The sequence below is a fragment of the Buttiauxella sp. A111 genome, assembly GCF_014189855.1.
In the GTDB taxonomy this organism is placed as follows: Bacteria; Pseudomonadota; Gammaproteobacteria; order Enterobacterales; family Enterobacteriaceae; genus Buttiauxella; species Buttiauxella selenatireducens.
This window is the reverse complement of record NZ_BJFN01000009.1, coordinates 57,672-115,342: the sequence shown is the minus strand read 5'-3', so window position 1 is coordinate 115,342 and position 57,671 is coordinate 57,672. Positions and strand designations below refer to the sequence as shown.

Sequence of the window (57,671 nt, the reverse complement as noted above, 5' to 3'; positions counted from 1 at the left end):
AGTGATGCCGGTAAAACTGGCACAGGCGTTGGCCAATCCGTTATTTCCGGCACTCGATAGCCAATTACGCGCAGGTAGGCACGTTGGGCTTGATGAGCTCGATAATCATGCCTATTTGATGGATTTCCAGGATGAACTGGAAGAGTTTTACACCCGCTATAACGTGGAGTTGATTCGCGCCCCGGAAGGTTTCTTCTATTTGCGCCCGCGCTCCACCACGCTGATTCCACGTTCTGTGCTGTCCGAACTGGATATGATGGTCGGTAAAATTCTTTGCTACCTCTATCTCAGCCCGGAGCGCCTGGCAAACGAAGGTATCTTCACGCAGGCAGAACTGTACGATGAGCTGTTAACACTTGCGGATGAAAACAAGTTACTCAAACTTGTGAATAACCGTTCTACTGGCTCAGATCTGGATCGCCAAAAACTGCAAGAAAAAGTCCGTGCTTCGTTAACCCGTTTACGCCGCCTCGGCATGATCTGGTTTATGGGACACGACAGCAGCAAATTCCGTATCTCTGAATCTGTATTCCGCTTTGGCGCCGATGTGCGCGCCGGTGATGACGCGCGTGAAGCGCAATTACGCATGATCCGCGATGGTGAAGCGATGCCGGTAGAAACTCGTTTGCAACTCAATGATGAAACTGAAGAGTCGCAAGCTGTTCAGGATAACGCGGAGGATGAACAGGAATGATTGAACGCGGAAAATTTCGCTCACTAACGCTGATTAACTGGAATGGTTTCTTCGCGCGTACTTTTGATTTAGATGAACTGGTAACAACACTTTCTGGCGGTAACGGTGCCGGTAAATCCACCACCATGGCGGCATTTGTTACGGCGCTTATTCCCGATTTAACGCTGCTGCACTTCCGTAATACCACGGAAGCGGGGGCGACATCCGGTTCGCGCGACAAGGGTCTGCATGGTAAGTTAAAAGCTGGCGTCTGTTACTCACTGCTTGATGTCGTTAACTCGCGCCACCAGCGGGTTGTCGTCGGTGTGCGTCTGCAACAAGTGGCGGGCCGCGATCGTAAAGTCGATATCAAACCGTTCGCGATTCAGGGATTACCTACTTCCATTCAGCCTACGCAACTGCTGACGGAAACGCTTAATGAACGCCAGGCTCGCGTACTGAGCCTGCAAGAACTGAAAGATAAAGTGGAAGCCATCGAAGGCGTTCAGTTTAAGCAGTTCAACTCGATTACCGATTACCACTCACTGATGTTCGATTTGGGGATTGTTGCGCGTCGTCTGCGTAGCGCCTCGGATCGTAGCAAGTACTACCGACTGATCGAAGCCTCGCTGTACGGCGGGATTTCCAGCGCCATCACCCGCTCGCTACGCGACTACCTGTTGCCCGAAAACGGTGGTGTGCGTAAGGCCTTCCAGGACATGGAAGCCGCATTGCGCGAAAACCGCATGACCCTGGAAGCGATTCGCGTCACTCAGTCAGACCGTGATCTGTTTAAGCATTTGATTTCGGAAGCCACCAACTATGTGGCGGCAGATTACATGCGTCATGCCAATGAACGCCGCATCCACCTGGATAAAGCGCTCGAGTTCCGTCGTGAATTATTCACCAGCCGTAAGCAACTGGCTGCTGAGCAATATAAACATGTCGAAATGGCGCGTGAACTGGCTGAACATAGCGGTGCAGAAGGGGATCTGGAAACGGATTATCAGGCGGCCAGCGACCACCTGAACCTGGTGCAAACGGCGATTCGCCAGCAGGAAAAAATCGAGCGTTATGAAGCTGACCTCGACGAACTGCAAATGCGCCTCGAAGAACAAAATGAAATTGTTGCTGAAGCCTCCGAGCAGCAAGAAGAGAATGAAGCCCGTGCAGAAGCTGCTGAGCTGGAAGTGGATGAGCTGAAAAGCCAGCTTGCCGATTACCAGCAAGCGCTTGATGTTCAGCAAACGCGAGCCATTCAGTATCAACAAGCGTTGCAGGCTCTGGAACGTGCGCGTTCACTGTGCCATTTGCCTGACCTGACCGCCGAAAGCGCGGAAGAATGGTTAGAGACTTTCCAGGCAAAAGAGCAGGAAACGACAGAAAAACTGCTGACGCTTGAGCAGAAAATGAGTGTGGCACAAACGGCACATAGCCAGTTTGAACATGCTTATCAGCTTGTTACCGCTATTAATGGCCCTGTGAGTCGCAGTGAAGCGTGGAGCGTTGCACGTGAATTACTGCGTGACAGCAATAACCAACGCCATTTGATGGAGCAAGTTCAGCCGCTCAGAGCGCGTCTCAATGAACTTGAGCAACGTCTACGCGAGCAGCAAGAAGCTGAACGCATGTTCGCTGAATTCTGCAAGCGCCAGGGTAAACACTTTGATCCTGAAGATCTGGAGGTGTTGCATGAAGAGCTCACCGATCGTATCGAAACCTTGCAGCAACGTGTATCTGATGCAAGCGATCAACGTGCAAATCTGCGTCAGGAACAAGAGCAGATCCAGGCTCGCATCAAACGTCTGACACTGCGTGCGCCAATTTGGTTGGCAGCACAAACCAGTCTCAATCAACTGTGCGAGCAGACTCACGAGCAGTTTGAAAGCAGTCAGCATGTGACCGAATACATGCAGCAATTGCTTGAGCGTGAGCGTGACGTCACGGTTGAACGTGATGAAGTCGGTGCGCGTAAACGTGCCATTGACGAAGAGATCGAACGCCTTAGCCAACCAGGCGGTGCCGAAGATCCACGTTTAAATGCGCTGGCTGAACGTTTTGGCGGTGTACTGTTGTCAGAAATTTATGACGACATTAGCCTCGACGACGCTCCTTATTTCTCGGCTTTGTATGGCCCGTCGCGTCACGCCATTGTGGTGCCAGATTTGTCGCTGGTCCGCGAGCAATTAGACAACCTGGAAGATTGCCCGGAAGACCTCTATCTCATCGAAGGTGACCCGTCTTCCTTCGATGACAACGTCTTTACGGTTGAAGAGTTAAACGCAGCCGTTCTGGTGAAAACCGCTGAACGCCAGTGGCGTTATTCTCGTCTGCCTGAGTTGCCAATATTTGGCCGAGCCGCACGTGAAAACCGCCTTGAAAACCTGCATGCAGAACGCGAAACCCTGGCAGAGCGTTTCGCGACACTGTCATTTGATGTGCAGAAATCACAGCGTTTACACCAGGCATTCAGTCGTTTCATTGGCCAGCATTTGGGTGTGGCTTTTGATGACGACCCGGAAGCGGAGATTCGCCAGCTCAACACTCGCCGTGGTGAAGTTGAGCGTGCTATCAGCAACCATGAAAACGACAACCAGCAACAGCGCCAGCAATACGATCAGGCGAAAGAAGGGGTTGACCAACTTAACCGCCTGTTGCCACGTATCAGTTTACTCAATGATGAAACGCTGGCTGATCGCTGTGATGAAATTCGTGAACGTCTCGACGAAGCGGAAGAAGCCGCACGCTTCCTGCATCAGTTTGGTAACCCACTTGCGAAACTTGAAGCTGTAGCATCGGTTCTGCAAAGTGACCCTGAGCAGTTTGAACAGCTAAAAGAAGATTATCAGTACGCGCAGCAAGTGCAGCGTGATGCTCGTCAGCAGGCGTTTGCCTTAACTGAAGTGGTCCAACGTCGAGCGCACTTCAGTTATTCTGACTCCGCTGCGATGCTCGATGGCAACAGTGATTTAAACGAAAAATTGCGCAGTCGTCTGGAGCAAGCGGAAGCTGAACGTACTCGCTCCCGCGAGGCATTGCGTCAACATGCACAGCAATTAAGTCAGTTCAGCCAGTTAATGGCGTCGCTGAAAAGCTCCTTTGATACCAAAAAAGAGCTATTAACCGATCTGCACAAAGAACTCCAGGACATCGGTGTACGTGCGGATATTGGTGCTGAAGAGCGTGCCCGCTCACGTCGTGATGAATTACACACGGCATTGAGCACCAACCGTAGCCGCCGCAATCAGCTTGAAAAAGCGCTGACGATGTGTGAAGCGGAGATGAGTAACCTGACGCGTAAACTGAAGCAACTGGAACGCAGCTATTTTGAAATGCGTGAACAAGTTGTCACCGCAAAAGCGGGCTGGTGTGCCGTGATGCGTATGGTGAAAGAAAATGGTGTTGAGCGCCGTCTGCATCGCCGTGAACTGGCTTATGTCACTGGTGACGAGCTACGTTCTATCTCGGATAAAGCATTGGGTGCGCTGCGTTTGGCTGTTGCGGATAACGAACATCTGCGCGATGTACTGCGCATGTCTGAAGATCCAAAGCGACCTGAACGTAAGATTCAATTCTTTGTTGCGGTATATCAGCATCTTCGCGAACGTATTCGTCAGGACATTATCCGTACCGATGATCCTGTTGAAGCTATCGAGCAGATGGAGATTGAACTGAGCCGTCTGACGGAAGAGTTGACTTCACGCGAGCAAAAACTGGCGATCAGTTCACGCAGTGTGGCGAATATCATTCGTAAGACGATTCAGCGTGAGCAAAACCGTATCCGCATGCTGAACCAGGGTCTGCAAAGTGTCTCCTTCGGCCAGGTGAACAGTGTGCGTTTGAATGTCAACGTGCGTGAAACTCATGCGATGTTGTTGGATGTGCTTTCAGAACAACATGAGCAGCATCAGGACCTGTTTAACAGCAATCGCCTGAGCTTCTCTGAAGCATTAGCGAAACTGTATCAACGCCTGAATCCGCAAATTGATATGGGCCAGCGTACGCCGCAGACGATCGGTGAGGAACTGCTGGATTACCGTAATTACCTCGAAATGGAAGTTGAGGTTAACCGTGGTTCGGATGGTTGGCTGCGTGCGGAAAGTGGCGCGTTGTCCACCGGTGAAGCTATCGGTACCGGGATGTCGATTCTGGTGATGGTGGTTCAGAGCTGGGAAGAAGAATCCCGTCGACTGCGTGGTAAAGACATCTCCCCATGTCGTTTGCTGTTCCTCGATGAGGCGGCACGACTGGATGCGAAGTCGATTGCTACGCTCTTTGAGTTGTGCGAACGCCTTGAAATGCAACTGATCATTGCAGCACCTGAGAACATCAGTCCAGAAAAAGGTACCACCTATAAGCTGGTACGTAAGGTTGTTCAGAACCATGAACATGTTCACGTTGTAGGGCTGCGAGGCTTTGCGCCACCGCTTCCCGAGCCAGTTGCTGACACCTTAGATGCATCATAAAGAAACGCGGGCTACGGCCCGCGTTTTCTTTTTCGAAAGTTCTTAATCTTTAATTTTATTTACATTTATACGGGCAATTAGTATTCGCTGTTTATATACTGATATTAAAACCCAGCGCGAAAATCTGGGCGAAAAATGAAGTTTTAAACAGGGGGCAAGGGATGTTGCTTACAAAATTGCACGGTTTTCGACTGTCAGCGCTTACGTTTGGGCTGGCACTCAGTTTCGCTCCACTGTTTATGGCGCATGCAGATGAGCCAGCAGTCGTACAATCTGACAGTTCTGCGGTGAGCATTGAACCCGCAAATTCACCAGACCAGCCGCTACCACAATCTACCGCTACCGCTACGATGGTGGGCGTTTTACCACTCAATTCGACAGGCATGTCTGCTGCGCAAAGTCGTTCTCAACTGATCGCCCATTTGCCGACGGGTTACACACCCGTTTACCTGAATGCCCTCTCAGCGTTCTATGCTGCGCGCGAAATGAAGCCTATGTGGGAGAACCGCGATGCCGTTAAGGCTTTCCAGCAACAGCTCGCGGAGCTGGCGATTGCGGGTATTCAACCACAATTCACGACCTGGGTTGAGCTGCTGACCGATCCTTCCGTAACCGGTTTAACCCGCGATATTGTGTTGTCCGATGCGATGATGGGTTATCTGCAATTTGTTTATGGCATCCCAACGGAAGGTAATCGCTGGTTGTATGGCACCAAGCCTTACAAGATGCAAACACCGCCAATTTCTGTGATTAACCAATGGCAAGTCGCGGTTGATCAAGGAACGCTGGTGAATTTTGTCGAAACACTTGCGCCATCGCATCCGCAATACGCCAAACTGCGTCAATCATTGGTGCATTTGTTAAGTGATTCGCGACCATGGCCGCAGCTGACTGGCAGCGAAACGCTCCGCCCTGGCCAGTGGAGCAATGATATTCCAGCGCTAAGAGAGATTCTGGCTCGCACCGGCATGCTGCAAGCTGAGTCTGCGAAACCACTTCCGTCACGCTCGAGTACGGCTATTGCCGATGTTGCAGTCAGTCCTTCAGCCATTCAGCAAGACAGTGAGCAAATCGCTCAACAGGTACCTGCTGCGGTTGCCGGGAAGAAGAAGAAATCAATGCCAGCGGTCCGAAGTGTATACAGCAAAGAGCTGGTGGAAGGGGTGAAACGCTTCCAGAAATGGCAGGGGCTGGGCGTAGATGGCTCAATTGGGCAATTAACACGTGACTGGCTGAATATGACGCCACAACAGCGAGCTTCACTGGTGGCGTTAAATATTCAACGTTTGCGATTACTGCCGAATAAACTCGATACCGGCATTATGGTAAATATCCCTAACTATTCGCTGAGCTATTACCTTAACGGCAGTGAAGTATTGGCTTCGCGCGTTATTGTTGGACGTCCTGACCGTAAAACGCCAATGATGAGCAGTGCGCTCAATAATGTGGTCGTTAACCCACCGTGGAATGTGCCACCGACACTTGCTCGCAACGATATTCTGCCAAAAGTACATCAGGATCCTGGCTATCTCGACAGACATGGTTATAGCGTTCTGCGTGGCTGGAGCAACAATGCCGAGGCCATCGACCCGTGGCGCGTCGACTGGGGCACCATCACCGCCAGCAATTTGCCATTCCGTTTCCAGCAAAAACCTGGGGCTCATAACTCGTTAGGGCGTTATAAGTTTAATATGCCAAGTTCTGACGCTATCTATTTGCATGACACGCCGAATCACAACCTGTTCCAGAAAGATGCGCGTGCGCTGAGCTCTGGCTGCGTAAGGGTCAATAAAGCATCTGAACTGGCAAACATGTTGTTGCAAGATGCGGGTTGGAACGATGCACGGATTTCCAGCCAGCTCAAAGATGGCAACACCAAGTATGTGAACATTCGGCAGACCATCCCGGTCAATCTCTACTATCTGACCGCGTTTGTCGGTGATGATGGCCGCACGCAATATCGGACAGACATTTACAATTATGATCTCGCCGCGCGATCTGGCGCACAAATCCTGTCGAAAGCTGAATTATTGATACGGTAAATGCAGTAATTCTAATGAATTAGCGGTCGTAATAATTGTGAAACTCATCCGGGCCCTGTACAGGGCCCGGTTTATATGGGTTTTAGCGCGCCTTGACTCATATTGTTTTGGCAGTTAAGGTGCGGGCAGTGCGCCTGAAGTGCATATTATTCGATCGTTTTTTACATGTAGACCTGGACATCATGGACAAATTTGACGCAAACCGCCGCAAGCTGCTGGCGTTGGGCGGCGTGGCTTTAGGTGCCTCGCTGTTGCCAACACAAGCATTTGCTATGCTATCAACACCGCGCCCGCGCATTCTGACTCTCAATAATTTGCATACTGGTGAGTCATTAAAAGCCGAATTTTTCGATGGTAAAGGCTATATTCAGGATGAATTAGCAAAACTTAATCATTTCTTCCGTGATTTTCGCGCGAATAAAATTAAATCTATCGACCCTAAACTATTCGACCAGCTTTATCGCCTGCAAGGTTTGTTGGGGACCAACAAACCTGTGCAACTGGTATCAGGTTATCGCTCTTTAGACACCAATAATGAACTTCGAGCCCGCAGTCGTGGGGTGGCGAAAAAAAGCTATCACACAAAAGGGCAGGCAATGGATTTCCATATTGAAGGGATTTCGTTGAGCAATGTTCGCAAAGCAGCATTATCTATGCGCGCAGGTGGTGTAGGATACTACCCCAGCAGCAACTTTGTGCATATTGATACCGGGCCACTAAGGCACTGGTAAAACAACGGAATCCGGCGATTGTTGCCGGTATTGGAGTGTCATGAACTATCACATTATTCCGGTCACTGCGTTTGCCCAAAACTGTTCATTAGTTTGGTGTGAAGAAACGCTGCAAGCAGCAGTGATTGATCCAGGCGGCGAAGCTGAAAAAATCATCCAGCAAGTCACAACGAAAGGCGTGACGGTTAGGCAGGTCCTGTTAACGCATGGCCATCTTGATCATGTTGGAGCCGCCGCTGAACTGGCAAAGCATTACGGTGTTCCTGTTATTGGGCCGGAAAAAGAAGACGAATTCTGGCTGCAAGGCCTACCGGCGCAAAGCCAAATGTTTGGGCTTGAAGAGTGTTTGCCACTGACGCCAGATCGTTGGCTGAATGAGGGTGATAGCGTATCGGTGGGAAATGTGGCCTTACAAGTGCTACATTGCCCGGGTCATACTCCAGGTCATGTCGTTTTCTTTGATGCGCAATCTCAGTTACTGATTTCCGGCGATGTGATTTTCAAAGGCGGAGTAGGGCGAAGTGATTTCCCGCGTGGCGACCACGCCGCACTGATTGACTCAATTAAACGTAAACTGTTGCCACTTGGCGATGATGTGACGTTTATTCCAGGCCATGGTCCGTTGTCGACTCTGGGCTACGAGCGCTTGCATAATCCCTTCCTGCAAGACGAATTACCGGTCTGGTAAAACAAAAAGAGCCGCGAAATGCGGCTCTTTTTTTCTACGATCTATACCCAAAATAATTCGAGTTGCTTAAAGGCGGCAAAGCCGTAAATCCCCAGGAGCTTACACAAGTAAGTGACTGGGGTGAGCGGGTGCAGCCAACGCATAAGCAGCTTGAAGAATGACTGGTATTACAGCACAGCGACAATGGCTTCGCACAGCGGAGCCATATTGTCTGGCGTCATCCCCGCAACGTTCACACGTCCGGAAGCAACGGCATACACACCAAACTCTTCACGTAAACGCAGCACCTGCTCTTTGGTCAAGCCGCTGAACGAGAACATGCCGTTCTGGTTGATGATAAAGCTAAAGTCGCGGTTAGCGCCTTTCTCTTGTAGCGTATTCACGAACAGCTGGCGCATACGGTGAATACGCTGACGCATGTCAGACAGCTCTTGTTCCCAAATTGTACGCAGCGCGTCGTTGCTCAGAATGGTTGCAACAACAGATGCACCGTGTGCTGGTGGGTTAGAGTAGTTGGCACGAATAACCGATTTCATCTGGCTGAATGCGCGATCTACGGTATCTGCATCAGCAGCAACCAGCGTACAAGCACCTACGCGCTCATTGTAGAGGCCAAAGTTCTTAGAGTAAGAGCTGGCAACAATCAGTTCTTTGTGGCTTGCAGCAAAGATACGCAGGCCTTCAGCATCTTCTTCCAGACCACGAGCAAAGCCCTGATAGGCGAAGTCAAACAGTGGCAACCAGCCTTTAGCCAATGACATTTCTGCCAACGTTTTCCACTGTTCAGCCGTAGGGTCGATACCGGTTGGGTTATGACAGCAACCGTGGAACAACACCACATCACCCGCTTGTGCGGCTTGCAGGCTGTTAATCAGGCCGTCGAAATTAAGAGAGTGGTTCTGTGCGTCATAGTAGTCATACTCGCACACTTCCAGCCCTGCGGAGTTAAACACGCTCTTGTGGTTCGGCCAGCTTGGATTACTCACCCAAACGCGTTTAGTGGTGGTGTTTTTCGCGAGGAAATCAGCGGCAACACGCAGCGCACCTGTACCACCTGGGGTTTGTGCAGTGCGAGCACGTTTATTTGCACTCAGAGCATTATTTTTCCCAAACAGTAATTCCTGGGTGCAACTGCCAAATTCTGGAATACCGTCAATACCGAGGTAATTCTTGGTGTTCTCATTTTCCAGCAGATAAAGCTCTGCTTTTTTAACGCAGGTCAAAACCGGAGTTTTACCCGTTTCATCCTTATAAACACCAATGCCGAGGTTAATTTTAGTCGGACGGTCATCGGCGCGAAACAGATCGGCCAAACCAAGAATTGGATCAGCTGGAGCAGCGGTAATGTTCTCAAACATGACGAGTTTCCATTGTGATATCGAGGGAGTAACGCTCTCAGGTTAACTGCTGTTTTAGTAAATGCCAACCGTTTGCAACAAAAAGAAACCACCCTGGTCACAAGTTATTTTTTTTAACTTTTCAGGCATAAAAAAACAGGGCCGAAGCCCTGTCTTTTGAACCATCCTTGCAACAACGTTGCTGGATAATTAGAACTGGTAAACGATACCCACTGCAGCCTGGTCGTCTGTTGCCAGTTTAGCAGATTCGCTGTAGTTGTTGTCGTCCAGCAGGTTGAACTTATACGCAGCGTATACGTTCATGTTTTTGTTGAAGTAGTACCAGGTACCTACTTCTACGTATTTAACCAGGTCAGCATCGCCACCGTTGAAGGTGCCACGTGCGATCAGGTCTTTACCTTTAGACTGCACGTAAGCGATGGATGGACGCAGACCGAAGTCGAACTGGTACTGAGCTACAGCTTCGAAGTTCTGAGTTTTGTTAGCGAAGTTGCTGTCAGCTTCACGAGTCATGTTCAGAGTTTCTGCATACATCACTGCTGCGTAGATGTTGTTCGCATCGTATTTAGCCGCAGTAGACCATGCTTCAGCGCGGTCGCCGCCAGCACTTGCCCATGTTGGGTTAGTTGCAGCTTCACGTTGTTCGAAAGTACGGTTTGCAGACTCATAACCCGCAGCAAGGCTGAAGCCTTCGCCGATGTCATAAGTTACAGCAGTGCTTACGCCGTCGCCGTTAGCTTTAGCGCCGTTACCAGCACGACCTAATTGTGGAACACCGTTGTCATCTACAAAGTTACCAACAGCGTTGCTACGCTCGTTTTTGCCCTGGTATTGCAGAGCAAATGCCAGGCCATCAACCAGACCGAAGAAGTTGCTGTTACGGTAAGTCAGAAGGCCATTAGAACGACCGTTCATGAAGTTGTCGGTTGCAGCCCAAGTATCGCCGCCCCACTCAACCAGCATATCGGTATAAGCAGCTACGTCGTAGATTGCACCGTAGTTACGGCCGTAATCCAGGGAGCCTGCATCACCAAATTTCAGACCAGCAAATGCCAGACGAGTAGCTGTACCCTGACCACCTTCCGCGTTGGAGGCGTTCATGTTGTATTCCCACTGGCCGTAACCGGTCAGTTGGTCATTGATTTGAGTTTCGCCTTTGAAACCGATACGAGCGTAAGTGGTGTCGTTGCTATCAGTGTCACCATTAGTTGTCCATACGTGCTCGCCTACAGCTTTACCGTAGAAATCAAGTTTGTTGCCGTTTTTGTTATAGATTTCTGCAGCGTTAGCTGCACCGGCTACCAGCAGAGCAGGGATTACCACTGCCAGAATATTGCGCTTCATCATTATTTATTACCCTCATTGGTTTTTTTTGTGAACACCTGCCACTGCCGTCAATAATTCTGTACGGAACTATTGATGAGAGTTTGGTGTCTTTCTGTATCTGTCAGGCATCTTTCCATCCATGAAACCGTTTCGCTAGCCAGAAAGTGCTACAAACATCGAGAGTGAGTTACAAAAGGAAACTATGTGTAACTAAATATGTATTCTGTGGAACTTTGTGAACTAACTCAAACTTCCTTGCCGCTTCGCCTAAAAAAACACCTTTCCTATCCTATATATATGAATTACTTATGTTTAATTCGCATAATGAAATTGCGAGTGAATTTTTCGCTTACATTTGTACATTCTTTGAGTGATTTTTGGATGTCCAGACATCTGGGTAAATTTTATCCAAATGTGCTAAGTCAATGCTAAGAGCGAGAGTGCGAGCGGAAAGTGGGGTTATTTTATGTTTATCTGTTTCACAGACACACTTCGTAACGGGGGAGTTGCGGAATGGGGTTGAAATTGACGTTTGTTTAACTTTCGTTGAAGAAAAAAGACGTTCAACCCGCAGATGTAAAAAAGGCCAGCAGTGCTGGCCTTAGAAAATAAATGCGGTTTTAGAAGTTCGCGTTACGTGGTGTACGTGGGAATGGGATCACGTCACGAACGTTCTGTACACCTGTTACATAGGCAATCAGACGTTCAAAACCAAGACCGAAACCGGAGTGCGGAACAGTGCCGTAACGACGCAGATCGCGATACCACCAGTAGTCTTCTTTATTCAGACCCATCTCGGCCATGCGCGCATCCAGCACATCCAGACGCTCTTCACGCTGAGAACCACCGATGATTTCACCAATACCCGGCGCTAATACATCCATTGCGGCAACGGTTTTACCGTCTTCGTTAAGGCGCATATAGAAGGCCTTAATGTCTTTTGGATAGTTTTTCACAACCACCGGTGCCTTGAAGTGTTGCTCGGCAAGGTAACGTTCATGCTCAGAAGAAAGGTCTACGCCCCAGTAAACAGGGTTCTCAAATTTCTGGCCGCAATTCTCGAGAATTGTAACAGCGTCGGTGTAATCAACCTGCGCAAAGTCAGCGTCGATGAAGCGCTGTAAACGTTCCACTGCATCTTTGTCAACGCGCTCAGCGAAGAACTCCATGTCATCCATACGCTCGTCAAGCACAGCTTTGAAGACATACTTCAGCATGGCTTCAGCCAAACCTGCGACATCGTCAAGATTTGCGAAAGCGACTTCAGGCTCCAGCATCCAGAACTCAGCCAGGTGACGGCTGGTGTTCGAGTTTTCAGCACGGAAGGTTGGGCCAAAGGTATAAACCTTGGACAACGCACACGCATAAGTTTCGCCGTTCAACTGGCCGGATACGGTCAGGAACGCTTCTTTACCAAAGAAGTCTTTATCGAAATCAATTTTACCTGCATCAGTACGCGGAAGGTTTTCGAGATCAAGCGTAGAAACGCGGAACATCTCACCTGCACCTTCAGTATCTGACGCAGTAATCAGCGGTGTGGATACCCAGAAGTAACCTTGCTCATGGAAGAAACGGTGCAGTGCTTGCGCAAGGGTATGACGCACGCGAGCCACAGCGCCGATCATGTTGGTGCGTGGGCGCAGGTGCGCGACTTCACGCAGGTACTCAATGCTATGGCGTTTTGCCGCCATTGGGTAAGTGTCAGGATCATCAACCCAGCCGGTAACTTCCACTTCAGTTGCCTGGATTTCAAAGCTCTGGCCCTGACCAAGAGACTCTACAACTTTACCCGTCACGACAACGGAACAGCCCGTTGTCAGGCGCAGAACGTCATCATTGTAATTAGGCAGAGAATTATTAATGACGGCCTGTACAGGAGAGAAGCAGGAACCGTCATAGACGGCGAGGAAGGAGATACCAGCTTTTGAATCTCTACGAGTACGCACCCATCCGCGCACGGTGACTTCTTGGTCAACGGCTACGCGGCCCTGGAGTACGTCGGCTACAGGCACAACGCTCATATTTTTCTCTCTATTAAATGGTCAGTGACATATACCCAATGGATTTCGAGTTGTAGAAAGGCGGCAAGAGAACGAATCCCGATGAGCTTAGTCAACTAAGTGATTCGGGTGAGCGAACGTAGCCAACGCATCTGCAACTTGAAAGACGACGGGTATAAAAATAATTACCCGCTACCGCGGGGTTATCTATGTTACCTGTCGCGAGCCGACTGACAAGCAGAAATCGTGTGCGAATGAAGAAATATCAGAAGAAGGGCAGCCCAGAAACCGCACATGCGTCATTAATGGGCTGTATTTGAATTAACTTGCTTTCTTAACCTGCGGTAAATCGAAGGCCTTACGCAGCGCGCGAACAAAGGCTTTATCGTGGCAAATGGTTTTGCCTGGGCTGTCAGAAAGTTTGGCTACCGGTTTGCCATTGCACTCCACCAGCTTAATCACAATATTGAGCGGCTTAACGTGTGGAATATCGCAGGTCAGGCGAGTTCCAATACCAAAACTCAGATTTACCCGGTCGCAGAAATGGCGATACAGCTCAATGGCTTTAGGCAAATCCAGGTTATCAGAGAACACCAATACTTTGGTTTTAGGGTCGATACCCAGTTTCTGATAATGAGCGATAGCTTTCTCGCCCCATTCAACAGGATCCCCTGAGTCGTGGCGCAGCCCTTGATAACGGCTGGCAAATGCGAGGTCAAAGTCTCGTAAGAAGGCATCCATGGTGATGCAGTCTGTCAGCGCGATGCCTAGCTTATCGGGGTATTCATCGAGCCACGCCTGAAGTGCAGCACGTTGGCTGTTTGCAAGCGTCGGGCTGATTTGCTGATGCGCCTGGAACCACTCGTGAGCTTGCGTGCCCATCGGCGTTAAATTCAGACGGCGCGCCAGGTCGTAATTACTGGTGCCAACAAACCACGATTCTTGTTGCAGACGGCTAACGATAGCCTCCTGAACCTCACGCGAGAAACGGCGGCGAGTGCCAAAATCCATCAAACGGAATGCAGATAGATCAATATCTTCCGTCAGTTCTTTGAACTGAAGCAGTTTACTTTCCAGATTCTCCAGCGCCATCTGTGGGGTTACCGCTGGTGAGCGGTGTTGGTGCACCACTTCACTGATCACGGCCAGCAAAGGGACTTCCCACATAATCACTTCCAGCCAAGAGCCGGTTAGACGAATATCTAAATGGCCGTTGTTATTGCTGATGTGTACCTGAGAGGGGGCGTAGCGGAAAGTACGCAGCCACGAGAGATAATCTGCCTTAAAGAACGGCAGAGTTTCCAAAAAGGCGAACTCCTCGTCGGTCAGTGCGAGGTGCTGCATTAAATCAACCTGCTCACGGATGGCATCTGCATAGACGCCCAGCAGATCATCACCGCGGCAACGGAACTCGGCAGCGACGCTCACGTCGTGATAACGGTGGAATACCGCCTGCTGCATATGAAGCTTATAGGCGTCAGTATCCAGTAGCGTTTGCAAAATAGGGGAAGCGTGTCGTGTCATGGCGCGTTGCAGCATCCTCTCACAGGAGCGTTTCCATCAAGGGCTAAGCAGATAAAAGACGCAGGAGTATACCCTGATTATCTGTTTATTAAACCTCGATCACAACATACGAGTAGTTAATGGTCGATGGCAATTCGTGCCGCTTGTTATATATATGTAGCAATTCGCGTGAGAAGCCCAGAAAAGTTGATGATTCTGCGTGGCAACATTCGGGCAACAGGAATAGACTGAACTCCGCAAACTTACGGATGATGTATAAGGTTTTTTATGACACAACAGCCACAAGCCAAATATCGCCACGACTACCGTGCGCCGGATTACACGATTACCGATATCGATTTGACCTTTGACCTTGATGCCGCAAAAACCCTGGTCACAGCCATTAGCCAGATAACCCGCCAGGGTACAGCAGGTGCGCCATTGCGTCTTGATGGCGAAGACCTGACGCTGGTGTCTGTTGCTGTAAACGGTGCTGCCTGGGAAGATTACCGCCAGGAAGAGGGTGTATTGATTATCGAATCACTGCCAGACGCCTTCACCCTGACCATCGTTAATGAAATCAGCCCTGCGACCAATACCGCGCTGGAAGGGCTTTACCTTTCAGGCGACGCGCTTTGCACCCAGTGTGAAGCTGAAGGTTTCCGCCACATTACCTGGTATCTCGACCGACCAGACGTTCTGGCGCGCTTCACCACTAAAATCATTGCCGATAAAAAACAGTACCCATTCCTGCTATCTAACGGCAACCGTATTGCCGAAGGTGAACTGGAAAATGGTCGTCATTGGGTGCAATGGCAAGATCCGTTCCCAAAACCGTGTTACCTGTTTGCGCTGGTGGCGGGTGATTTCGACGTGCTGCGCGATACCTATAAAACACGTTCTGGCCGTGATGTTGCACTGGAGCTGTTTGTCGACCGTGGCAACCTGGATCGTGCAAGCTGGGCGATGACGTCGCTGAAAGCATCAATGAAATGGGATGAAACCCGCTTCGGCCTCGAGTATGACCTCGACATTTATATGATCGTCGCCGTCGACTTCTTCAACATGGGCGCCATGGAAAACAAAGGCCTGAACGTCTTTAACTCCAAATATGTGCTGGCGCGTGCAGAAACGGCGACCGATAAAGATTACCTCGATATTGAGCGCGTTATCGGCCACGAATACTTCCACAACTGGACCGGTAACCGTGTTACGTGCCGCGACTGGTTCCAGTTAAGCCTGAAAGAAGGACTGACTGTTTTCCGCGATCAAGAATTTAGCTCTGACCTGGGCTCACGTGCGGTAAACCGCATTCAAAACGTGCGCACCATGCGCGCAATGCAGTTTGCCGAAGACGCAAGCCCGATGGCGCACCCGATTCGCCCGGATAAAGTGATTGAAATGAACAACTTCTACACGCTGACCGTGTATGAGAAGGGTTCAGAAGTTATCCGTATGCTGCATACTTTGCTGGGCGAAACAAACTTCCAGAAAGGTATGCAACTTTACTTTGAACGTCATGACGGTAGTGCTGCAACCTGTGATGATTTCGTACAAGCGATGGAAGATGCGTCAAACGTTGACCTGTCCCATTTCCGCCGTTGGTATAGCCAGGCAGGCACGCCAGTCGTCACTGTGCGTGATGACTACGATCCGGAAAAAGAGCTCTATACGCTAACTATCAGTCAGACAACGCCGCCAACTGCTGAACAACAAGAAAAGCAGCCGTTACATATTCCGTTCGACATCGAACTGTATGACAACGAAGGCAAAGTCATTCCGCTGCAGAAAAATGGCCATCCGATTCACCACGTGCTGAATGTGACGCAGGCAGAGCAGACATTTGTCTTTGATAACGTTTATTTCCAGCCGGTTCCTTCCTTGCTGCGTGAGTTCTCGGCGCCAGTAAAACTGGAATACAAATGGAGCGACCAGCAACTGACGTTCCTGATGCGCCATGCTCGTAACGATTTCTCCCGTTGGGATGCCGCGCAAAGTCTGCTGGCGACCTACATTAAATTGAACGTAAATCGTTGCCAGCAAGGGCAGCCGCTTTCACTGCCGCTGCATGTGGCCGATGCCTTCCGCGCCATTTTGTTGGACGAGAAAATTGACCCGGCACTGGCGGCAGAAATTCTGACGCTGCCTTCACAAAACGAAATTGCCGAACTGTTCCAGATAATTGATCCACATGCGATCGCCGCTGTGCATGAAGCATTGATGCGCACTCTGGCAAACGAGCTGGCGGATGAATTCCTCGCGGTTTACAACGCCAATAAACTCGATACTTATCGTGTGGAACATGCTGATATTGGCAAACGAGCATTGCGTAATACTTGTCTGCGTTATCTGGCGTTTGGTGAGCAACAGTTAGCTGAACAATTGGTGCGCCATCAGTATCAAAGTGCCGATAACATGACCGATTCCATCGCGGCCTTGTCTGCAAGCGTCGCGGCACAATTGCCTTGCCGTGTAGAGCTGCTGGCGGCATTTGATGAGAAGTGGCATCAGGATGGCCTGGTGATGGACAAGTGGTTTGTATTGCAGGCCACAAGCCCTGCGGAAGGCACATTGAACACTGTGCGTGAATTACTGAACCACCGTTCGTTTAGCATGGGTAACCCGAACCGCGTGCGTTCGTTGATTGGCGCATTCGCGTCTGCTAACCCTTCTGCCTTCCATGCACCTGATGGCAGTGGTTATCAATTTATGGTGGAAATGCTCAGCGAGCTAAACCATCGTAACCCGCAGGTGGCGTCGCGCTTGATTGAGCCGTTAATTCGACTGAAACGTTATGATGCGAAACGTCAGGAAATGATGCGTGCGGCACTGGTTCAGCTGAAAGGATTGGAAAACCTGTCCGGGGATTTGTTCGAGAAAATCACTAAAGCGTTGGCTTAGGTTTTCATCGTTTTCCCCTCACCCTAACCCTCTCCCAAAGTGAGAGGGAACTGGATCGGTGTTCTCTTTCTCCCAAAGGGAGAGGGAGCTTGATTGGTTTTCTCCCTCTCCTGGGGGAGAGGGCCGGGTTGAGGGCTTCTAATGCTAACCGGTGCGCACCACGCGTGCCGGTTCCTCAACCACCTGCCGTTTCATCACACGTTCTAATACCTGCGCTTCCAGTTCAGCCAGCCGGACAGAGCCGAGCTTACGTGGGCGAGGCAGATCAATCGTCAGGTCGAGGCCAATCTTCCCTTCTTCAATCAATAAAACCCTGTCGGCCATGGCGACAGCTTCGCTGACATCGTGCGTCACCAGCAACACGGTAAAGCCGTGTTCTTGCCACAGAGAAACGATTAACTCCTGCATTTCGATACGCGTCAGGGCATCCAGCGCACCCAGCGGCTCATCAAGTAACAACAGACGTGGGCGGTGAATTAGAGCACGAGCCAGTGCCACACGCTGCTTTTGTCCACCCGAAAGTGCAGCAGGCCACTCGGTTGCACGGTTGGCAAGCCCAACGGACTCCAGTGCTTTGGTTGCCGCCTCTTTCCAGTTTCCTTTGAGCCCCAGCCCAACGTTATTAATGACGGATTTCCATGGCAACAAACGCGCATCCTGAAACATTAAGCGTGTTTCATCCTGACTTTCACGTAGCGGCGCATTTCCGGCAATCAGCGATCCGCCATTGGGATTCTCCAGCCCTGCAAGCAGACGCAACAACGTACTTTTCCCGCCGCCGCTGCGACCGACCACTGCGACAAACTGCCCTGCGGGAATGCGTAATTCCAGTTCATCCAGAATCGTTTTGTTGCCGTAGCGTTTGGTCACGTTGTTAAGGAGTAGGGGAGTCCCCTGATTTAAACGAGCGGTATTCATGCGTTCTCCTCCTGCAACTGATAAGCCGGGTGCCAGCGAAGCCAGACACGTTCGAGTAATTGCGCGCTGATATCAGCGAGTTTGCCGAGTAAGGCATAAAGAATGATGGCGACAACGACCACATCGGTTTGCAGGAATTCCCGCGCATTCATCGCCAGATAGCCAATCCCTGAGTTAGCTGAAATGGTTTCTGCCACAATTAAAGTCAGCCACATCAGACCGAGGGCGAAACGAATCCCGACCATAATAGAAGGCAGCGCGCCGGGCAAAATCACCTGAGCGAACAGGCTAAAACCGGATAAACCATAGCTGCGCGCCATCTCCAGCAAACCGGGGTCGATATTGCGGATACCGTGCCAGGTATTAATGTAAATCGGGAACAGGGTGCCGAGTGCCACAAGGAAAATCTTTGCTGACTCGTCGATGCCGAACCACAGAATCACCAGCGGGATCAGCGCCAAATGTGGGACGTTACGTAACATTTGAATTGAGCTATCCAACAAACGCTCTCCCCAACGGGAGAGCCCACTGATTAGCCCGAGAGTTAACCCCAGAGAGCCGCCGATACTGAAACCAATCACCGCACGCCACGAACTGATCGCCAGGTGCTGCCACAATTCGCCGCTGGATGAGAGGTTCCAGAATGCGACAACCACCCCTTCTGGCGAAGGGAGGATGCGATTAGAGAGCCAGCCTGCACTCGAAGAGAGTTGCCAGATTGCAATAATGGCAACCGGCAACGCCCACGGGGCAAGTCTCAACAACAATTTGTGCGTTGAAGGGGTCATTAGCGGCTCCTTAGCTTTGCGCGACTTTGCGTGGGATAAAGTCATTCGCCACCACTTCGCCTTTCTCATGAATCTGGCGTGGCTGTGGTATTTGTGGAATGGCGACATCAAGATGCGGGAACAGCAGTTCGCCGACGCGATAAGCCTCTTCCAGATGCGGATAACCGGAAAGAATAAAGCTGTCGATGCCCAATGCTGCGTATTCGTTAATGCGTTCTGCTACCGTGGGGCCATCACCCACTAACGCCGTTCCCGCACCGCCACGCACCAGACCTACGCCCGCCCACAGGTTCGGGCTGATTTCCAGGTTATCGCGTTTACCGCCGTGCAACGCCGCCATGCGGTGTTGGCCAACCGAGTCGGTGCGGGCAAAAGCGGCCTGCGCCTTGGCAATGGTTTCATCATCTAATTGGGATATCAGGCGATTAGCGGCGTCCCAGGCTTCTTCATTGGTTTCACGTACAATCACGTGCAAGCGAATACCGAAACGCACGGTGCGCCCGTGGGCTGCGGCTTTGGCACGAACCTGCTCGATTTTCTCTTTCACTAAATGCGGTGGTTCGCCCCAGGTGAGATAGAGATCAACCTGTTCGGCCGCCAGGTCCTGCGCCACATCTGACGAGCCGCCAAAGTAGAGGGGAGGACGCGGTTGCTGCACCGGCGGGAACAGCAGTTTCGCGCCTTTAACCTGAATGTGTTTACCTTCGTGATCCACCGTTTCGCCTTCCAGCAGGCGTCGCCAGATGTGAGTAAATTCAGCGGAGGCTTCGTAGCGTTCCTGATGATTCAGGAACACGCCGTCTGCGGCTAACTCTTCCGGGTCACTGCCTGTCACCAGATTAAACAAAGCGCGCCCGTTAGAAAGTCTGTCGAGCGTGGCAGCCTGGCGTGCAGCCACCGTGGGGGACGTCACGCTTGGGCGAAGTGCGACCAGGAATTTTAAGCGTTGGGTCACCGGAATCATGGATGCAGCAACCAGCCACGCGTCTTCGCATGAACGGCCCGTCGGGATCAGTACACCGGTAAAGCCCAGTCTGTCCGCCGCCTGAGCGATTTGTTGTAGGTAACCGTGGTCAACCGGGCGCGCTGCATCGTTACTACCCAAATAGTGGCCATCGCCGTGGGTAGGTAAAAACCAGAATAGATTCAAACTCATAACTTATCTCCTAATACCCGTCATACTTCAAGTTGCCTCTTTGTTGGCTGCGTTCACTTACCCGAATCACTTAGTTAACTAAGTGATTCGGGATGCGCTCTCTTGCCGCCGCGATGCAACTCGAATTATTTAGGGTATGGTTTTAGTGGAAGTGGGTTGCCAAATACGGGTGCGAATATCGACTTTTTTAGGCACTAAATGGTTGTCATAAAACAGGTCAGCGGTTTGCTGTTGTTTGGCAGCCGTTTCTGCACTGACTGGGGTAATCACTGTCGGTGGACGGTGGTCGAAATAGGTGGCAATAACGTTTTCAGGCAGCCCCATGGTTTTTGCCAGTAGCGCAACGCTTGTTTCACGCTGGCTTCGGGTTAACGCATCAGCACCGCTAAATGTTTTGAGAACGTGTTGCAAGAACGGGCCATTTTTCTCAGCGTAAGGGCGCGAGGCGAGATAGAACGAACCGGTTTGAACTAATTCACTGCCGTCGGTTAATACGCGAACGCCGCCGTTTAACAAGACTGCGGAGTAGTACGGGTCCCAAATTGCCCAGGCATCAACATTGCCTTGCTGGAATGCAGCACGCGCATCAGCAGGGGTTAAATAGGCGGCCTGGACATCGGTAAATTTCAGCCCGGCTTTTTGTAATGCGCGCAGGACGAGGTTGTGAGAACTGGAGCCTTTCTGGAAAGCAATTTTATGCCCTTTAAGATCAGCCACGGTTTTCAGTGGGCTGTTCTCCGGCACTAAAATGACTTCGGCTTTAGGTTTCGGCGGCTCTGAACCGACATAAACCAGATCCGCACCCGCCGCCTGAGCGAAGATTGGCGGAATATCGCCGGTACTGCCGAGATCAATACTGCCAATATTCAGCGCTTCCAGCATTTGCGGGCCTGCGGGGAATTCAATCCACTGAAACTTAGTTTGCGGATACTCTTTTTCCAGAAGCTGGTGGCTTTTTGCCAGCACCATACTGACCGACCCTTTTTGATAACCGATGCGCAGTTGCTCTGGTCCGGTTTCTGCGGCGTGGATCGTGGCGCTAATACTTAGTGCGCCTGTTAGCATCAGCCAGGGAGCGGTACGTTTTAACAGATTAAACATGAGCAACTCCCTGAGTTTTAAACGGAGAAGAGACGATAAAGTCCCGGCGATGCAGCGCCTGCCAGAAGGTCTCCAGTGCGCCATCTAAGCGTTGTTGTAAATTGTTAGAGAACACGGGCTTGTGCTGGTAATCGGCTATTTGGCTGTCATCCGCAAATACGCCATGCAGGATTTCTTGTGCTTTCAGCGCATTAAGTACGGGCTTCAGGGCGTAATCGACCGCCAGCATATGTGCGACTGTTCCGCCGGTAGCCAATGGCAGGACGACTTTCTTATCCAGTGCACGTTCAGGCAACAGGTCGAGCAGCGTTTTCAGTGCGCCAGAAAATGAAGCCTTATAAACAGGTGTTGCGATAATGACGCCATCGGCCTGCTGCAATTGTTCGTTTAACGCCAGCAGCGCGGGGCTATCAAATCGGGCGTAGAGCAAATCTTCAGGCGCGAAATTCTGTAGATGCCAGTGACACACCTCGATATCCAAAGCGCTTAATTTTTCGCGAGCATATTCCAGCAGCGCACTGGAACGAGAGGGGAAGCGCGGGCTTCCAGCCAGGGTTATCACACGCATATTGTTTCCTTATAACTAAATGTTTGCTTTTAGGTAACATTGATAACAATTGAGTGTGATATTCGCGCAGAAGTGTTATTCCACTAAATGATTTATTTAGGATTGGAATGCTAAAAAATGAATAACAAGCAGGAGGGAGGAAAACGTTTGCGCTGATTCGGCCTTTTTTGTTGCAGGTCAATTCCATTCAGTGACGTTATCGTTAATAATACTGCCCCAGTTTGCATACTGGGAATTCTGGAGTGTTCATGTACTACCCCTTCGTTCGTAAAGCCCTTTTCAAGCTCGATCCAGAGCGCGCTCATGAAGTGACATTTCAGCAATTGCGTCGTGTAACAGGTACACCACTCGAATGGCTGGTGCGGCAAAATGTGCCCTCTAAACCTGTGACCTGCATGGGTCTGACGTTTAAGAATCCTTTAGGGCTTGCAGCCGGGCTGGATAAAAATGGTGAGTGTATTGATGCACTGGGCGCCATGGGCTTTGGCTCCATTGAAATTGGTACCGTAACGCCTCGTCCACAACCAGGAAACGATAAGCCGCGAATCTTCCGTCTGGTAGAAGCAGAAGGTTTGATCAACCGCATGGGCTTCAATAATCTGGGTGTAGATAACCTGGTTGAGAACGTCAAAAAATCCCATTTTGATGGGGTGCTGGGTATCAATATTGGCAAGAATAAAGACACTCCAGTTGAGCAAGGTAAAGACGACTATTTGATCTGCATGGATAAAATTTATCCTTATGCCGGTTATATCGCGATCAATATTTCCTCGCCAAATACCCCTGGATTACGCACATTGCAATACGGTGAAGCGTTAGATGATCTGTTAGTTGCGATTAAAAATAAGCAGCAAACGCTTCAGGAATTGCACCATAAATATGTGCCAGTTGCGGTGAAGATCGCGCCGGATCTTTCTGAAGAAGAATTGATCCAGGTTGCCGATAGTTTAGTTCGTCATAATATTGACGGGGTCATTGCGACCAATACAACTTTGGATCGTAGCCTGGTTCAGGGGATGAAATATTGCGATGAAATGGGGGGATTAAGTGGCCGCCCAGTGCAACTGAAGAGTACAGAAATTATTCGCCGACTGTCGCAAGAATTAAATGGTCGTTTACCGATTATTGGTGTCGGCGGTATTGATTCGGTGATTGCTGCTCGCGAGAAGATGGCAGCGGGTGCCTCACTGGTTCAAATATATTCTGGTTTCATATTTAAAGGCCCACCTTTGATAAAAGAAATCGTCTCAGGAATCTAGTTCTCACATTTTACCTTTCAGACAACCGGGGCTTTATTTTCAGCCCTGGTTGTTTTATATTTCACCACTGTTGCTAAATTATACATATTGGTCTTTTATTAATATGGTCTTTAACGAAGCGGCGATAAGGATTTTTTATATCGTGGGAATAAACGAAAGGGCAAATAGTTATGCGGATAAAACCGGACGATAATTGGCGTTGGTATTTTGATGAAGAGCATGATCGTATGATGCTCGATTTAGCCAATGGCATGCTATTCCGTTCACGTTTCCCTCGTAAAATGCTCACCCCAGATGCCTTTGAAAACACAGGTTTTTGTGTCGATGATGCAGCTCTATTCTTCTCCTTTGAAGAGAAATGCCGCGACCTGATATTAAGTAAAGAACAGCGTGCTGAGCTGGTATTAAATGCGCTGGTTGCGATTCGTTATCTCAAGCCGCAAATGCCAAAAAGCTGGCATTTCGTCTCCCATGGAGAGTGCTGGCAGCCTGGCCCTGGCGATTCTGCTTGTGTCTGGTTGAGTGATGATATGCAGCAGGTTAACTTGCTGGTGGTTGAAACCGGTGATAATGCTGCACTGTGTTTGCTGGCACAACCGGGTTTACAACTTGCAGGCCGTACTATGCAACTTGGGGATGCCATTAAAGTGATGAACGACAGGTTAAGGCCGCAACCCGTAGGCGACGACCTCAGTCTAGATAAAGCGGTCTAAACTTCTTCGAGCTTTACATCTCCGGCCGGAATACAGCTGCAACACAAGATTGTCCCATCATCGTTGATAGCGCTTTTCTTCAACGCTTTGACTTCCCCACTGACTAAGGTAATTCGACAACTACCGCAGATCCCGGCCCGGCAAGAGTAGGGGACACGGATGCCTTGTTGTTCAAGCTGTTCCAGCAGTATTTGCTGGTTGTTACCGCGAAATTGTTGACCCTGCCAGTTAATCTCAACCGTACTTTCAGGCTGTGCTTCAGGTTCAATGCTCTGCGTAACCTGGCCCGCGCCATAAACCCTCGCTGGTTTGCTGGCTAATACTTCGAGTTCATCACCGACGCGAATCACGCCGCTGTTGCGGGCAATCAAATTCTGCCCGAAGTCGACATCACCATTATCAAGCGCTGTGCGGAAACTTTGCAGTGTGGCTAACGGTTCACCTGAAGGATGTTTGCGGCCCTTTTCTGGGCTGACGGTCGTGAAAATACAACGGCTGCAAGGTTTGGCGACATCAAACGTCACGCCGCCAATCCGCACCACTTGCCAGGTGTCTTCTGCCCAGGCTTGTGCGCCTGTCACGACAATATTCGGGCGAAACTGCGTCATTTTCACGCTTGCCGGGCAACGGTTTTGCAGATCACGCAATGAGGCTTCGTTGGCCAGCAAGAAGGGGAAACCATCGGCAAACGATAATGGCACTTCTTCATGACGTTTCACTCGGCGGGTTAATGTTTCACCCAGCCAGCGCAATTGCACTGGCCGCGAAAAGAAGCCGCTTAACCACTGGTTGATTTCATCTGGTGCTATCTGCGCGGTGAAATGATTTCCCCAGACTTCAGTCGGCTCGGATTCAGATTGAAAATCGGCGAAGCGCACGGTGGCAGAACTGCCGTCCGGTGCGCTCAGAAACAAACCATCGTGAATGATGGCGGGAGTAAACAGCACCATCTGCGGATATTGGCGTGCGGTAATAAAAGTGCCGTCAGGTTCCGTTACCATAAAAATGCGATCAAAGGCTAAACCGCTGGTGGTGGCTTGTGCATGAGAAAGCGCCAACCCACGCATCGATTTCACCGGGTGGATATAAAGTTGGGATAAGGTGATCATCGCATTCCCTTGGCAGAAATAAATAGGCAATAAAGGAAGCCAACTTTATGACATGCGTGGCGGATTGGCTATAATGCGCCACAATTTTCTTTTAACACCTGATTAAGTGACGATATGAATTCTCTGTTTGCCAGTACGGCGCGTGGGCTTGAAGAGCTATTAAAAACTGAACTGGAGGGCCTTGGTGCGCAAGCATGCCAGGTGGTTCAGGGCGGCGTACATTACCAGGGGGACTCACGTCTGCTCTATCAAAGCCTGATGTGGAGCCGCCTTGCGTCCCGCATTCTGCTGCCATTAAACGAATGCAAAGTGTATAGCGATCTTGATTTGTACCTTGGAGTACAAACCATCGACTGGCCTGCGCTATTTGGCCCAGATGCCACCTTCGCAGTGCACTTCAGCGGCCTGAACGACGTTATTCGTAACAGCCAGTACGGCGCATTAAAAGTGAAGGACGCGATTGTTGACTCCTTCACCCGTAAAAATCTGCCACGTCCGAACGTCGATAAAGAACAGACGGATCTGCGCATTAACGTCTGGCTGAATAAAGACACCGCCAGCATTGCGCTGGATTTAAGTGGTGATGGCCTGCATCAGCGTGGCTACCGTGACAGCACCGGTGCGGCTCCGATTAAAGAAACTCTGGCATCCGCTATTGTGATGCGTTCAGGCTGGCAGCCGGGTACACCGCTGCTCGATCCAATGTGTGGCTCTGGTACGCTGCTGATTGAAGCCGCGATGATCGCAACCGATCGCGCACCGGGTCTGCATCGCAAGCATTGGGGGTTCCTCGGCTGGGCGAACCACGATGTGGAATTGTGGAAAGAAATCACCACCGAAGCGCAGGTTCGTGCCCGTAAAGGCCTCGGCGAATATACCTCTCGTTTCTATGGCTCAGATAATGATTCACGCGTTATCGAACGCGCTCGCGCCAACACCCGCCGTGCGGGCCTGGCTGATATCATCAGTTACGAAGTGAAAGACGTTGCTAAACTGAGCAATCCTCTGCCGGAAGGGCCAGTGGGAACGGTGATTAGCAACCCGCCTTACGGTGAGCGTCTTGACAGTGAGCCTGCGCTGATTGCATTACACAGCCTGTTAGGCCGCAACATGAAAAATCATTTCGGCGGCTGGAATCTGTCACTGTTTAGCGCCTCGCCAGATCTGCTCAGTTGCCTGCAACTGCGCGCAGAACGCCAGTTTAAAGCGAAGAACGGCCCGCTGGATTGCGTGCAGAAAAACTACCAGTTGTCAGAAACCAGCACCGGCGCGGCATCTGGCCAAATTGCTGACGATTACGCGAACCGTCTGCGCAAAAATATCAAAAAGCTCGACAAATGGGCGCGTCAGGAAGGCATCGAATGCTACCGAATTTACGACGCGGATCTGCCGGAATATAACGTTGCCGTTGACCGTTATGGCGAATGGGTCGTGGTGCAGGAATACGCACCGCCAAAAACGGTTGATGCCAACAAAGCGCGTCAGCGTCTGTTTGACGTGATTGCTGCAACGCTGTCTGTTCTTGAATTACCGTCCAACCGGCTGATTCTGAAAACCCGTGAACGCCAGAAGGGCAAAAGCCAGTATCAGAAAATGGATGAGAAAGGCGACTTCATGGAAGTGAGCGAATATAACGCTCGTCTGTGGGTTAACCTGACGGATTATCTGGATACCGGTTTGTTCCTCGATCACCGTATTGCGCGCCATATGCTGGGCAAAATGAGCAAAGGGAAGGACTTCCTTAACCTGTTTGCTTATACCGGCACTGCGACGGTTCACGCAGGTTTAGGTGGTGCAAAAACCACGACCACCGTCGATATGTCTCGTACTTATCTGGAGTGGGCTGAACGTAACCTGCGCCTTAATGGCTTGAGTGGCCGCGCTCACCGTCTGATTCAGGCGGACTGCCTGGGTTGGTTGCGTGAAACGGATGAACAGTTTGATCTGATTTTTATCGATCCACCGACGTTCTCGAACTCAAAACGTATGGAAGAATCTTTTGATGTCCAGCGCGACCATCTGTTGCTGATGAAAGACCTGAAGCGCTTGCTGCGCCAGGGCGGCACCATTATGTTCTCCAACAATAAACGTGGCTTTAAAATGGACTTTGACGGGCTGGATAAATTGGGTTTGAACGCTCAGGAAATCACTCAGAAAACCCAGTCGCAAGACTTTGCCCGTAATCGCCAAATTCATAACTGCTGGCTCGTAACTCACGTAGCCAAGGATTAATTGTCATGTCATTGATTAGTATGCACGGTGCCTGGTTGTCCTTTAGTGACGCACCGTTATTAGATAACACTGAACTCCACATTGAAGAAAACGAACGCGTTTGTCTGGTAGGTCGTAACGGTGCGGGTAAATCCACGCTGATGAAGATCCTGAATCGTGAAATCCCATTGGATGATGGGCGCATGATTTATGAACAAGACTTGATCGTGGCGCGTTTACAGCAAGATCCTCCGCGTAATGTTGCGGGAACCGTTTACGATTTCGTTGCTGAAGGCGTTGAAGAACAGGCTGAACATCTCAAGGCGTATCACGATATTTCTCATAAAGTGATGACTGACCCGAGCGAGAAAAATCTCAACGAGATGGCGCGTATTCAGGAAATTCTGGATAACCAGAATCTCTGGCAACTGGAAAGCCGTATCAATGAAGTGCTGCTACAACTCGGCCTGGATGCGGATACCGAACTGTCAGCATTGTCAGGTGGCTGGTTGCGTAAAGCGGCACTTGGGCGTGCATTGGTAAGTTCCCCGCGCGTATTGCTGCTTGATGAACCGACGAACCACCTGGATATTGAAGCGATTGACTGGCTGGAAGGCTTCCTGAAAGAGTTCCAGGGCAGCATCGTATTTATTTCCCATGACCGTTCATTCATCCGCAATATGGCAACCCGTATTGTCGATCTTGATCGTGGAAAACTGGTTTCTTACCCTGGCGATTACGATCAGTATTTGCTGGCGAAAGAAGAAGCGTTGCGCGTTGAAGATCTGCAAAATGCCGAGTTCGATCGCAAACTTGCGCAGGAAGAAGTCTGGATTCGCCAGGGCATTAAAGCCCGTCGTACCCGTAACGAAGGTCGTGTCCGTGCGTTAAAAGCCATGCGTAACGAACGTAGTGCGCGTCGCGAAGTGTTGGGCAGCGCTAAAATGCAGGTCGAAGAAGCGGCGCGTTCAGGCAAAATCGTCTTTGAAATGGAAGACGTTTGCTACTCCATTGGCGAACGTGCGCTGGTGAAAGACTTCTCGGCCCAGGTTCAACGCAGCGATAAAATCGCGCTGGTGGGGCCAAACGGCTGCGGTAAAACGACGCTGCTGAAACTGATGCTCGACCAATTGCAGGCTGATAGCGGCCGTGTGCATTGCGGTACTAAACTGGAAGTCGCGTACTTCGACCAGCACCGTGCTGAGCTGGATCCGGATCGTACCGTGATGGACAACCTCGCGGAAGGTAAACAAGAAGTGATGGTGAACGGTAAGCCGCGCCATGTTCTGGGTTATTTGCAGGACTTCTTGTTCCATCCAAAGCGTGCGATGACGCCAGTTCGTGCATTATCAGGGGGGGAGCGTAACCGTCTGTTGCTGGCTCGCTTATTCCTGAAACCAAGTAACTTGTTGATTCTCGATGAACCAACAAACGACCTGGATGTCGAAACGCTTGAATTGCTGGAAGAGCTGATTGATGGTTATCAGGGTACTGTAATGTTGGTGAGCCACGATCGTCAATTTGTCGATAACACCGTTACCGAATGCTGGATTTTCGAAGGTGAGGGCAAAATTGGTCGCTACGTTGGTGGCTACCATGATGCTAAAGGCCAACAGGCTTCTGCTCAATCTTTGCGCCAGTCTGTAGCAGATAAAGCTCAAAACACCACTGCAGCTAAAGCTGAAGTTGTTAAACGTGCAAGCAGCAAGCTAAGCTATAACTTGCAACGCGAATTAGAGCAATTGCCGCAACGTCTTGAGCAGCTTGAGACCGAGCTGGAAGCGCTACAAGCGAAAGTCGGCGACGCAGAGTTTTTCAACCAACCGCATGATGTCACGCAAAAAACCTTGGGCGACCTGTCTGCAGCTGAGAAAGCATTGGAAGATGCTTTTGAGCGCTGGGAATATCTTGAAGCTCTGAAAAACGGCGCATAACGCAAGGAGACACGATATGTGTGCCACGCATCACCATCGTTCACACATATTGTGTTCACAATGTGACTTACTGGTCGCTCTACCAGTATTAGAAGACGGCCAAAAGGCCGTCTGTCCTCGTTGCGCCACCACGCTATTAACCCAGTGGGCGTCGCCGCGACAACGGCCTACAGCTTATTCGGTGGCAGCCCTGTTTATGCTGGTGCTCGCCAATCTTTTTCCTTTCATCAGTATGAACGTCGCGGGTATTAACAGCGAAGTTTCACTGCTTGAAATACCAGGCGTTCTCTTTAACGAAGATTACGCAAGTCTGGGAACCTTTTTCATCGCCTTTGTGCAAGTGGTGCCGGCCTTCTGTTTAATCACAATTTTGTTGTTGGTTAACCGGGCTAAATTGCCGCTATCGCTCAAAAAGCGCCTTGCTCGTATTCTGTTTCAGTTAAAGTCCTGGGGCATGGCCGAGATCTTCCTTGCCGGGATACTGGTGAGTTTCGTCAAACTGATGGCGTATGGCGATCTTGGTGTCGGCAGTAGCTTTATTCCGTGGTGTTTATTCTGTGTGCTGCAGTTACGGGCCTTCCAGTGTGTGGACAGACGTTGGCTTTGGGATGATATTGCCCCTGAACCAGTTATAGATGCACCGCTTAAAGTTGGAGTGCCGGGGATTCGTCAAGGGCTGCGCTCTTGTTCGTGCTGCACGGCAATCGTGCCGGAAGCTCAGGAAATCTGCCCGCGTTGCGAAACGAAAGGATACATCCGTCGCCGCCATAGTCTGCAATGGACGCTCGCTCTGTTGCTGACTTCAATTATGCTTTATCTGCCTGCGAACATATTACCCATCATGATAACCGAAGTTCTGGGAAGTCCAATTCCCTCGACGATTATTGCCGGGGTTATCTTGTTGTGGAGTGAAGGATCTTATCCAGTGGCTGGGGTGATATTCATCGCCAGTATCATGGTCCCAACGCTAAAAATGTTGGCGATCGCGTGGTTGTGTTGGGATGCAAAGGGTCACGGTCGTCGTGACAGTGAAAGGATGCATTTGATCTACGAGGTCGTCGAGTTTGTTGGACGATGGTCGATGATCGATGTATTCGTGATTGCCGTTTTATCGGCGCTGGTGCGGATGGGGGGATTGATGAGTATCTACCCGGCAATTGGCGCCGTTATGTTTGCATTAGTAGTTATTTTGACAATGTTTGCGGCGATGACCTTTGACCCTCGCTTGTCCTGGGATCGCGCACCTGATTCAACTCATGAGGAGTCGTCTGAGCATGGAAAATAAAAGCGGGGAAGCAAAAGTAGCAAAGGTTAAAAACTGGTCCCCAGTTTGGATTTTCCCTATTGTTACGCTGCTCATTGGCGCGTGGATTTTATTCTACCACTATAGTCATCAGGGCCCTGAAGTAACGCTAATCACCACCAATGCTGAAGGTATTGAAGGCGGGAAAACCACCATCAAAAGCCGTAGCGTTAATGTGGGTGTTGTGGAACGTGCGGTGTTGTCTGATGACTTGCTGCATGTCGAAATTACAGCCCGTCTGAATTCCGGCATGGAAAAGCTGCTGCATAAAGATTCGGTTTTTTGGGTCGTGAAACCGCAGGTCGGGCGTGAAGGTATTTCCGGGCTTGGAACGTTGCTCTCCGGTGCTTATATCGAACTGCAACCGGGAAAAAAAGGCTCGAAACAAGGGAAGTATGATTTGCTGGATTCCCCTCCGTTGGCTCCGCCTGACGCGAAAGGGATCCGTATTACCCTCGACAGTAATAAGGCAGGGCAGCTCTCTCCTGGCGACCCGGTCCTGTTCCGTGGTTATCGGGTAGGTTCGGTTGAAACCAGTAATTTCGATCCGGCCAAACGTAGCATCAGTTATCAACTGTTTATCGCTGCGCCAAACGATCGCCTGGTAACCAGCAACGTGCGTTTCTGGAAGGACAGTGGCATCGCAGTGGATTTATCCTCCCAGGGTATGCGTGTCGAAATGGGATCGCTTACGACGCTGTTTAGTGGCGGCGTGAGTTTTGATATCCCGGAAGGGTGGGATCTCGGTAAGCCAGCACTACCTGGCAGCGAATATCGACTGTTTGACGATCAGAAAAGTATTCAGGATTCCCTCTATACCGATCACATTGATTACCTGATGTTCTTCAAAGATTCTGTACGTGGCTTGCAGCCTGGGGCTCCGGTTGAATTCCGCGGCATTCGCCTCGGCACGGTCGCTCAGGTGCCATTCTTTACAGCGGAAATGCGTCAGAAAATTAATGATGACTTCCGTATTCCGGTGCTGATTCGTCTTGAACCTGAACGCTTGCAGAATCTTGTAGGTGATGACATTCGGATTCAGGACAACATGGAATCGCTGATTAAACGCGGTTTGCGGGCGTCAATGAAGACCGGCAGTCTGGTGACCGGTGCTCTGTTTATCGATCTTGATTTCAACCCTAAAGCACCGCCGGTAACTGATTTGCCGACCTTTGGGGGTTACCCGATCATTCCAACGATGAGTGGTGGTTTGGCGCAAATCCAACAACGTTTGCTGGAGACTCTGGATAAGATTAACAACTTGCCATTGAATCCAATGATTCAGGAGACAACCAATTCGCTTGCTGAAAGCCAACGCACCATGAAGCGCTTGCAGCAGACGCTGGATAATCTGAATAAGATTACGTCGAATAAATCTATGCAGTCGTTGCCAGAGGATATGCAAACAACATTGCGTGAGCTCAATCGTAGCATGCAGGGCTTCCAGCCTGGCTCAGCGGCGTACAACAAGATGGTTGCCGATATGCAGCGACTTGATCAAGTTCTGCGCGAGTTGCAGCCTGTCCTGCGCACGTTGAACGATAAGAGCAATTCGCTGATCTTTGAAGCGAAGGATAAAAAAGATCCCCAGCCGAAGAGGGCACAATAATGAAAAAATGGCTTCCGATAATTGCTGCTTTGGTTTTAACGGCTTGTAGCAGCACCGATAATGGAAAAACGTATTACCAGCTGCCTCAAAGCTCCGTGCCTGCTATGCAGGCTGTGAGCCAGCCTGGAACCCATTTATTATGGGTAGAGCAGGTTGCGGTTCCTGATTACCTCGCCGGAAACGGCGTGGTTTATCAAACCAGTGATGTGCAATACGTCATTGCCAACAATAATTTGTGGGCGAGCCCATTGGATCAGCAACTGCGCAATACCCTGGTGAGCAATTTAAGTAGCGCGCTGCCGGGTTGGGTGGTGGCATCACAGCCGCTTGGCAGTGTTCAGGATACGCTGAGTGTTAACGTGACGGGTTTCCATGGACGCTACGACGGGAAAGTGATTGTGAGCGGTGAATGGCTGCTCAATCATCAGGGGCAACTGATAAAGCGACCGTTCCATGTTGAGTTGAAGCAGGAAGCCGATGGTTATGATGCGATGGTGAAATCATTAGCTCAGGCCTGGCAGCAAGAGTCCCAAAGCATTGCCAGCCAGCTAACCCGCTTTAATTAATCCGTTCAATAGCACAAAAAAGCTGCGTCATTCGCAATCAAGCGAAGCGCAGCTTTTCTTTTGGCATGAATTTGTTATCTCTCCTGGCTCACGTTTTTTGTAAAAATCATATCCCACGTAGCTCACATTTATGACATTGGCGTGAATTTTGCGCATTGACGATAACGGTTTTTGAGGGTATTCGTTATATGTGGTTGCACGTTTTGTGGCCACTGTTTTCTTTTCCACCAGACTCAAAAAATGAGGGAAACGAGGCATGAAGAGACAAAAACGAGATCGCCTGGAACGGGCTCATCAACGTGGTTATCAAGCAGGAATCGTCGGACGCTCTAAAGAGATGTGTCCTTATCAGACACTGAACCAGAGGTCGTACTGGATGGGAGGCTGGCGAGAAGCCATGGAGGACAGGGCGATTACCGCGTAATCACTGTCTCTTTAGAAAAAGAAACCTCCGCACTGCGGAGGTTTCGCATTTCATCACTGAGAAAACAGGACTTAGAAAGCAGTCGTGTCTTTGAACAGACCTACTTTCAGATCGGTAGCAGTGTAAATGACACGGCCATCAACCAGCACCTCGCCATCTGCCAGGCCCATGATCAGGCGGCGATTGATGACGCGTTTGAAATGGATACGATAAGTAACTTTTTTCGCGGTTGGTAGAATCTGACCTGCGAGTTTAACTTCACCCACGCCCAGAGCACGACCTTTACCTTCGCCACCAAGCCAGCCGAGGTAGAAACCAACCAACTGCCACATCGCATCCAGGCCCAGACAGCCAGGCATTACCGGGTCGCCGATAAAGTGGCAGCCAAAGAACCACAGATCAGGATTAATATCTAATTCTGCTTCAACGTAACCTTTATCGAAGTTACCGCCGTCTTCGGTCATCTTGACCACGCGGTCCATCATCAGCATGGATGGCGCAGGTAACCGTGGGCCTTCAGCGCCAAACAGTTCGCCACGACCAGAGGCAAGAAGATCTTCTTTTGTATAGGATTCGCGTTTATCTACCATGTTTACAGTAAGCCTTTTTATAATGAAGCACGCATGTTAGCTAACACGTGTACGCTCAACAAGTCCGATCAGTTTGGACTGAACCAGCTGAGCCAACGCAGTGGCCATGGATAACGGTGCCGAATGTCTTGCGCCGATGCCTGAGCAATTCGCTCTTGTACCGCACGCATGAGCGTATTTTGCCCTTCACCATCCCAGGGCAGATTTGTTAATAATGGTAGCGCATCTGTGACGTCGTCGATGGCCCAAATCGTGAATTGCCCTTGCTCAACGGCATCCAGAACATCCTGATGCAGGCACAGGTGGCGGACGTTGGACAGGGGGATTATCACGCCTTGCTTGCCGGTAAATTCGCGCTCCTGGCAGATGCGGAAGAAACCTTCAATCTTCTCATTGAGTCCTCCAACAGGCTGCACACGTCCGAACTGGTCGACTGAGCCGGTCACTGCGATATGCTGAAAAATCGGCACATTCGCCAGTGCGCTGATTAATGCGCACAGTTCAGCCATTGACGCGCTGTCGCCATCAACTTCGCTGTAGGACTGTTCAAAAGTCAGTGATGCTGAGAAGGGAATTTGCTGCTCAAGCTGCAATTCAGACATCAAAAATGCCTGCATGATCATCATGCCTTTCGCATGAATATTGCCGCCCAGCTCCGCTTTGCGCTCAACGTCAGTAAATTCACCATCACCCACATGGACGACACAACTGATTCGGGAAGGTTCACCGAATGCGCGTGGATGGCCTGGGAATTCAATCACCGACAACGCGTTGATTTGGCCAACCATCTCACCTTCAGTTTCAATCAGAATTTGCTCAAGCAGAATTTCGTCCTGCATGCGCTCAGCCAGATAACCTTCACGCCATTCACGCTGGGCCAGCATTTGGATCAGTTCAGCCGCGCCGAAGGTTTCTTCTTCAGTAAAAGCGGCCACTTCACGCAGTTGACGGCCAATCCACGATGGGCACAGTGGCAGCGTTTCCTGATCACCCGTGTAACGCACCGCTTCGCGGATGAAAGCAGTCCAGGCATCAGTTGCAGGCGCAGGGAGCGCTTTAGATTTCGCGACGGCGTAAATCCACTGACACCACAATGCCATATCATCGGCAGAGGCAATTTGAAGATTTTCTTCAAACTCGCTGTAAATAGCGGAGGTTGCCAGTTCTGGTTCCATTTCCTGGAAGTCAGCCAGCGACTCACGTTCACCGACCAGAATCAGTTTGAGATTCAGCGGCAATGACGGGATGCTAACTGGCAACGGACGCGTTTCGTCAGGCGAAATCCAGTCAAAGCGACCCTGAATCACCATTTGCTTCAGACGTAGCCAGAGCAGCGGTTGTGCCAACACGCTACGCAATGACAGTACCAGAATGCCACCATTAGCCTTGTGAACTAAACCCGGCGTCAGGCTAATTTCACCAGCGAACTGACGAACGCAACCAAACAGTTGCTCGGCTTCAATCCAGTCAGCCACGACGACTTCGGATTGACCCGCAAAATTGTCTTCAGCCGTTTCGGCTGGGCGTAACGTGACACGCGAGCCTTCTATCAGATAATGTCCGCCGGTCAATGTGTTATCCGGGGACCAGCAATCGCGCGCAGCGCTCGCAATAAGATTAAGGTATTCGGCTTCTTCAGCGGCTTTTACCAGCATCAGACCGGCCGAGGCTACCGGTTGGCTGAGTTGCACCAGTCCATAAGTCAGACGGGGTTGCACAGCGGAGAAAGGGGCAGTTTCGGAATCATAAGGCTGTGCGAAAATTTCCTGATAACTTTCGGTATCAGGTACAAGTGCACGCCATTCAAGTCGATTAGTCGTCAAAGTCGCTATTTATTAATTAGATGTCAAAGGCGCGATTATACAAGAATAGGCCGAGCAGCACACGGTTTATGCGGAGCGGCAAGTTTACTTAGCTCACAGCTTTCATTTTTCAGGTAAGCGAAAATAAAAAAAACTGTTATCCTGAAATGAGTTACACGGTCACACTGAGACAACAATGAAATATCAACAGTTGGAAAATCTCGAGAGCGGCTGGAAGTGGAAGTATCTGGTTAAAAAACACCGTGAAGGCGAGCTTATCACGCGTTATATCGAGGCGAGCGCTGCGAAAGAAGCTGTTGATGAGCTGTTACGCTTTGAAAATGAGCCTGTGCACGTGTTGAGCTGGATAGAAAAGCATATGAATCCAGAACTCCACAACCGCATGAAGCAAACTATCCGCGCGCGTCGTAAACGGCATTTTAATGCCGAACACCAGCATACGCGTAAAAAGTCCATTGACCTTGAGTATCTGGTCTGGCAGCGGTTAGCAGGGCTTGCTCATCGACGAGAATGCACACTCTCAGAAACTATTGTGCAGCTGATTGAAGATGCTGAGCGTAAAGAACAGTACGCTAATCAGATGTCATCACTGAAACAAGATCTTCAGGCGATGCTTGGCAAAGAGTAGAGCGCAGTGAAATGCTACTGGGCTTTATTTTGTTGTTATGTTCCTAAATTTTAAAAACAAAAAACCCGCCGAAGCGGGTTTTTTTATAACGGTAACTTAAACCAGCTTATGCAGCAGGCTGAGTTACAACGTCTTTGATACCTTTAACTTCGATCTCTACGCGACGATCTGGAGCCAGGCAATCAATCAGTTTAGCTTTAGGAGCTACGTTATCACAGGTGTTGCCAGTAACTGGGTTAGATTCGCCCATACCGCGTGGGGAGATCTTGTTAGCTGGGATACCTTTAGAGATCAGGTAATCAACAACAGACTGTGCACGTTTGTCAGACAGTTTCTGGTTGTACTGGTCGGAACCGATACGGTCGGTGAAGCCCAGAACTACAACAGAACCATCTTTCGGGTCGAGGTTGCTCAACTGAGTATACAGTTGATCCAGTGCCTGCTGACCTTCTGGTTTCAGAGTTGCTTTGTTGAAGTTGAACAGAACATCAGACTTCAGAGTGAAGTGCTTGGTCTGTACTTCTGGAGCTGGAGCTGGAGCTGGAGCTACAACTGGAGCTGCTTCGGTCTGACCGAAACGGTAAGAAACACCCAGGCTCAGCATGCCGTTGTCTGGACGAGTACCTACGGTATTCGCGTCACCGATGTTGTTAACCCACTGGTAATCCAGGCGAGTTGCGATATCACGGGTGATTGCGTATTCCAGACCAACTGCTGCCAGTGGGGAAACGCCAGTGTCGTGTTCGCTACGGGTAACGCCAGTAGAAGCGTAGTTACCTTTAGAGTCTGCACGCCATACCATACCACCCAGACGAGTGTAGATGTCCAGGTCGTCATTGATTGGGTAGCTCAGTTTAGCAGCCAGTTGAACGCCTTGCGCTTTGAAAGCACCGTTATCAACGCTGCCTTTATAAGGCATACGACCTAACCAGTCGTAACCCATTTCGAAACCAACGTACGGGTTAACCTGGTAACCACCGAACGCACCAGCACCCAATTGGCTGCTGTGAGTAGGGCCGTTGTTGTTCTGGTAACCGTTACCGTAGAAACCGGTATCGTGGAACTGGGACCAACCCAACTTACCACCTGCATACCAGGTGTTATCTTTCGGTGCGGCCTGCGCTACGGTAGCGAAGCCAGCCAGTGCCACTGCAATCGCGATAGCTGTCTTTTTCATTTTTTGCGCCTCATTATCATCCAAAAAGGCCATGAGCTTTAAAATCGCTCTAAAGCCCAGGGTTAAATCCTTCGCCCGAGTTTATGCTCACTTGTTACTCTACCGATCAATCGGTGTTATGGAAGAGCAACCCTGGCGAGCTAAAGTCTACAACGTAGTTGAAAACTTACAAGTGTGAAGTCCCTCAGGCATATGAAAAAAAACGATTTACGTTCACACTTTCTAACAGATTTGTGTAAAAAATGGACTATGCGGATAGGGCGGAAGGCCGCCTGGAGCGGCTTGCAGCGCGGATTCTTGATAATTCACAATGAATTGTCAGCAGGAAAGAAAAAGTTCCAGGAATTCTCTTAAATTTACTTAATGATACAAACTAGAATGAATTTTTAGGCCACTTCGTGGTCGATCACCTGTTTTCGAAGTACGTGTTGGACGCATAATAAAGCCAATTGCGTTACCCATTTCAGCTGCAGATGACAACTGAATATGCTCCTCATCAGTCAATTCTTCAGGTAACCAACCGATCACAACGCTGTAATTTCCTGTCTGCAGTGCTTTTACCATAGCATCTACGGTGAAAAGTGGATCTAACTGGCTTACTTGCATCACTTTTGTCAGCGGAAGACCCGCAGATTGTACCCACTTACGACTCAATTTTTGCTGCGGCGTTAGCCACAACTGCCAGCGCGACTGCTGACCAAGCTGTTGCAGCAGGGGCAGGAGTACCAACTGCGTAATCCACGGCTGATCTTCACTGTAGATCACTTCACTGATCAACCCTTTTATGTTGTTACCCGCTGATGGCTGAGTCAATGAAGACGCAGAATCTGGAACATTGGCAACGTGAGTTAGAACGTTATGTGATTGCATAGTTAATCCCGCCTGATGGGTTACTGTATGAATATACAGTAATACCAGTTCGGACAAAGATCAATCTAAATTTCGGAAAGCGTATCGCAATTTCAACATGTAAATCGGCGGAAAGAGAGAATGTGATTGCCGTCGGTCATCATGTTACTTATTTTCGTGTTACTGGATGCGGTAATAAATCGTTATGGTGCGTTATAGATTGATATTTAAGGATATATTCATGAAGAAGCGGTCTTATGCAAGGATTCATCAATCAAAGGAATGTCTATCTCCGTTAGGCGATATCAGTTATCGCTCGCTATTTGGTGGATATAGTTTGACCGTCGAGAATGTGGTGTTTGCCATGGTTTCGGAGGGGGAACTTTATCTCCGGGCAAGTGAACAATCGGAAGTTTACTTTGTTGAAAAAGCATCAGAGTCCCTGGTTTATCAAAAGCGCGGACGAGCAATCGCGCTCAATTATTATCATGTTGACGAAGCACTGTGGTCCGATCGGGAAAAACTATTGCAGCTTTCAACCGATGCTTTGTATAGCGCACGACGAGAAAAATCGCGCCTTAAAGCGCAGCAACGGCTCAAAGATTTACCCAATTTAACCCACAGTCTGGAAATGATGTTATGGGAAGTGGGAATTGCTGATGTGCGGACGCTTCACGCCTATGGCGCAAAACGGTCATGGATAAAATTGAGACATTTGAAGAAAGGGCTGGGTGTACGAGTATTGTTGGCGTTAGCGGGCGCAATCTGCGGTGTTCATGAAGCGGCACTCCCGGCAGCAACGCGCCGGGAGTTGGTCGAGTGGGGGCATCTTTACGCGAAACGGCAGCCTCGTTAAACGTGTTGCTGCGAAACAAGTTGCTGAAGGCGTGATATTTCAGGCAGCAGCGCAACCAGCAGGCCAATTTGTTGAAGCACCAATGGCTCTTTGGTATCTGGTTGCGGCTCAAGTAAGTTGATACGTTCTGAAAGCCCCCGCAGCGCCTTTTGAACCCGCTCTTCATCGGCAGGCAGATGATGTAGTGCGTCATCTACGTAACACACCGCGTCATCAAGTAATAACAAGATATCCTCGTTGGTTAACTGTTCGCGGTGTGCACCTAACGCCGAAATATAGCTGTTAAAGGTGTGATTGAGGCACAGTAAGCGAAACGCAGTTTCCTGCATCTCTGGCGAAACGCGCGGCTCAGATGACATGTTGGACACCACTGATGCCAGTTCCGCATCTTTGTTATGTGCATCCCGCCGTGCGATTCGGTACTCAACGCGGTTATCTCGCCCTTGGTGGTACTGCTCAAGAATCGCATCCAGATAGCGGCAGTTCGCGTTAAAAGCACGCTCGACGACCAACGGTAATCTGCGAAAACGCCAGTCAGGCCAAACGAAACTTACCGCTGCCCATGCAATGGCGCAGCCCAACAGAGTATCGAAGATACGCGGCATGGCGACTTCGAACCCTTCACCGAGTAAGTTGAAGCACAGTAATACCAGTAAGGTGATAAACATCGTGGCATGCGCGTACTGCACGTTGCGAAACGCAAAGAAGAGCACGCCAGTAATCACGATTAAAACCAGCTGGCCTTCAATTGAGGGCACGAAGTACAGCACCGGAAGCCCGATCGCTACCCCCACTAACGTGCCGATGATACGCAATGCCAAACGGCGGCGAGTGGCGTTGTAGTTTGGCTGACAAACAAACAGGCTGGTCAGCAGGATCCAATAGCCATGTTTTAGCCCGGTAAACTGAATGAATGCGTAGCCGACACACAACACCAGCGACATCCGCACCGCATGGCGAAATAACGCCGATTCCGGTGTTAAGTTGCGTTTCAACCGCTGCCAGACATCGCCAAACCCAGTTATACGATCATCAGCCAGGCGGTTTTCGATATCGCTTTGCGGAGCGGCAAGCGCTTGCTCGGATTCAATTGTCGCCAGTTGGGCATCAATGGCGCGTAAGTTACTGACCAGGAAGCCGATCGCTTTAAATTCACCTGCCAGATATTGGTCAGCTTTCAGTCTTTCGATCGCGGCATCAAGATGCGTAAACGCACGTTCAAAACGTAGGTCATGTTGATACTTCTCGCGTAATAAAATTGAACGTGAAAGCTGTAAACAGGCCTGTGACTGCATGGTCAGAAGGCGTTGAAAGCGGAACATTATATCGCTGTAGCGGAATGTATCGCGTAATGCCTGATACTGGATATGCGAAGAACTGGCGCGTTCGTGAATATCCTGCGCGACAAAATAGTAGTGCAAAGTACGACGCGTGCCTCGTTGCCCACGATCTCCACGTAAACGCGTCAATAATGAGCCTTTCGTCTGATTCAGCGTGGTGACCAGTTGGCTGTTAGCCATCGCAAGTTCCAGCATTGGCGCCTGGTTTTCGTCTTCGATGTCGGGGTCGAACATCATCGCTTTGACTTCCAGATAACGTGCGAGGCTTTCATAACATCTCGCCAGGTTATCCTGGAGCGGCCGAATCGGGAAAACAAGATGTCCGGCAAGCGTCAGCACGTTGTACCAGATAGCACCTGCCAACAGTAGAATCGGTTGCTGATACCAGTGCTCGTATAAAGAAATACCGAGCATGGTATAAATGGCGATAAGCAATGCCCCGAAGGCAATGGTGGCGTAACGTTGGCCTAACCCACCCAGCAGAATAAATCCACTGGTGGAAACCATTAGCCCGATGCCGAAAAATATCGGCCACGGGAACAATAACTCTACTGATGCTGACGCAATAAAAAAGCTAACTAAGGTAATCAGAAGATTGCGCAAGCGCCCAGCCAGGCGGTCATCCAGATCTGCGAGCGCTGCGGCAACGACACCGAGTGTTAATGGGATAGTCAGCTTAACGTCACCCAGCCACCAGGGGAGGGCGGCAGTCCCCGTAAGCGCGATGAAGATGCGCAAGTTATAGAGCCAGGTACTGTTCCAGGTATAACGGCGCAGAATTGGACTAAGCATTAATACTCACTATTCTTTTCTGATTTACTGGAAACGACGTCGGGCATTGGCTTCACGTGCAGCTTGCGCAGTTTCAACAGAAACTACGCGACGGCCAACAGGCCAAAGCGCGATAGCCGCTATTTTGAAGTTAGCGATTCCAACAGGAATACCAATAATAGTGATGCATTGTGCAATACCGGTGCAGATATGTAGCACACAGAGCCACCAGCCGAAAAACACCAGCCAGACAATATTCAGCAATGTACCACCGGTATTCATCAGGGCACTTTTGCTCTGTGGATTGAGCTCATCAACATGAATGGCTTCGTTACCGTACGGTACAAATGAGAGTTTGGTTATCTCCCAGCAGGACCGGGTCAGCGGCAACGTGAAGATAAAAATGATACTGACAAGCGTCGCCAGCAACCAGGATAGGGTGGTCAAAAAGCCACCCAGTACAAAATTCAAAACGTTCAGGACTGTACGCATACTCACTCTTCGTTGGTATATACCTTTCATACTTGAAGTTGCATCGGTGTTGGCTGCGTTCACGCACCCCAATCCCTTACTTGAGCAAGCTCATTGGGATTTGCTCACTTGCCGCAACTCCAATTATTTGGGGTATAAAAGCAGGTAAATGAATAACCACAACAATTGTAACGCGTTTTTACCCTGGAGCGTCATTCCTTCGGCGGGTAAACTTAACCTCAACCCCTATTTTGGATCAGGCAAAGCGTAATGGAACTGAAAGCGACCTCCTTAGGCAAACATTTAGCACAACATCCCTACAATCGCGTGAGATTGTTGGCTGCTGGTGTCGAGGTAAAGGGTGAACGTCATGAATACCTTATTCCATTCAATCAGTTAATTGCCATTAATTGCAAGCGCGGCCTGGTGTGGGGGGAACTTGAATTTGTCCTGCCAGATGACAAAGTCGTGCGTCTCCACGGGACAGAATGGAGTGAAACGCAGCGCTTTTATCATCATCTCGATGCGCTATGGCAGAGTTGGAGTGCTGAGATGAGTGAAGTTGCGGCTCAGGTTTTGCATCAACAGTACGCTGAAATTACGCGTCGAATTCAGCAGGAAAAGTGGTTTAAACGCAGCGATATGCAGGAATTACAACAAAATGTTCGCGCTGCATTTACCGGGCTGCCACTTCCTCAGGCACGACTAGAAGATTTTGAGAATTGCCGAGAAGTCTGGCTACAGTGCAAAGCCTGGCTTGAGCAAGGCGAGCAACGTCGCAGTCAACGCAATACTGCTTTTACCAAACACATGCTTGAAAAGTATGCTGATTTCTTCCAGAAAATAGAGAGCTCGCCACTGAACCCTTCCCAGGCGCGCGCTGTAGTAAATGGTGAAGATTCGTTATTAGTGCTGGCGGGAGCCGGGAGCGGCAAAACTTCAGTCCTGGTTGCGCGTGCCGGCTGGTTGTTGCAACGCGGCGAAGCCAGTGAAGATCAAATTTTATTGCTGGCATTTGGCCGTAAAGCCGCGCAAGAAATGGATCAGCGCATTGCCGAACGCCTGCATACGGATGCGATCTCAGCCCGCACATTTCATGCGTTAGCATTGCATATTATTCAGCAAGGCAGCAAAAAAGTACCGCGCGTTAGTGAACTGGAATCTGATACCCACGCACGTCATCAACTGCTCATTGAAAGCTGGCAGCAACAATGTCGTGAGAAAAAAGCGCAGGCAAAAGGGTGGCGTGAGTGGCTAAGCGAAGAGTTGCAATGGGAAGTGCCAGAAGGCGAATACTGGAAAGATGAACGCTTAGCCAAACGCCTGGCCAGCCGCTTAGATCGTTGGTTAGGATTAATGCGTATGCATGGGGGATCTCAGGCTGAAATGATTGCCTCCGCACCTGAGGAAATCCGGGATGTATTTGCGAAACGCGTCAAACTTATGGCTCCGTTATTAAAAACCTGGAAAACGGCGCTGAAGTCCGAAGAAGCCGTCGATTTTTCAGGCTTGATTCATCAGGCTGTCAATGTGCTGGAAAAGGGGCGATTTATCAGCCCATGGAAGCATATTCTGGTGGATGAATTTCAGGACCTTTCACCTCAACGCGCCGCACTACTGGCAGCATTGAGAAAGCAAAACTCGCATACATCGCTCTATGCCGTCGGCGATGACTGGCAGGCGATTTATCGTTTCAGCGGTGCGGAAATGTCGCTGACGACCGCCTTCGCTCACCACTTTGGCGATGCAGATCAGTGTGCGCTGGATACCACGTACCGTTTCAACGACCGCATCGGTGAAATCGCGAACCGATTCGTGCAGCAGAATCCACATCAACTTGCCAAGCCGTTAAACAGCCTGTCTAAAGGTGATAAAAAAGCCGTCACGTTATTAGCCGATGATCAGCTTGAAGCATTGCTCGATAAGATGAGCGGCTATGTGCAGCCACAGCAGCGAATTCTGGTGTTGGCGCGTTACCATCATTTACGTCCGGCCATTCTGGAAAAGGCTGCGACACGTTGGCCAAAACTGGCGATTGAGTTCATGACCATTCACGCCAGTAAAGGGCAACAAGCTGATTATGTTGTGATATTGGGCTTACAAGAAGGGAAAGACGGTTTCCCGGCGGTGGCGCGTGAATCTGTCATGGAAGAAGCATTACTGCCGCAGCCAGAAGATTATCCGGATGCTGAGGAGCGGAGATTGTTGTATGTGGCAATGACGCGGGCCCGTCATCGTGTCTGGCTGCTATTCAACAAAAAAGAACCGTCCAGTTTTGTCGATATCCTGAAACACCTTGGCGTGCCCGCTGCGAATCGACCGTAATTATTTCAGTCGTTCTGCAAGATAACGTGAGTAATCGGGGATCAAAATTTCTACTGACTGATTAAAGCCCGGCGATTGAATAATAAAATCGGCGGTGGATAAATTGGTCGCTACAGGAATGTTCCACACCGTCGCCAGACGCAGTAATGCTTTAACATCCGGATCGTGTGGAACGGCATTCAACGGGTCCCAGAAGAAAATGAGCACATCAATTTTCCCTTCAGAAATCAACGCCCCAACTTGCTGATCACCACCCATTGGGCCGCTTAGCATGGCATTGACATCAAGACCGCTGCCGCGCTGAATGAGATTCCCGGTGGTCCCGGTGGCGTACAACACATGTTGGGCCAAAACCGACTTGTGGCGTTCCACCCATTTCAACAACGCATCTTTGCAGTGATCGTGCGCAACCAGTGCAATATGCTTTTTTTCCGCCAGGGTGCGGGTTGTTAATTCCATTGGTTAATCCTGATTGATTAATATTGATTGATTAATAATGTCTACAGCTTACTGGAAGCCACTGATGCTGCAAGAGAAGGGTGTCAAAAATGCGGGAATTGAAAGGCAATTATTGGCTGGGGTTGTCCTTCACCCATTGTAAGAAACGCTCGCGAGTGGGTTTGTCTGCTTGTAAGAACCAATACTTGAGCCGTTGTTCGGTCAACGTTTCTGACTGGGGTGGCGCATCAAGTTCGGACGTCCGTGACAGTAACGTACTATCATCTGCCATCATCGTGGCGAAGCCTTTTATCGACGCGACCTTGCCTGATTTGTTGTAAAGCTGGGTGTCTTGTTCGTAATCAATTCCTTGCGGTGTCACTTTTACTGGCAAAACATCAACTTTCACAGGAATGACCGTGGCATTACCGTCCAGCAACTGAAGATGCGGTGCCTGGTCAAACTCTTCGCTCTCTTTATCGTTTTCAATGCGGGGTAAATTAAAATTGACCTGGCTGACCTCCTTAGTATCAAAACTGACTATCAAAGGAGGGGAAATATAAAGACGCTGTTCGCGGGCGTTGGCACGAATATTTTTTTCAACGCGAAACACCAATTGATGTGGGCCGTTATCCAGTTCGAGGCTATCAGCCCCTCTTAATAAAGAACTGGAAACCTTTTTCCCATCAAGCACCAGCAAATCGACATCCGTGGAAAGACGTAACGTTGTCGCCCACGATTCAAGCGGCAAAAGAAGTAACCAACATATCGCGATAAAGAACACTGTTCTCATCAATTTCTCCTGCCAGGATAAATGGGACTATCCTTGACTTAATGTATCAAAATTTTTCACAAGGTCAGTTCATTAACATATAGACATATTTCATAAAATTGCTCTACTACCTGTGTATGGGAAAGATGGTGAGTCAGTAAGGGATGGCATACAATTTTGATTACGAAGTCCCAGCGGAGAGTGTGATGAAACAGGCAGATATTCAAACTATTTTAAAAAACACCCGAACAATTGCCCTTGTGGGAGCCAGTGATAAACCGGATCGCCCAAGCTATCGGGTGATGGCCTATTTGCTGGATCAAGGATATGAAGTGATTCCCGTGTCACCAAAAGTGGCCGGTAAAACCCTTTTGGGTCAGCAAGGCTATGGATCGCTTGCAGATATTCCGCAAAAAGTGGATATGGTCGACGTGTTTCGAAACTCAGAAGCGGCATGGGAAGTGGCGAGAGAAGCTATCGCCATCGGTGCAAAAACGTTGTGGATGCAGCTAGGTGTCATCAATGAACAGGCTGCGGTGCTGGCACAGGATGCCGGTTTAAACGTGGTGATGGACAAATGTCCGGCGATTGAAATCCCTCGACTGGGCCTGGCGAAATAATAAAAAACCCCGCGTTTGCGGGGTTTTTGCTAATTACGCAGGCGAGGTGCCTGAAGCTGCTGCCGTATCGAAGCCGCCAATTCATCCATCGACGGTTGTTCGGGATGCTCGTCTTGTGACTCCCCACTTAACTGGACTTCAGCAAGATACGTATGCACCGCCTGGCCATCATCATCTTCCATCACTACATGATACCAGGGGGCACTCCGGAGGGCATCGTTAACGGCCAGATCATCTTCTGCGGGTTCATCCAGAGAGTATTCCGGGTCAATATCGACCACGACTCCCAGATAGCCCAGCAAAGAATGTCGTACTTGCTGGCCGATGCCGAATTTGCTGGCAATCATAGTCACCTCCTGAGAAACATTACCTGCCATTAATGTGCGGGCAACATTCCATTTTTCAAGTTACATGACGCGACAGGCAAACCCTTTCAGATACAGGCCTTCCGGGTAGGTCGCGATCACTGGGTGGTCGGCGGCCTGACGGAACTGCTCTATAAATTGTACATCACGCCCAGCATCTACGGCGGCATCGGCGATGATTTTCTGGAATAAATCTGTCGTCATTAATCCCGAACATGAGTACGTCATTAAAATGCCACCCGGATTCAATAACTGGATTGCCAGCATATTGATATCTTTATAGCCACGACATGCGCCCATCAACTGGTTCTTATTCTCGACAAATTTCGGCGGGTCCATCACGATAACGTCGAACTTCTCACCCTGGTCGCGGTATTTGCGCAGCAGTTTGAACACGTCGTCACGCAGGAATTCCGCTTTGCTCAAATCGAGTTTGTTCAGCTCGACGTTTTTCTTCGCTACATCCAAAGCGTCCTGAGAGGTATCAACGCTGACAACCTGGCGACAGCCGCCCATCAGAGCAGAAACCGCAAAACCACCGGTGTAGGAGAAGCAATTCAACACACGCTTATCTTTCACATACTGGCGAGTTGCAAAACGACTGTCGCGTTGGTCAAGGTAATAACCCGTTTTGTGGCCACCCTTAATATCAACCAATAACTTCATGCCGTGCTCTTCGATTGGCAACAGGTCAGGTGGCAATTCGCCGCTCACCGGGCCTTGCGTCAATTCCATTCCTTCTTTCTTACGCACTGCCACGTCCGAACGGTCATAGATTGCGCATTCTGGATAGAGATTTTGCAGTGCGGCGACCAACGCCGGGCGTTGGTATTCAGCGCCAGCAGAAAGCAGTTGCAGAACCAGGAAGTTACCGAAGCGATCAATTGTCACACCGGGCAGACCATCAGATTCGCCAGCGATCAGACGATAGCTATCCAGTCCATCACGAGCGGCCAGCCAGTTGCGCCACTGTTGCGCCTGCTGCAAACGACGCGTGAAGAATTCGATATCGATGCTTTCATTGGCATCGAAAGTCCAGACGCGAGCACGGATTTGCGATGAAGGGGAGTAGGCGGCACGTGCCAACCATTTGCCCTGGCTATCGACAACATCAATTGTTTCGCCGAGATTGGCTTTGCCTTCCATGCGTGCGACAGCACCAGAAAACACCCACGGATGACGGCGCAATAACGACTTTTCACGCCCTTTGGTTAACACTAAACGTACACTCATAATTTGCTATGCTTTCTTGCTAATAATTTGGCGTCATTTTCCGGTTAACACCGGGTAAATGCAACGTAAGAACCCGAAACGGAGGAAGTTATGACCACAGTATGCACACTTGCCTGGGTCCACGGCCTGGTTCAGGGGGTTGGTTTTCGCTACAGCACACAGCGCGAGGCGTTAAAACTGGGTTTAACCGGTTACGCCCGTAACATGGATGATGGAAGCGTTGAGGTATTAGCCTGCGGTGATGCACCGCAGGTGGAAAAACTTATCGCGTGGCTAAAAGCAGGAGGGCCGCGCAGTGCTCGGGTTGATAAAGTGCTGACTGAGCCTCACCAACCCGACCGTCAATGGGCAGATTTTAGTATTCGCTACTAAATACACTTCACCGGCTTTGGCAGCCCGGCAATTTTTGTTGCCTGCTTGGCCGGCCCTTTGGGGAACAAACGATATAAGTAGCGGCTATTGCCTTTCTCTTCGCCAAATTTGGCCGCCATCGCTTTGACCAACATACGAATTGCCGGAGAGGTATTAAACTCCAGGTAAAATTCGCGTACAAATCGAACCACTTCCCAGTGCTCTACTGCAAGCGTAATACCTTCTTTTGCCGCAATAACTTCCGCAAGCGGCTCGCTCCATTCCTGGCTATTTTTCAAATAACCATCGGCATCGGTTTCTATTTCTGTGCCTTCAAACATCAACGTCATTATTCTTTGCTCCAGACAAACTGGGCGCAGTGTAGCAAATTTTGCCGTGTCAGAAAAAACAAAGCCCCGCATTCGCGAGGCTTTGTAAGGTTTCGGCTGGCTCGCAATTAATCGCGGCTTGCGAAGCCCAGAATGCTCAACAGGCTGATGAAGATGTTGTACAGAGAAACGTACAAACTCACTGTTGCGCGAATATAGTTAGTTTCACCACCACGGATGATGTTGCTGGTCTCAAACAAAATGGCGCCAGAAGAGATCAGAATAAACACCGCGCTAATTGCCAGGTGCAGAGCAGGCAGTTGCAGGAAGATGTTAGCAACCATACCGACCAGCACGACGACAACACCCGCCATCAGCATACCGCCCAGGAAAGACATGTCCTTACGGGTAGTCAGCACATATGCGGAGCAGCTAAAGAACACCAGCGCCGTACCGCCTAACGCCATTCCAATCACATCGCCCATACCCGCCGAAATAAACGAATTAAGCATTGGGCCGAGGATGTACCCCAGGAAACCGGTGAAAGCAAAAGCAGCAAGAATGCCCGTTGGTTTATCCGCCAGACGGTGGGTTAAAAACATCAGACCATACATGCCAACCAGCGTCAGAATCAGGCCTGGTGACGGCAGCATCAACACGGTGCTGGCAGTTGCGGTAATCGCAGAAAACGCCAGCGTCAGGCTGAGTAGAAAATAAGTATTACGCAGTACCTTGTGGGTACTCAGCAGTGACGAACGGTCACGCGAGGATGTAATTATGCGATCCATTCAGAAACTCTCTCTTATAGCAGGTGGTTATAGTGACTGAGAATAATGGCCTCCTTTATTGCAAGGAAGTCATTTTACCCATCTTTACCAAGCCCAAATGAAAATAACAGATAAGACATACGTCATAAAACTCACTTATATGTGACTGAAAATTATTGCTTAAATTAATTCGGGTGCTAAGAGTATTAACCGTACCGTCGTTAATAACTCAAATAAGGCGTGTTATGAAAACAAACAACCACATCACAGTTATGAAATCTTTTATTGCTATTGGATTGGCGAGTGCCATTTCGGGTGCCTGGGCGGCCAACGTGCCGGCAGGGACTGAATTGGCACAAAAACAAGAGCTTGTGCGCAACAATGGCAGTGAGCCAGCCTCGCTTGATCCTCATAAGGTAGAGAGCAATGTTGAGTCGGCGATTATCAGTGACTTTTTTGAAGGGCTGGTAGAAGTCCGCAATGATGGTTCCATAGAGCCAAGACTGGCTGAAAAATGGGAACAGAAAAGCAGCACGGAATGGGTTTTCCATCTTCGTCCTGGTATTAAATGGTCCAATGGTGAGCCGATCACCGCTGAAGATGTGGTCTGGAGTTGGCAGCGCCTGGTTGATCCCAAAATAGGGTCACCTTATGCAAGCTATCTTGGCAATATGCATGTAGAAAACGCGGCAGATATTGCAGAAGGTAAAAAATCCCCTGATACGTTGGGTGTGAAAGCATTAGATGATGCCACGCTACAAGTTACGCTGACTCAACCAACTGCCGCATTCCTCGCAATGCTCGCGCACACCTCGCTGGTGGTTGTTGATAAAGCCGTCGTTGAGAAGTTCGGCGATAAATGGACGCAGCCTGCTAATTTTGTGAGTAGTGGGCCATACACACTTTCTGACTGGGTGGTAAACGAAAAAGTTATCGGGGTGCGTAATAAAAACTATTGGGATGATAGCCACACCGTTATTAACAAAGTAACTTACTTACCCATCGCTTCCGAAACTGCCGATATCAACCGATACAAAGCGGGTGAGATTGATATTGTTTTAACTGTCCCGCAAACGCTGTACGCTTCACTGAAGAAATCCATACCCGATCAGGTCCATGTGACGCCTAAGCTTGCCACCTACTACTACCAATTTAATACCACTAAAGCGCCATTTAATGACCCGCGTGTACGTCGTGCGCTAAACATGGCACTGGATAAAGACATCATCGCTGAAAAAGTGTTGGGGCAGGGGCAAATCCCGGCCTGGGTCATCAGCCAAAAAGATATTGGTGGTGTTGAACTCAAATCTCCTGATTACGCCAGCTGGAGCCATGAGAAGCGTGTAGCAGAAGCGAAAAAGCTGCTGGAAGAGGCGGGATTTAATGCCACCCATCCATTGAAATTCAATCTGTTGTACAACACTTCTGAATCGCATCAACGCATTGCCATTGCCGCCAGTTCAATGTGGAGTAAAAACCTGGGGGTAGAAGCGAAGCTGCAAAACCAGGAATGGAAAACCATGCTCGACACCATGCACAGCGGGACTTTTGACGTGGTGCGCTATGCGTGGATTGCTGATTACGACGATGCAGCGACTTTCCTGAATAACTTCCGCACGGGTGACAGTGAGAATACCTCGAAGTACAGCAATACCGCTTTTGATGACGCACTAAAAAATGCAGCCAAAGCAGACAATGTTGAGCAGCGCGGTAAGTTCTACCAACAAGCCGAAGATAAACTGGCTGAAGATGTGCCAGCAATTCCGGTTTATCACTATGTGTTGGTCCAGTTAGTGAAGCCTTATGTTGGTGGATATGCGCCGAACAACCTCGGTTTCTACTACACCAAAGATATGTACATCAAAAAACACTAAAGCTCATCTCATTGTGGGAAGCGGAGCCCACAATGGTTTCTGTTGTTAAACCAATCAAATTGCTGATGTTTCATTCAAACAATACAGGATTGGTGATTTATCAGGCGAACGAACAAAATCTTGCTTTACATGAAGTATGGGTATGTTTATAGTTCGCCTCGTTGGAAGCGTGGCCGAGTGGTTGAAGGCACCGGTCTTGAAAACCGGCGATCCGAAAGGGTTCTAGAGTTCGAATCTCTACGCTTCCACCAACATTCAAGCCCTAGCTTAGAAATAAGCTGGGGCTTTTTCGTTTTAACTTTTTGATGTTTCAATTAAATAACACGATTTTGGTTATTTTTAAGGCGAACGAACAAAGTCAGGCTTTACAAGAAGTTCTGAGATGTTTATAGTTCGGCTCGTTGGAAGCGTGGCCGAGTGGTTGAAGGCACCGGTCTTGAAAACCGGCGATCCGAAAGGGTTCTAGAGTTCGAATCTCTACGCTTCCACCAACATTCAAGCCCCAGCTTAGAAATAAGCTGGGGCTTTTTCGTTTCTGGTGTTTTTACCATAAGTTGACGCCTCCTAACCCTTTAGTGTCCCTGCTGGAAGCAATAACTGTCATAGGCCCTATAGTTTGAGCATAGTCACTGTCTTTAGCTACTCACTACGAAGCATGGCGATGAATGCCTGAATGAGCACGGGTTCAGCGATATTGTTCACGCCAGGAAAATCATTAATATCTGCGGGCAGGTCACATCACACATAATGACCTCGATTATGATGTTGATGACAAGTAAATATAAGTTAGTTTAGATATGTCAACGAAGCGGTACTAATAAAGTATTATTTTCAGGTTTGTTTTATAAACTTTTATATTATTGATTTTAGCATGGCTATATTAATAATTAATTATCTTTATGATTGGTTCAATATTTGTCTGGAGAATTGAAGGTTGTTGATGGTAATTACAAATAATTGACGGTTGTTAATTTTTTAGCTTTATTAAATGTTAGGGGATCGCTTGTCTGAAGCCTGCTATCACTTTGGCAAAGTAAGTCGTCGCGATTTTCCAGGGGGCTGAGCATATCCATCATCGGGTCTTTTGTGAAGTGAAGGGGAATATAGATCGTTTACCCCCCGGAACTCGGAGCTGCTCTGTCTATTTGCTCAGTTAGCAACTCCAGGCGCGTAATTCGAGTGCCGCGTACCGGCTTCGGCTTTTCGTGCCTTTTCATAATCATTATTGAGAGAAATGAAAATGACCGATGCCAAAAAGCCTGACCTAAAATATATCCTCAAGCAAGTCTCTATAACACAAACGGATGTCGACGATGTCAACTTAAATATACTATCCAACCGTCTGGTTCCATTCGGTATGCATACCTTCGATGGTAGCTTTAACAACCTGGTCACAGGGCTAGGCAAGTTTGGGGCCGCAGACCATTCCTTCCTGCGCTTTTTTGATTCCTCGTTTCAAGCGAGATACGATGGAATATGGTCGGTTATAGATCCGCCGTCATGGATTATCAGTAACAAGACCGCCCACATCTTATCCGCAGTTGAAGTGAACAAAGGTACCGATCCCGCGATCGGCACTGGTCTGGATGGTATGTTTGGCACGCCATCGCCGCAGGAGGTTATTGAGCTGGCGTCGAGATCCGGGCCTTCTACGCTGACCCAGGACACGAGCAAAGTGCCTGACGGCATGAACACCAAGTCGAACCCTACAGCTCCAACTCTCTTAGCAAGCAAGGAAACGTCGAAGGATGGCGATGACGATGACGATGTCGGCGGCGACGGTGCCTTCCCGCTCAACGCCAGTGATGTCGCCAACCTGAAGAATCTCGTCAACGGGCTTGAAGGAGGTGAAGACAACGATGCACTCGGGATCCGCGATCTCGAAGGTACCGGCAATAACCGTGTTCACCTTGACTATGGTTCGGCCGATCAGCCGTTCATACGACTCACCGACGCGCACTACGGTGCATACAATGAGACGACTCACAACCGCGACATTAATCCCCTGTTTTCTGGGCTGGACCCGCGTGCCATCAGCAATGTCCTTGGCGCACAGGAAGCAAACCTTTCCGGCAACGCCGCCGGTGTGAACAGCTTGTTCACGGCCTTCGGTCAGTACTTCGATCACGGTCTCGATTTCCTCGGTAAGGGAGGTAACGGAACGATCCAGATTGGTGCTCCTGGCACGGTTCCAAATCCCGCGGACCTGACTCGCGGCACCGTTGACAGCATTGATGCCAATGGCATCCCGCAGCATCTCAATAAGACATCACCATTCGCTGACCAGAACCAAACTTATGGCTCGAACGAACTCGTCGGCTTGTTCCTGCGCGAAGGCGACGGACATGGCGGGTTTACGGGCAAGCTGTTGGAGGGCGGATTGGATCCATCAAATCCGAATTTCAAGCTGCTGCCCACACTGAGGGAACTGATCCTGAATCACTGGAACAACAACACGCGATTCACCGACAGCTCACTGCCGGGCGACCACAGCGTGACCTTCCAGGAGTACTTCGCCGGACTGGTCGACAGCAATGGCGTTATCAACCAGGCGATGCTCCCTGCCATGACATCTAATTTCATGGGAAGTGGCTTTGCGCTGCTGCTCGACACCAACCCCTTTATCAACCTGCTCGACCACTACGTGGCGGGTGATGGACGGGCGAACGAGAACATCGCACTCACTGCGGTCCACAACATCTGGGCGCGGAATCACAACTTCCATGTCAACGGATTGCTCGACGCCGGATTTAATGGAACAGCGGAAGAGCTTTTCCAGGCTGCCAAGATCATCAACGAGGCTGAATATCAGCGCGTTATTTACACCGACTTTGCCGACAAGTTGCTTGGTGGCATGAGAGGCGAGGGCGATCACGGCTTCGCCGGGTACAATCCGGAAGTGGATGCACGAGTCTCGCACGAGTTCGCGACGGCAGCTTACCGGTTCGGTCATTCGTTGATAGGGCAGACGCTGACGGTGCTAGATGCTCAGGGCAATGCAACACAGGTGCCGCTGTTCGACGCATTCCTCAATCCGACCAACGATACGAGCGCGTTCAACTTCCCCAAAGCGCAATTGCCTTACTCTCCACAGCCTGGCTATGAGCAAATAGGTGTCGCCGGGATCATTGCCGGTGGTGTTGTCCAGCCTGCGGAAGAAGTCGACGTCAATATCGTCGATGCTGTCCGAAATGACCTCATTCGTATCAGTGCTGACGTGTTCGCCTTTGACGTCGCCCGCGAGTGGGACGTCGGTCTGGGTTCGATGAACCAGATCCGGGCCGACCTTATGGCCTCTCTCGATCCGTATGTGAGGGAGGCGGTCAGCTTTGCCGGCGATCTCACACCATACAGTTCGTGGGAGGACTTCCAGGCACGGAACAATCTCAGCGACACCGTCATTGCGCAATTCAAACAGGCCTATCCAGACCTCGTTCTGGAGGATGCTCAAATTGCAAACTTCCTGGCGGCTAATCCTGGCTATAAATTGGTCAACGGAAACACCGTCAAAGGCATCGACAGAGTGGATCTGTTCGTTGGCGGACTCGCCGAGAAGCACATCAATGGCGGTGTGGTTGGCCAGACCTTCTGGGTCATCATTCACGAGCAACTTGACCGGATCCAGGAAGGTGACCGGCTGTATTATCTCGACCGCGTGGAGCATCTGGACCTCTACGAGGCCATTGAGGAGCAGGGCTTTGCCGGGATCGTGGCACGCAACACGGGCCTGACCAATCTTCCCGAGAACATCTTCGGGACGAGTCAGCTCGATAATCCGCCGGTCGTTGCCTACCGCAACCTCGTCCTCAATGGTGGAAATGGCATTGACGTCCTCAATGGTGGGCTCGGCGACGACGTCCTCAATGGCGGCGGCGGCAACGACACGCTCAACGGTGGGGCCGGCAGCGATACCCTCAACGGCGGTTCTGGTGCCGATGCGATGGCGGGCGGTCTCGGTAATGACACCTATATCGTTGATAATAAGGGTGATGTTGTCACGGAAGGTCTTAATGGCGGGACGGATGTCGTCCAGACCACCCTCAACAATTACACCTTGACCGATAACGTTGAAACACTGGTGTTCACCGGGACAGGCAATTTCACCGGCAGAGGGAATGCCATTGCCAACACCATCAGCGGTGGCAGCGGTAATGACTTTTTGTATGGAATGGGAGGAAACGACCAGCTGAACGGTGGGGCAGGAAATGATTCCCTTGATGGTGGTGACGGTGCCGATAACCTTCAGGGCGGGACCGGCAACGATAACATGATAGGCGGAGCGGGTAACGATAGACTCGATGGTGGTCAGGGTGCCGATAGCATGACAGGTGGTGCCGGAGATGATGTTTATCTGGTTGATAATGCTATGGATGTTGTCAAGGAGGCTCTTGATGGCGGGGCGGATGTTGTCCAGACCACCCTCAACAATTACACGTTGACCAATAACGTTGAAACACTGGTATTCACCGGGACAGGCTCTTTCACCGGCAGAGGGAATGCCATTGCCAACACCATCAACGGTGGCAGCGGTAATGACTTTTTGTATGGTCTGGGAGGAAACGACACGCTCAGGGGGGGGGCAGGAAATGACTCCCTTGATGGTGGTATCGGTGCCGATAACCTTCAGGGCGGGGCCGGCAACGATAACATGATAGGCGGAGCGGGTGACGATAGACTCGATGGTGGCCAGGGCGCTGATATCATGTCAGGTGGTGCCGGAAATGACACCTTCGTCTTTAGCGAAGGCTTTGGGCGAGACCGTATTACCAACGGTTTCGATAGTAATCCCAGCGGCGGACAGGACTACCTCGATCTGAGTTTATTAGGCATTAGCGTGGCGAATTTTGCCAGCAGCGTCACGATTGCTGGGGGAGCCGGTAATAGTACCGTCATTAGCATCGGCAATCCTGCTAATGACAATGTCATTACTTTAGAAAACGTAAACTCTAAAAGTATCGATATTCATGATTTTATTCTAATCGGATAAGGAGAAGACGTTGTGGCGCCAGCATACGCCAACCGAACTAAAGGATTTATTAAAGGGAACGAAATCCACCTTTATAATGCTGTTCTTTTAGTTGTGTTAAATGTTTATGCTGGCGCCTGGGTCAAATTTTCAACGCGTTGATGGCCAGGCAGAATGCTTGCTTTTTCGCCCTCATCATTTATGACGGCGAATTATTCACATTCCCCAACTGATGGAGCGGGCGAACTCCTTTCTTCGTCTAAAAACCCTGTGATGATGAGTCCATCGGATGTTTACCTTTCTTTCCGACAAACCCAATACCGGTAATCACCAGGCTAGAAATACCATTCTTTAATGACCGTTCGGTCATTTTTATCTAAAAAACAATTCTCGGAAAAATTTTGCATGCTTATGCGACACAGAGCTTGTTTTAAGGTGTTTGTTACCCCTTCGCAGTAAAAATATTACGTATTGATCACTTTTTCACAACATCTCAATTGACCGTTTGGTAACTCAAGATATACCTTTCAGTCGTGAGGTGCTTTTTTTATAGCCGCTTAATACCAGTAGCCAGGTATGAGGCTTCATTTCAGTAACGTTGGGATTTCAATCAAGGGGTAAACATGTTTATAAACAAGACAGGTGTTGCCAGTGCTGTGATGTTGGCGTTAGTTGCATCGGCTTCAACCTTTGCTGCGGAAAAAGTACCGGTAATCGGTGTGGTTGCCATTGATCTGCAAAACTCATTTTTTGTACGGATGAGACAGGCGGGTGATGAGGCGGCAAAAGATTATGGCGTTAAGGTTATATGGCAGGGTTCTGAAGGTAGCCTTGAGAAAGAAATCTCAAATATTGAAAACTTTGTTAACCAGGGCGTCGATGTCATTTTAGTTGATCCTCTTGATCGTGCTGCTATTGCCAATGCGGTTCAAAAAGCGAAAGCAAAAAATATTCCTGTGGTTGCCATGGGTAATAAAGTCGATGGTAACTGGAATTACAACACACTTTATCCCGACTATTCCAATATGAGTACGGTCGCCCGTGCATTAGCCAAGAAACTCGACGGCAAAGGCGAGGTGGCTCTACTGGTTGGCGGAAAAGGCAACTATGTCTCTGACACTCGCGAAAAAGCGTTTCGCGATGTGATGTCAAAAGAATTCCCTGGTATCAAACTGGTGGGAGTCGAAGCAACCAACTGGGATAGCACGCGCTCTTCTGATGCCATGCAAACATGGTTATCAACCTATCCAAATTTAAAAGGCGTAGGTTGTTTCGCCGATTCAATCTGCGTTGCGGCAAAAGCGATTGCGGATGCTAATGGCCGTCCTATTTCATTTGCCAGCTATGAAGGCGACCCTGAAATGTTCCCTCATGTCAGCGATGGCTCGAATGTCGTTGATGTATTAAACGGTGCATCTCGAGTGGGTTACTGGAATATTGCCGTTGCTGCTCGTCTCGCTAAAGGGGCGAAATACCCAACAGATCTGTTTATGCCTACCTATTTTGTTACATCAGATAAAACGGCGGCTGAATTAAAAGCTAATGGTCTGAGCTTCCCCTATATCACTCCGTCTAAGGCCGAATTGGTTGCGAAGGAATACCGTACAGAAATGTCACCTTCGAAGCCTGACTCAGCCATGACAGTCGCTGAACAGTAATAAAAACTGTTGCCCGGTGAATAACCGGGCTTTGGAGTATCCCACGATGTCGCAAAACAGTGAGAGTACCCCCATCTCCCCGGGGTTAAAGGGCCTGAGACTCAATCAGGAAATGGTTTTA

45 protein-coding genes and 2 tRNA genes (2 of these 47 cut by a window edge) are annotated in these 57,671 nt (G+C 49.8%); 25 read left to right on the top strand and 22 right to left on the bottom strand.

The features are described 5' to 3' along the window. From mukE to BSPA111_RS20870, 5 genes are all read left to right on the top strand, one after another. A protein-coding gene (gene mukE, locus BSPA111_RS20890; RefSeq protein ID WP_183273055.1) for a chromosome partition protein MukE crosses the window boundary here: on the top strand, positions 1 to 694 show its 3' portion. 23 nt of this gene lie to the left of the window's left edge; the window shows 694 of its 717 coding nt (coding positions 24-717); its start codon lies off the left edge, out of view; its stop codon occupies positions 692 to 694. Next, the gene (gene mukB, locus BSPA111_RS20885) at positions 691 to 5,139 is read left to right on the top strand and encodes a chromosome partition protein MukB (protein ID WP_183273054.1); all 4,449 of its coding nucleotides are present in this window, start codon (positions 691 to 693) and stop codon (positions 5,137 to 5,139) included. The genes mukE and mukB overlap by 4 nt, the downstream gene beginning before the upstream one ends. Before the next feature lie 161 nt (positions 5,140 to 5,300). After that, positions 5,301 to 7,181, top strand: coding sequence for a L,D-transpeptidase (gene ldtD / locus BSPA111_RS20880; protein WP_183273053.1), 1,881 nt, complete (start codon positions 5,301 to 5,303; stop codon positions 7,179 to 7,181). Between the two features lie 182 nt (positions 7,182 to 7,363). After that, complete coding sequence (locus BSPA111_RS20875; protein WP_183273052.1) at positions 7,364 to 7,912, top strand: YcbK family protein; 549 nt, start codon at positions 7,364 to 7,366, stop codon at positions 7,910 to 7,912. A 40-nt stretch (positions 7,913 to 7,952) separates the two neighbouring features. Then, the gene (locus BSPA111_RS20870) at positions 7,953 to 8,600 is read left to right on the top strand and encodes an MBL fold metallo-hydrolase (protein WP_183273051.1); all 648 of its coding nucleotides are present in this window, start codon (positions 7,953 to 7,955) and stop codon (positions 8,598 to 8,600) included. A 167-nt stretch (positions 8,601 to 8,767) separates the two neighbouring features. On the opposite strand, the gene BSPA111_RS20865 is transcribed toward BSPA111_RS20870, so the two are convergent. From BSPA111_RS20865 to pncB, 4 genes are all read right to left on the bottom strand, one after another. After that, positions 8,768 to 9,958, bottom strand: a complete 1,191-nt coding sequence (locus tag BSPA111_RS20865; protein ID WP_183273050.1) for an amino acid aminotransferase — start codon at positions 9,956 to 9,958, stop codon at positions 8,768 to 8,770. Between the two features lie 189 nt (positions 9,959 to 10,147). After that, positions 10,148 to 11,302: a porin OmpC gene (ompC, locus tag BSPA111_RS20860; protein WP_183273067.1), complete on the bottom strand. Its 1,155-nt coding sequence runs from the start codon at positions 11,300 to 11,302 to the stop codon at positions 10,148 to 10,150. Positions 11,303 to 11,904: 602 nt separating this feature from the next. Then, positions 11,905 to 13,305, bottom strand: coding sequence for an asparagine--tRNA ligase (gene asnS / locus BSPA111_RS20855; protein ID WP_183273049.1), 1,401 nt, complete (start codon positions 13,303 to 13,305; stop codon positions 11,905 to 11,907). A 300-nt stretch (positions 13,306 to 13,605) separates the two neighbouring features. After that, positions 13,606 to 14,808 carry a nicotinate phosphoribosyltransferase gene (gene pncB, locus BSPA111_RS20850; RefSeq protein ID WP_183273048.1) on the bottom strand — a complete coding sequence of 401 codons (1,203 nt, stop codon included), beginning with the start codon at positions 14,806 to 14,808 and terminating at the stop codon, positions 13,606 to 13,608. A 267-nt stretch (positions 14,809 to 15,075) separates the two neighbouring features. Here pncB and pepN point away from each other — a divergent pair, with 267 nt between their 5' ends. Then, positions 15,076 to 17,688, top strand: coding sequence for an aminopeptidase N (gene pepN, locus BSPA111_RS20845; protein WP_183273047.1), 2,613 nt, complete (start codon positions 15,076 to 15,078; stop codon positions 17,686 to 17,688). A 144-nt stretch (positions 17,689 to 17,832) separates the two neighbouring features. Here pepN and ssuB read toward each other — a convergent pair whose 3' ends face one another. The 5 genes from ssuB to ssuE form a co-directional block, all read right to left on the bottom strand. Continuing rightward, a complete protein-coding gene (ssuB, locus tag BSPA111_RS20840; protein WP_183273046.1) occupies positions 17,833 to 18,606 on the bottom strand; it encodes an aliphatic sulfonates ABC transporter ATP-binding protein in 774 nt (257 codons plus the stop codon). Continuing rightward, entirely contained in the window at positions 18,603 to 19,394 is a 792-nt protein-coding gene (gene ssuC, locus BSPA111_RS20835; RefSeq protein ID WP_183273045.1) for an aliphatic sulfonate ABC transporter permease SsuC, read from the bottom strand. The genes ssuB and ssuC overlap by 4 nt, the downstream gene beginning before the upstream one ends. A 10-nt stretch (positions 19,395 to 19,404) precedes the next feature. Then, positions 19,405 to 20,550, bottom strand: a complete 1,146-nt coding sequence (gene ssuD / locus BSPA111_RS20830) for an FMNH2-dependent alkanesulfonate monooxygenase (RefSeq protein WP_183273044.1) — start codon at positions 20,548 to 20,550, stop codon at positions 19,405 to 19,407. A 129-nt stretch (positions 20,551 to 20,679) separates the two neighbouring features. Continuing rightward, positions 20,680 to 21,651 (bottom strand): sulfonate ABC transporter substrate-binding protein, encoded by a 972-nt coding sequence (locus BSPA111_RS20825; protein WP_183273043.1) that lies wholly within the window; start codon positions 21,649 to 21,651, stop codon positions 20,680 to 20,682. Then, positions 21,644 to 22,219, bottom strand: coding sequence for an NADPH-dependent FMN reductase (ssuE, locus tag BSPA111_RS20820; protein WP_183273042.1), 576 nt, complete (start codon positions 22,217 to 22,219; stop codon positions 21,644 to 21,646). Before ssuE ends, BSPA111_RS20825 begins: the two co-directional genes overlap by 8 nt. A gap of 248 nt (positions 22,220 to 22,467) precedes the next feature. On the opposite strand from ssuE, the gene pyrD reads away from it, so the two are divergent. Then, the gene (gene pyrD / locus BSPA111_RS20815) at positions 22,468 to 23,478 is read left to right on the top strand and encodes a quinone-dependent dihydroorotate dehydrogenase (protein WP_183273041.1); all 1,011 of its coding nucleotides are present in this window, start codon (positions 22,468 to 22,470) and stop codon (positions 23,476 to 23,478) included. 170 nt (positions 23,479 to 23,648) lie between these two features. After that, the gene (gene zapC, locus BSPA111_RS20810; RefSeq protein ID WP_183273040.1) at positions 23,649 to 24,191 is read left to right on the top strand and encodes a cell division protein ZapC; all 543 of its coding nucleotides are present in this window, start codon (positions 23,649 to 23,651) and stop codon (positions 24,189 to 24,191) included. Here zapC and BSPA111_RS20805 read toward each other — a convergent pair. Next, positions 24,188 to 25,300 carry a YcbX family protein gene (locus BSPA111_RS20805; protein WP_183273039.1) on the bottom strand — a complete coding sequence of 371 codons (1,113 nt, stop codon included), beginning with the start codon at positions 25,298 to 25,300 and terminating at the stop codon, positions 24,188 to 24,190. The two genes, zapC and BSPA111_RS20805, sit on opposite strands and share 4 nt — an antisense overlap. A gap of 114 nt (positions 25,301 to 25,414) precedes the next feature. Between BSPA111_RS20805 and rlmKL the strand changes: the two genes are divergently transcribed. The 6 genes from rlmKL (at position 25,415) to rmf (ending at position 33,347) form a co-directional block, all read left to right on the top strand. Continuing rightward, positions 25,415 to 27,532, top strand: a complete 2,118-nt coding sequence (rlmKL, locus tag BSPA111_RS20800; protein ID WP_183273038.1) for a bifunctional 23S rRNA (guanine(2069)-N(7))-methyltransferase RlmK/23S rRNA (guanine(2445)-N(2))-methyltransferase RlmL — start codon at positions 25,415 to 25,417, stop codon at positions 27,530 to 27,532. A gap of 5 nt (positions 27,533 to 27,537) precedes the next feature. Continuing rightward, positions 27,538 to 29,445: an ABC transporter ATP-binding protein gene (locus tag BSPA111_RS20795; RefSeq protein ID WP_183273037.1), complete on the top strand. Its 1,908-nt coding sequence runs from the start codon at positions 27,538 to 27,540 to the stop codon at positions 29,443 to 29,445. A 16-nt stretch (positions 29,446 to 29,461) separates the two neighbouring features. Next, the gene (gene pqiA / locus BSPA111_RS20790) at positions 29,462 to 30,730 is read left to right on the top strand and encodes a membrane integrity-associated transporter subunit PqiA (protein WP_183273036.1); all 1,269 of its coding nucleotides are present in this window, start codon (positions 29,462 to 29,464) and stop codon (positions 30,728 to 30,730) included. Further along, positions 30,720 to 32,357, top strand: coding sequence for an intermembrane transport protein PqiB (gene pqiB, locus BSPA111_RS20785; protein ID WP_183273035.1), 1,638 nt, complete (start codon positions 30,720 to 30,722; stop codon positions 32,355 to 32,357). The genes pqiA and pqiB overlap by 11 nt, the downstream gene beginning before the upstream one ends. After that, positions 32,357 to 32,923, top strand: a complete 567-nt coding sequence (gene pqiC, locus BSPA111_RS20780) for a membrane integrity-associated transporter subunit PqiC (RefSeq protein WP_183273034.1) — start codon at positions 32,357 to 32,359, stop codon at positions 32,921 to 32,923. Before pqiB ends, pqiC begins: the two co-directional genes overlap by 1 nt. A gap of 256 nt (positions 32,924 to 33,179) precedes the next feature. After that, on the top strand, positions 33,180 to 33,347 hold the full coding sequence (rmf, locus tag BSPA111_RS20775) for a ribosome modulation factor (RefSeq protein WP_183273033.1): 168 nt from the start codon (positions 33,180 to 33,182) through the stop codon (positions 33,345 to 33,347). Positions 33,348 to 33,418: 71 nt separating this feature from the next. Here the strand turns inward: rmf and fabA are convergent, their stop codons facing one another. Beyond that, on the bottom strand, positions 33,419 to 33,937 hold the full coding sequence (fabA, locus tag BSPA111_RS20770) for a bifunctional 3-hydroxydecanoyl-ACP dehydratase/trans-2-decenoyl-ACP isomerase (RefSeq protein WP_034456318.1): 519 nt from the start codon (positions 33,935 to 33,937) through the stop codon (positions 33,419 to 33,421). 68 nt (positions 33,938 to 34,005) lie between these two features. Then, positions 34,006 to 35,760, bottom strand: coding sequence for a Lon protease family protein (locus BSPA111_RS20765; protein ID WP_183273032.1), 1,755 nt, complete (start codon positions 35,758 to 35,760; stop codon positions 34,006 to 34,008). A 175-nt stretch (positions 35,761 to 35,935) separates the two neighbouring features. Between BSPA111_RS20765 and matP the strand changes: the two genes are divergently transcribed. Beyond that, positions 35,936 to 36,388, top strand: a complete 453-nt coding sequence (gene matP / locus BSPA111_RS20760) for a macrodomain Ter protein MatP (RefSeq protein WP_183273031.1) — start codon at positions 35,936 to 35,938, stop codon at positions 36,386 to 36,388. Positions 36,389 to 36,494: 106 nt separating this feature from the next. Here the strand turns inward: matP and ompA are convergent, their stop codons facing one another. After that, positions 36,495 to 37,565 (bottom strand): porin OmpA, encoded by a 1,071-nt coding sequence (gene ompA / locus BSPA111_RS20755; RefSeq protein WP_183273030.1) that lies wholly within the window; start codon positions 37,563 to 37,565, stop codon positions 36,495 to 36,497. 360 nt (positions 37,566 to 37,925) lie between these two features. Further along, on the bottom strand, positions 37,926 to 38,435 hold the full coding sequence (gene sulA, locus BSPA111_RS20750; RefSeq protein ID WP_183273029.1) for an SOS-induced cell division inhibitor SulA: 510 nt from the start codon (positions 38,433 to 38,435) through the stop codon (positions 37,926 to 37,928). Positions 38,436 to 38,655: 220 nt separating this feature from the next. On the opposite strand from sulA, the gene BSPA111_RS20745 reads away from it, so the two are divergent. Beyond that, a complete protein-coding gene (locus tag BSPA111_RS20745; protein ID WP_183273028.1) occupies positions 38,656 to 39,270 on the top strand; it encodes a TfoX/Sxy family DNA transformation protein in 615 nt (204 codons plus the stop codon). On the opposite strand, the gene yccS is transcribed toward BSPA111_RS20745, so the two are convergent. Together yccS and BSPA111_RS20735 are read right to left on the bottom strand one after the other, a co-directional pair. Further along, entirely contained in the window at positions 39,267 to 41,402 is a 2,136-nt protein-coding gene (gene yccS, locus BSPA111_RS20740) for a YccS family putative transporter (protein ID WP_183273027.1), read from the bottom strand. The two genes, BSPA111_RS20745 and yccS, sit on opposite strands and share 4 nt — an antisense overlap. Positions 41,403 to 41,426: 24 nt before the next feature. Then, entirely contained in the window at positions 41,427 to 41,873 is a 447-nt protein-coding gene (locus BSPA111_RS20735) for a YccF domain-containing protein (RefSeq protein WP_183273026.1), read from the bottom strand. A 249-nt stretch (positions 41,874 to 42,122) separates the two neighbouring features. Here BSPA111_RS20735 and helD point away from each other — a divergent pair, with 249 nt between their 5' ends. After that, positions 42,123 to 44,177 (top strand): DNA helicase IV, encoded by a 2,055-nt coding sequence (helD, locus tag BSPA111_RS20730; protein WP_183273025.1) that lies wholly within the window; start codon positions 42,123 to 42,125, stop codon positions 44,175 to 44,177. Here helD and mgsA read toward each other — a convergent pair whose 3' ends face one another. After that, entirely contained in the window at positions 44,178 to 44,636 is a 459-nt protein-coding gene (gene mgsA / locus BSPA111_RS20725) for a methylglyoxal synthase (protein ID WP_183273024.1), read from the bottom strand. It lies immediately after the preceding gene. A gap of 109 nt (positions 44,637 to 44,745) precedes the next feature. Then, positions 44,746 to 45,408: a DUF2057 family protein gene (locus BSPA111_RS20720; protein ID WP_183273023.1), complete on the bottom strand. Its 663-nt coding sequence runs from the start codon at positions 45,406 to 45,408 to the stop codon at positions 44,746 to 44,748. A gap of 185 nt (positions 45,409 to 45,593) precedes the next feature. Between BSPA111_RS20720 and BSPA111_RS20715 the strand changes: the two genes are divergently transcribed. Continuing rightward, entirely contained in the window at positions 45,594 to 46,007 is a 414-nt protein-coding gene (locus BSPA111_RS20715; protein WP_183273022.1) for a CoA-binding protein, read from the top strand. Positions 46,008 to 46,036: 29 nt separating this feature from the next. Here BSPA111_RS20715 and hspQ read toward each other — a convergent pair whose 3' ends face one another. Both hspQ and rlmI read right to left on the bottom strand, forming a co-directional pair. Next, positions 46,037 to 46,354, bottom strand: a complete 318-nt coding sequence (gene hspQ, locus BSPA111_RS20710) for a heat shock protein HspQ (protein ID WP_183273021.1) — start codon at positions 46,352 to 46,354, stop codon at positions 46,037 to 46,039. Between the two features lie 60 nt (positions 46,355 to 46,414). Then, positions 46,415 to 47,605 (bottom strand): 23S rRNA (cytosine(1962)-C(5))-methyltransferase RlmI, encoded by a 1,191-nt coding sequence (rlmI, locus tag BSPA111_RS20705; protein ID WP_183273020.1) that lies wholly within the window; start codon positions 47,603 to 47,605, stop codon positions 46,415 to 46,417. Between the two features lie 90 nt (positions 47,606 to 47,695). Here rlmI and yccX point away from each other — a divergent pair, with 90 nt between their 5' ends. Further along, complete coding sequence (gene yccX, locus BSPA111_RS20700; RefSeq protein WP_183273019.1) at positions 47,696 to 47,977, top strand: acylphosphatase; 282 nt, start codon at positions 47,696 to 47,698, stop codon at positions 47,975 to 47,977. On the opposite strand, the gene tusE is transcribed toward yccX, so the two are convergent. Next, positions 47,974 to 48,306 carry a sulfurtransferase TusE gene (tusE, locus tag BSPA111_RS20695; RefSeq protein WP_183273018.1) on the bottom strand — a complete coding sequence of 111 codons (333 nt, stop codon included), beginning with the start codon at positions 48,304 to 48,306 and terminating at the stop codon, positions 47,974 to 47,976. The two genes, yccX and tusE, sit on opposite strands and share 4 nt — an antisense overlap. A gap of 107 nt (positions 48,307 to 48,413) precedes the next feature. Further along, positions 48,414 to 49,073, bottom strand: a complete 660-nt coding sequence (gene yccA, locus BSPA111_RS20690) for an FtsH protease modulator YccA (protein WP_183273017.1) — start codon at positions 49,071 to 49,073, stop codon at positions 48,414 to 48,416. Between the two features lie 251 nt (positions 49,074 to 49,324). Here yccA and BSPA111_RS20685 point away from each other — a divergent pair, with 251 nt between their 5' ends. From BSPA111_RS20685 to BSPA111_RS20660, 6 genes are all read left to right on the top strand, one after another. Continuing rightward, the gene (locus tag BSPA111_RS20685; protein ID WP_255459316.1) at positions 49,325 to 50,926 is read left to right on the top strand and encodes an ABC transporter substrate-binding protein; all 1,602 of its coding nucleotides are present in this window, start codon (positions 49,325 to 49,327) and stop codon (positions 50,924 to 50,926) included. Between the two features lie 163 nt (positions 50,927 to 51,089). Continuing rightward, positions 51,090 to 51,177 (top strand) — tRNA-Ser (locus BSPA111_RS20680). 152 nt (positions 51,178 to 51,329) lie between these two features. Continuing rightward, positions 51,330 to 51,417: transfer RNA gene (locus BSPA111_RS20675), tRNA-Ser, on the top strand. Between the two features lie 743 nt (positions 51,418 to 52,160). Beyond that, positions 52,161 to 55,913 carry a peroxidase family protein gene (locus BSPA111_RS22760; protein WP_183273015.1) on the top strand — a complete coding sequence of 1,251 codons (3,753 nt, stop codon included), beginning with the start codon at positions 52,161 to 52,163 and terminating at the stop codon, positions 55,911 to 55,913. Positions 55,914 to 56,515: 602 nt separating this feature from the next. Next, positions 56,516 to 57,550, top strand: a complete 1,035-nt coding sequence (locus BSPA111_RS20665) for a sugar ABC transporter substrate-binding protein (protein WP_183273014.1) — start codon at positions 56,516 to 56,518, stop codon at positions 57,548 to 57,550. 112 nt (positions 57,551 to 57,662) lie between these two features. Further along, a protein-coding gene (locus BSPA111_RS20660; RefSeq protein ID WP_221200577.1) for an ATP-binding cassette domain-containing protein crosses the window boundary here: on the top strand, positions 57,663 to 57,671 show its 5' end (the start). 2,454 nt of this gene lie beyond the right edge of the window; the window shows 9 of its 2,463 coding nt (coding positions 1-9); the start codon lies at positions 57,663 to 57,665; its stop codon lies off the right edge, out of view.

Bases quoted from the DNA above. Each gene is read 5' to 3' on its own strand.
- mukB (WP_183273054.1), top strand. From the start codon at position 691: ATGATTGAACGCGGAAAATTTCGCTCACTAACGCTGATTAACTGGAAT.
- ompC (WP_183273067.1), bottom strand. From the start codon at position 11,302: ATGAAGCGCAATATTCTGGCAGTGGTAATCCCTGCTCTGCTGGTAGCC.
- BSPA111_RS20745 (WP_183273028.1), top strand. From the start codon at position 38,656: ATGAAGAAGCGGTCTTATGCAAGGATTCATCAATCAAAGGAATGTCTA.
- BSPA111_RS20865 (WP_183273050.1), bottom strand. From the start codon at position 9,958: ATGTTTGAGAACATTACCGCTGCTCCAGCTGATCCAATTCTTGGTTTG.
- BSPA111_RS20720 (WP_183273023.1), bottom strand. From the start codon at position 45,408: ATGAGAACAGTGTTCTTTATCGCGATATGTTGGTTACTTCTTTTGCCG.
- ssuB (WP_183273046.1), bottom strand. From the start codon at position 18,606: ATGAATACCGCTCGTTTAAATCAGGGGACTCCCCTACTCCTTAACAAC.
- yccS (WP_183273027.1), bottom strand. From the start codon at position 41,402: ATGCTTAGTCCAATTCTGCGCCGTTATACCTGGAACAGTACCTGGCTC.
- hspQ (WP_183273021.1), bottom strand. From the start codon at position 46,354: ATGATTGCCAGCAAATTCGGCATCGGCCAGCAAGTACGACATTCTTTG.
- BSPA111_RS20870 (WP_183273051.1), top strand. From the start codon at position 7,953: ATGAACTATCACATTATTCCGGTCACTGCGTTTGCCCAAAACTGTTCA.
- BSPA111_RS20795 (WP_183273037.1), top strand. From the start codon at position 27,538: ATGTCATTGATTAGTATGCACGGTGCCTGGTTGTCCTTTAGTGACGCA.
- yccA (WP_183273017.1), bottom strand. From the start codon at position 49,073: ATGGATCGCATAATTACATCCTCGCGTGACCGTTCGTCACTGCTGAGT.
- BSPA111_RS20685 (WP_255459316.1), top strand. From the start codon at position 49,325: ATGAAATCTTTTATTGCTATTGGATTGGCGAGTGCCATTTCGGGTGCC.
- pncB (WP_183273048.1), bottom strand. From the start codon at position 14,808: ATGACACGACACGCTTCCCCTATTTTGCAAACGCTACTGGATACTGAC.
- pyrD (WP_183273041.1), top strand. From the start codon at position 22,468: ATGTACTACCCCTTCGTTCGTAAAGCCCTTTTCAAGCTCGATCCAGAG.
- helD (WP_183273025.1), top strand. From the start codon at position 42,123: ATGGAACTGAAAGCGACCTCCTTAGGCAAACATTTAGCACAACATCCC.
- BSPA111_RS22760 (WP_183273015.1), top strand. From the start codon at position 52,161: ATGAAAATGACCGATGCCAAAAAGCCTGACCTAAAATATATCCTCAAG.
- pqiC (WP_183273034.1), top strand. From the start codon at position 32,357: ATGAAAAAATGGCTTCCGATAATTGCTGCTTTGGTTTTAACGGCTTGT.
- zapC (WP_183273040.1), top strand. From the start codon at position 23,649: ATGCGGATAAAACCGGACGATAATTGGCGTTGGTATTTTGATGAAGAG.
- ssuC (WP_183273045.1), bottom strand. From the start codon at position 19,394: ATGACCCCTTCAACGCACAAATTGTTGTTGAGACTTGCCCCGTGGGCG.
- fabA (WP_034456318.1), bottom strand. From the start codon at position 33,937: ATGGTAGATAAACGCGAATCCTATACAAAAGAAGATCTTCTTGCCTCT.
- ldtD (WP_183273053.1), top strand. From the start codon at position 5,301: ATGTTGCTTACAAAATTGCACGGTTTTCGACTGTCAGCGCTTACGTTT.
- matP (WP_183273031.1), top strand. From the start codon at position 35,936: ATGAAATATCAACAGTTGGAAAATCTCGAGAGCGGCTGGAAGTGGAAG.
- rlmKL (WP_183273038.1), top strand. From the start codon at position 25,415: ATGAATTCTCTGTTTGCCAGTACGGCGCGTGGGCTTGAAGAGCTATTA.
- mgsA (WP_183273024.1), bottom strand. From the start codon at position 44,636: ATGGAATTAACAACCCGCACCCTGGCGGAAAAAAAGCATATTGCACTG.
- rlmI (WP_183273020.1), bottom strand. From the start codon at position 47,605: ATGAGTGTACGTTTAGTGTTAACCAAAGGGCGTGAAAAGTCGTTATTG.
- ssuE (WP_183273042.1), bottom strand. From the start codon at position 22,219: ATGCGTGTGATAACCCTGGCTGGAAGCCCGCGCTTCCCCTCTCGTTCC.
- BSPA111_RS20825 (WP_183273043.1), bottom strand. From the start codon at position 21,651: ATGTTTAATCTGTTAAAACGTACCGCTCCCTGGCTGATGCTAACAGGC.
- pepN (WP_183273047.1), top strand. From the start codon at position 15,076: ATGACACAACAGCCACAAGCCAAATATCGCCACGACTACCGTGCGCCG.
- BSPA111_RS20715 (WP_183273022.1), top strand. From the start codon at position 45,594: ATGAAACAGGCAGATATTCAAACTATTTTAAAAAACACCCGAACAATT.
- pqiA (WP_183273036.1), top strand. From the start codon at position 29,462: ATGTGTGCCACGCATCACCATCGTTCACACATATTGTGTTCACAATGT.
- BSPA111_RS20875 (WP_183273052.1), top strand. From the start codon at position 7,364: ATGGACAAATTTGACGCAAACCGCCGCAAGCTGCTGGCGTTGGGCGGC.
- BSPA111_RS20735 (WP_183273026.1), bottom strand. From the start codon at position 41,873: ATGCGTACAGTCCTGAACGTTTTGAATTTTGTACTGGGTGGCTTTTTG.
- ompA (WP_183273030.1), bottom strand. From the start codon at position 37,565: ATGAAAAAGACAGCTATCGCGATTGCAGTGGCACTGGCTGGCTTCGCT.
- tusE (WP_183273018.1), bottom strand. From the start codon at position 48,306: ATGACGTTGATGTTTGAAGGCACAGAAATAGAAACCGATGCCGATGGT.
- rmf (WP_183273033.1), top strand. From the start codon at position 33,180: ATGAAGAGACAAAAACGAGATCGCCTGGAACGGGCTCATCAACGTGGT.
- BSPA111_RS20805 (WP_183273039.1), bottom strand. From the start codon at position 25,300: ATGATCACCTTATCCCAACTTTATATCCACCCGGTGAAATCGATGCGT.
- pqiB (WP_183273035.1), top strand. From the start codon at position 30,720: ATGGAAAATAAAAGCGGGGAAGCAAAAGTAGCAAAGGTTAAAAACTGG.
- BSPA111_RS20665 (WP_183273014.1), top strand. From the start codon at position 56,516: ATGTTTATAAACAAGACAGGTGTTGCCAGTGCTGTGATGTTGGCGTTA.
- ssuD (WP_183273044.1), bottom strand. From the start codon at position 20,550: ATGAGTTTGAATCTATTCTGGTTTTTACCTACCCACGGCGATGGCCAC.
- sulA (WP_183273029.1), bottom strand. From the start codon at position 38,435: ATGCAATCACATAACGTTCTAACTCACGTTGCCAATGTTCCAGATTCT.
- asnS (WP_183273049.1), bottom strand. From the start codon at position 13,305: ATGAGCGTTGTGCCTGTAGCCGACGTACTCCAGGGCCGCGTAGCCGTT.
- yccX (WP_183273019.1), top strand. From the start codon at position 47,696: ATGACCACAGTATGCACACTTGCCTGGGTCCACGGCCTGGTTCAGGGG.